Origin of the sequence: Dactylosporangium maewongense (genome assembly GCF_039531485.1) — a bacterium.
Classification (GTDB): domain Bacteria; phylum Actinomycetota; class Actinomycetes; order Mycobacteriales; family Micromonosporaceae; genus Dactylosporangium; species Dactylosporangium maewongense.
The window spans coordinates 344321-401991 of record NZ_BAAAQD010000008.1 but is presented as its reverse complement, the minus strand read 5'-3'; the positions used below and the strand labels follow the sequence as shown (position 1 = coordinate 401991).

General features: G+C 73.1%; 50 protein-coding genes and 2 pseudogenes (2 of these 52 running past the window's edge). 21 read left to right on the top strand and 31 right to left on the bottom strand.

Features of this window, described 5'->3' with window-relative positions:
* From pdxR to ABD332_RS22530, 4 genes are all read left to right on the top strand, one after another.
* Positions 1–1033 carry the 3' portion of a MocR-like pyridoxine biosynthesis transcription factor PdxR gene (gene pdxR / locus ABD332_RS22545; protein WP_344503984.1) on the top strand. The gene continues 392 nt to the left of window position 1, outside the view, so the window shows 1033 of its 1425 coding nt (coding positions 393–1425); its start codon lies beyond the left edge, outside the window; its stop codon occupies positions 1031–1033.
* Positions 1034–1054: 21 nt separating this feature from the next.
* On the top strand, positions 1055–1891 hold the full coding sequence (locus ABD332_RS22540; RefSeq protein WP_344503983.1) for a L,D-transpeptidase: 837 nt from the start codon (positions 1055–1057) through the stop codon (positions 1889–1891).
* 94 nt (positions 1892–1985) lie between these two features.
* Positions 1986–2633 carry a dTMP kinase gene (locus ABD332_RS22535; RefSeq protein ID WP_344503982.1) on the top strand — a complete coding sequence of 216 codons (648 nt, stop codon included), beginning with the start codon at positions 1986–1988 and terminating at the stop codon, positions 2631–2633.
* Positions 2634–2891: 258 nt separating this feature from the next.
* A complete protein-coding gene (locus tag ABD332_RS22530) occupies positions 2892–3569 on the top strand; it encodes a histidine kinase dimerization/phospho-acceptor domain-containing protein (protein ID WP_344503981.1) in 678 nt (225 codons plus the stop codon).
* A gap of 598 nt (positions 3570–4167) precedes the next feature.
* Here ABD332_RS22530 and ABD332_RS22525 read toward each other — a convergent pair.
* The 4 genes from ABD332_RS22525 to ABD332_RS22510 form a co-directional block, all read right to left on the bottom strand.
* Positions 4168–4557: a PIN domain-containing protein gene (locus ABD332_RS22525; protein WP_344503980.1), complete on the bottom strand. Its 390-nt coding sequence runs from the start codon at positions 4555–4557 to the stop codon at positions 4168–4170.
* Positions 4554–4730: a hypothetical protein gene (locus ABD332_RS22520; RefSeq protein WP_344503979.1), complete on the bottom strand. Its 177-nt coding sequence runs from the start codon at positions 4728–4730 to the stop codon at positions 4554–4556. The genes ABD332_RS22525 and ABD332_RS22520 overlap by 4 nt, the downstream gene beginning before the upstream one ends.
* A gap of 109 nt (positions 4731–4839) precedes the next feature.
* Positions 4840–5565, bottom strand: coding sequence for a dethiobiotin synthase (gene bioD, locus ABD332_RS22515; RefSeq protein ID WP_344504039.1), 726 nt, complete (start codon positions 5563–5565; stop codon positions 4840–4842).
* A gap of 402 nt (positions 5566–5967) precedes the next feature.
* A complete protein-coding gene (locus ABD332_RS22510) occupies positions 5968–7137 on the bottom strand; it encodes an 8-amino-7-oxononanoate synthase (protein WP_344503978.1) in 1170 nt (389 codons plus the stop codon).
* Positions 7138–7255: 118 nt separating this feature from the next.
* Here ABD332_RS22510 and bioB point away from each other — a divergent pair, with 118 nt between their 5' ends.
* From bioB to bsaP (ABD332_RS60460), 3 genes and pseudogenes are all read left to right on the top strand, one after another.
* A complete protein-coding gene (bioB, locus tag ABD332_RS22505) occupies positions 7256–8239 on the top strand; it encodes a biotin synthase BioB (RefSeq protein WP_344503977.1) in 984 nt (327 codons plus the stop codon).
* Positions 8236–8448, top strand: coding sequence for a biotin synthase auxiliary protein BsaP (gene bsaP, locus ABD332_RS22500; RefSeq protein WP_344503976.1), 213 nt, complete (start codon positions 8236–8238; stop codon positions 8446–8448). The genes bioB and bsaP (ABD332_RS22500) overlap by 4 nt, the downstream gene beginning before the upstream one ends.
* Before the next feature lie 58 nt (positions 8449–8506).
* Positions 8507–8719, top strand: a pseudogene (gene bsaP / locus ABD332_RS60460) (biotin synthase auxiliary protein BsaP); the annotation flags it as partial.
* Between the two features lie 480 nt (positions 8720–9199).
* Here the strand turns inward: bsaP (ABD332_RS60460) and ABD332_RS22490 are convergent.
* Together ABD332_RS22490 and lgt are read right to left on the bottom strand one after the other, a co-directional pair.
* Positions 9200–10402 carry an FAD-dependent oxidoreductase gene (locus ABD332_RS22490; RefSeq protein WP_344503975.1) on the bottom strand — a complete coding sequence of 401 codons (1203 nt, stop codon included), beginning with the start codon at positions 10400–10402 and terminating at the stop codon, positions 9200–9202.
* Positions 10403–10414: 12 nt separating this feature from the next.
* The gene (gene lgt, locus ABD332_RS22485; protein WP_344503974.1) at positions 10415–11533 is read right to left on the bottom strand and encodes a prolipoprotein diacylglyceryl transferase; all 1119 of its coding nucleotides are present in this window, start codon (positions 11531–11533) and stop codon (positions 10415–10417) included.
* Positions 11534–11685: 152 nt separating this feature from the next.
* On the opposite strand from lgt, the gene ABD332_RS22480 reads away from it, so the two are divergent.
* Together ABD332_RS22480 and ABD332_RS22475 are read left to right on the top strand one after the other, a co-directional pair.
* Positions 11686–12168 (top strand): NUDIX hydrolase, encoded by a 483-nt coding sequence (locus tag ABD332_RS22480; RefSeq protein ID WP_344503973.1) that lies wholly within the window; start codon positions 11686–11688, stop codon positions 12166–12168.
* 348 nt (positions 12169–12516) lie between these two features.
* On the top strand, positions 12517–13158 hold the full coding sequence (locus ABD332_RS22475; RefSeq protein WP_344503972.1) for a GDSL-type esterase/lipase family protein: 642 nt from the start codon (positions 12517–12519) through the stop codon (positions 13156–13158).
* Positions 13159–13232: 74 nt separating this feature from the next.
* On the opposite strand, the gene ABD332_RS22470 is transcribed toward ABD332_RS22475, so the two are convergent.
* The 5 genes from ABD332_RS22470 to trpC all read right to left on the bottom strand — a co-directional run bounded on the left by ABD332_RS22470 (position 13233) and on the right by trpC (position 19173).
* A complete protein-coding gene (locus ABD332_RS22470) occupies positions 13233–14663 on the bottom strand; it encodes a methionine--tRNA ligase (protein ID WP_344503971.1) in 1431 nt (476 codons plus the stop codon).
* A 135-nt stretch (positions 14664–14798) separates the two neighbouring features.
* Positions 14799–16052: an outer membrane protein assembly factor BamB family protein gene (locus ABD332_RS22465; RefSeq protein WP_344503970.1), complete on the bottom strand. Its 1254-nt coding sequence runs from the start codon at positions 16050–16052 to the stop codon at positions 14799–14801.
* Between the two features lie 300 nt (positions 16053–16352).
* A complete protein-coding gene (gene trpA / locus ABD332_RS22460) occupies positions 16353–17150 on the bottom strand; it encodes a tryptophan synthase subunit alpha (RefSeq protein WP_344503969.1) in 798 nt (265 codons plus the stop codon).
* Between the two features lie 5 nt (positions 17151–17155).
* On the bottom strand, positions 17156–18373 hold the full coding sequence (trpB, locus tag ABD332_RS22455; RefSeq protein WP_425552271.1) for a tryptophan synthase subunit beta: 1218 nt from the start codon (positions 18371–18373) through the stop codon (positions 17156–17158).
* Positions 18370–19173 carry an indole-3-glycerol phosphate synthase TrpC gene (gene trpC, locus ABD332_RS22450; RefSeq protein WP_344504037.1) on the bottom strand — a complete coding sequence of 268 codons (804 nt, stop codon included), beginning with the start codon at positions 19171–19173 and terminating at the stop codon, positions 18370–18372. The genes trpB and trpC overlap by 4 nt, the downstream gene beginning before the upstream one ends.
* Before the next feature lie 154 nt (positions 19174–19327).
* Between trpC and ABD332_RS22445 the strand changes: the two genes are divergently transcribed.
* Positions 19328–20374: a serpin family protein gene (locus ABD332_RS22445; RefSeq protein WP_344503968.1), complete on the top strand. Its 1047-nt coding sequence runs from the start codon at positions 19328–19330 to the stop codon at positions 20372–20374.
* Between the two features lie 61 nt (positions 20375–20435).
* The gene (locus ABD332_RS22440) at positions 20436–21536 is read left to right on the top strand and encodes a Kelch repeat-containing protein (protein ID WP_344503967.1); all 1101 of its coding nucleotides are present in this window, start codon (positions 20436–20438) and stop codon (positions 21534–21536) included.
* On the opposite strand, the gene ligD is transcribed toward ABD332_RS22440, so the two are convergent.
* The 4 genes from ligD to hisI form a co-directional block, all read right to left on the bottom strand.
* Entirely contained in the window at positions 21533–22813 is a 1281-nt protein-coding gene (gene ligD / locus ABD332_RS22435; protein WP_344503966.1) for a non-homologous end-joining DNA ligase, read from the bottom strand. The genes ABD332_RS22440 and ligD overlap by 4 nt on opposite strands.
* Positions 22814–22823: 10 nt before the next feature.
* Entirely contained in the window at positions 22824–23360 is a 537-nt protein-coding gene (locus tag ABD332_RS22430; RefSeq protein WP_344503965.1) for a Trp biosynthesis-associated membrane protein, read from the bottom strand.
* Between the two features lie 92 nt (positions 23361–23452).
* Positions 23453–24988 (bottom strand): anthranilate synthase component I, encoded by a 1536-nt coding sequence (locus ABD332_RS22425; protein WP_344503964.1) that lies wholly within the window; start codon positions 24986–24988, stop codon positions 23453–23455.
* The gene (gene hisI, locus ABD332_RS22420) at positions 24985–25350 is read right to left on the bottom strand and encodes a phosphoribosyl-AMP cyclohydrolase (protein WP_344503963.1); all 366 of its coding nucleotides are present in this window, start codon (positions 25348–25350) and stop codon (positions 24985–24987) included. Before hisI ends, ABD332_RS22425 begins: the two co-directional genes overlap by 4 nt.
* Positions 25351–25622: 272 nt before the next feature.
* On the opposite strand from hisI, the gene ABD332_RS22415 reads away from it, so the two are divergent.
* The 4 genes from ABD332_RS22415 (at position 25623) to ABD332_RS22400 (ending at position 31542) form a co-directional block, all read left to right on the top strand.
* Positions 25623–29240 (top strand): midas domain-containing protein, encoded by a 3618-nt coding sequence (locus ABD332_RS22415; RefSeq protein WP_344503962.1) that lies wholly within the window; start codon positions 25623–25625, stop codon positions 29238–29240.
* Between the two features lie 132 nt (positions 29241–29372).
* The gene (locus ABD332_RS22410; RefSeq protein WP_344503961.1) at positions 29373–30104 is read left to right on the top strand and encodes an ABC transporter ATP-binding protein; all 732 of its coding nucleotides are present in this window, start codon (positions 29373–29375) and stop codon (positions 30102–30104) included.
* Between the two features lies 1 nt (position 30105).
* Complete coding sequence (locus ABD332_RS22405) at positions 30106–30843, top strand: ABC transporter permease (RefSeq protein WP_344503960.1); 738 nt, start codon at positions 30106–30108, stop codon at positions 30841–30843.
* A gap of 36 nt (positions 30844–30879) precedes the next feature.
* The gene (locus ABD332_RS22400; protein ID WP_344503959.1) at positions 30880–31542 is read left to right on the top strand and encodes a TetR/AcrR family transcriptional regulator; all 663 of its coding nucleotides are present in this window, start codon (positions 30880–30882) and stop codon (positions 31540–31542) included.
* 84 nt (positions 31543–31626) lie between these two features.
* Here the strand turns inward: ABD332_RS22400 and ABD332_RS22395 are convergent, their stop codons facing one another.
* From ABD332_RS22395 to ABD332_RS22385, 3 genes are all read right to left on the bottom strand, one after another.
* Complete coding sequence (locus ABD332_RS22395; RefSeq protein WP_344503958.1) at positions 31627–32064, bottom strand: hypothetical protein; 438 nt, start codon at positions 32062–32064, stop codon at positions 31627–31629.
* Positions 32065–32154: 90 nt separating this feature from the next.
* Positions 32155–33954, bottom strand: a complete 1800-nt coding sequence (locus ABD332_RS22390) for an ABC transporter ATP-binding protein (RefSeq protein ID WP_344503957.1) — start codon at positions 33952–33954, stop codon at positions 32155–32157.
* Between the two features lie 1482 nt (positions 33955–35436).
* Positions 35437–37266 (bottom strand): ABC transporter ATP-binding protein, encoded by a 1830-nt coding sequence (locus ABD332_RS22385; protein WP_344504036.1) that lies wholly within the window; start codon positions 37264–37266, stop codon positions 35437–35439.
* Between the two features lie 123 nt (positions 37267–37389).
* On the opposite strand from ABD332_RS22385, the gene ABD332_RS22380 reads away from it, so the two are divergent.
* Both ABD332_RS22380 and ABD332_RS22375 read left to right on the top strand, forming a co-directional pair.
* Positions 37390–38013, top strand: coding sequence for a TIGR03085 family metal-binding protein (locus tag ABD332_RS22380; protein ID WP_344503956.1), 624 nt, complete (start codon positions 37390–37392; stop codon positions 38011–38013).
* Positions 38014–38167: 154 nt separating this feature from the next.
* Positions 38168–40009 (top strand): AMP-dependent synthetase/ligase, encoded by a 1842-nt coding sequence (locus ABD332_RS22375; protein ID WP_344503955.1) that lies wholly within the window; start codon positions 38168–38170, stop codon positions 40007–40009.
* 730 nt (positions 40010–40739) lie between these two features.
* Here ABD332_RS22375 and yczR read toward each other — a convergent pair.
* Entirely contained in the window at positions 40740–42215 is a 1476-nt protein-coding gene (gene yczR / locus ABD332_RS22370; RefSeq protein WP_344503954.1) for a MocR-like transcription factor YczR, read from the bottom strand.
* 58 nt (positions 42216–42273) lie between these two features.
* On the opposite strand from yczR, the gene yczE reads away from it, so the two are divergent.
* Positions 42274–42933 (top strand): membrane protein YczE, encoded by a 660-nt coding sequence (gene yczE, locus ABD332_RS22365; RefSeq protein WP_344503953.1) that lies wholly within the window; start codon positions 42274–42276, stop codon positions 42931–42933.
* Here yczE and ABD332_RS22360 read toward each other — a convergent pair.
* Positions 42857–43780 (bottom strand): EamA family transporter, encoded by a 924-nt coding sequence (locus tag ABD332_RS22360; RefSeq protein ID WP_344503952.1) that lies wholly within the window; start codon positions 43778–43780, stop codon positions 42857–42859. The genes yczE and ABD332_RS22360 overlap by 77 nt on opposite strands.
* A 72-nt stretch (positions 43781–43852) precedes the next feature.
* Here ABD332_RS22360 and ABD332_RS22355 point away from each other — a divergent pair, with 72 nt between their 5' ends.
* Positions 43853–44779 carry a LysR family transcriptional regulator gene (locus tag ABD332_RS22355; protein WP_344503951.1) on the top strand — a complete coding sequence of 309 codons (927 nt, stop codon included), beginning with the start codon at positions 43853–43855 and terminating at the stop codon, positions 44777–44779.
* An 87-nt stretch (positions 44780–44866) separates the two neighbouring features.
* Positions 44867–45355 carry a hypothetical protein gene (locus tag ABD332_RS22350; protein WP_344503950.1) on the top strand — a complete coding sequence of 163 codons (489 nt, stop codon included), beginning with the start codon at positions 44867–44869 and terminating at the stop codon, positions 45353–45355.
* A 449-nt stretch (positions 45356–45804) separates the two neighbouring features.
* Here ABD332_RS22350 and hisF read toward each other — a convergent pair whose 3' ends face one another.
* The 9 genes from hisF to ABD332_RS22305 form a co-directional block, all read right to left on the bottom strand.
* Positions 45805–46566 carry an imidazole glycerol phosphate synthase subunit HisF gene (gene hisF, locus ABD332_RS22345; protein WP_344503949.1) on the bottom strand — a complete coding sequence of 254 codons (762 nt, stop codon included), beginning with the start codon at positions 46564–46566 and terminating at the stop codon, positions 45805–45807.
* Positions 46563–47294: a bifunctional 1-(5-phosphoribosyl)-5-((5-phosphoribosylamino)methylideneamino)imidazole-4-carboxamide isomerase/phosphoribosylanthranilate isomerase PriA gene (gene priA, locus ABD332_RS22340; protein ID WP_344503948.1), complete on the bottom strand. Its 732-nt coding sequence runs from the start codon at positions 47292–47294 to the stop codon at positions 46563–46565. Before priA ends, hisF begins: the two co-directional genes overlap by 4 nt.
* 3 nt (positions 47295–47297) lie before the next feature.
* Positions 47298–47582: a hypothetical protein gene (locus tag ABD332_RS22335; RefSeq protein ID WP_425552269.1), complete on the bottom strand. Its 285-nt coding sequence runs from the start codon at positions 47580–47582 to the stop codon at positions 47298–47300.
* Between the two features lie 22 nt (positions 47583–47604).
* Positions 47605–48228, bottom strand: a complete 624-nt coding sequence (hisH, locus tag ABD332_RS22330) for an imidazole glycerol phosphate synthase subunit HisH (RefSeq protein ID WP_344503946.1) — start codon at positions 48226–48228, stop codon at positions 47605–47607.
* 10 nt (positions 48229–48238) lie between these two features.
* Complete coding sequence (locus ABD332_RS22325; RefSeq protein ID WP_344503945.1) at positions 48239–48385, bottom strand: hypothetical protein; 147 nt, start codon at positions 48383–48385, stop codon at positions 48239–48241.
* A gap of 235 nt (positions 48386–48620) precedes the next feature.
* Positions 48621–49235, bottom strand: coding sequence for an imidazoleglycerol-phosphate dehydratase HisB (gene hisB / locus ABD332_RS22320; RefSeq protein WP_344503944.1), 615 nt, complete (start codon positions 49233–49235; stop codon positions 48621–48623).
* A complete protein-coding gene (locus ABD332_RS22315; protein WP_344503943.1) occupies positions 49232–50308 on the bottom strand; it encodes a histidinol-phosphate transaminase in 1077 nt (358 codons plus the stop codon). Before ABD332_RS22315 ends, hisB begins: the two co-directional genes overlap by 4 nt.
* Positions 50305–51597 (bottom strand): histidinol dehydrogenase, encoded by a 1293-nt coding sequence (gene hisD, locus ABD332_RS22310; protein WP_344503942.1) that lies wholly within the window; start codon positions 51595–51597, stop codon positions 50305–50307. The genes ABD332_RS22315 and hisD overlap by 4 nt, the downstream gene beginning before the upstream one ends.
* A 30-nt stretch (positions 51598–51627) precedes the next feature.
* Positions 51628–52290 carry a TetR/AcrR family transcriptional regulator gene (locus ABD332_RS22305; protein WP_344503941.1) on the bottom strand — a complete coding sequence of 221 codons (663 nt, stop codon included), beginning with the start codon at positions 52288–52290 and terminating at the stop codon, positions 51628–51630.
* A gap of 119 nt (positions 52291–52409) precedes the next feature.
* Between ABD332_RS22305 and ABD332_RS22300 the strand changes: the two genes are divergently transcribed.
* The gene (locus tag ABD332_RS22300; RefSeq protein ID WP_344503940.1) at positions 52410–53150 is read left to right on the top strand and encodes an LON peptidase substrate-binding domain-containing protein; all 741 of its coding nucleotides are present in this window, start codon (positions 52410–52412) and stop codon (positions 53148–53150) included.
* Positions 53151–53548: 398 nt separating this feature from the next.
* Here the strand turns inward: ABD332_RS22300 and ABD332_RS22295 are convergent, their stop codons facing one another.
* Positions 53549–54682, bottom strand: coding sequence for a DUF2567 domain-containing protein (locus ABD332_RS22295; RefSeq protein ID WP_344503939.1), 1134 nt, complete (start codon positions 54680–54682; stop codon positions 53549–53551).
* A gap of 128 nt (positions 54683–54810) precedes the next feature.
* A pseudogene (dnaE, locus tag ABD332_RS22290) lies at positions 54811–57671 on the bottom strand (DNA polymerase III subunit alpha); its annotated part runs 634 nt beyond the window's last position; the annotation flags it as partial.

The following is a 57671-nucleotide window of genomic DNA, read 5'->3' as shown; positions in this document are numbered from 1 at the left end:
CCTGCTGACCCGGTCGCTCAGCGCGTCCCCCGTCTACGGCGAGCCGGCCGGCCTGCCCGCGCTGCGGGCCGCGATCGCGCGGTCGGTGGGGCTGTCCCGGTCGGTGCGCGCGTCGCCGGAGGACGTGCTCGTCACCAACGGCGCCCAGCAGGGCCTCGACCTCGTCGGACGGGTCCTGATCGAGCCGGGCACGGTCGTCGCCGTCGAGGAGCCCGGCTACCCACCCGCGCGCGAGGCCTTCGAGTCGCTCGGCGCCCGCGTCGTGCCCGTCCCCGTCGACGGGTCGGGCCTGGTCGTCGACGCGCTCCCGAGGTCGGCGCGGCTGGTGTACGTCACACCCTCCCACCAGTACCCGCTCGGCGTCCCGATGACGATGCAGCGGCGGTCGGCGCTGCTCGGCTGGGCCGAACGGCACGGCGCGGCGATCGTCGAGGACGACTACGACAGCGAGTTCCGTTACTCCGACCGTCCCCCTTTCGCGGTGCTGGAGCCGCTGCAGAGCCTCGACCGGGCGGGCAGGGTCGTCTACGTCGGCTCGTTCGCCAAGACGCTCCTGCCCGCGCTGCGCCTCGGGTTCCTGGTCGCACCCGCGTCGCTGCGGCCCGCGCTCGTCGCGGCGAAGCGCCTCACCGACTGGCACGCCGAGCCCGCCGCGCAGGCCGCGCTCGCCTCGTTCATCGACGACGGGCAGCTGCGGCGGCACGTGCGGTCGGTGACGCGGGTGTACGCCACCCGCCACGACCTCGTGACCGCCGCGGCGCGCGGGGTGCTCGCCGACCGGTTCACGCTCGTGCCGTCGTCGGCGGGCCTGCACGTGACGCTCCTCGCCGCCCCGCACGTCGACGTGCCGCGGGTCGTCGCGCGGCTGCGGTCCGCGGACGTGGCGGTCGAGCGGCTCGCCGGCTTCTTCCTGGAGCCCGCGCCGGTGGACGGGCTCGTCGTGGGGTTCGGCATGATCGGCGCCGACGACCTGCCCGTCGCGCTCGACCTGCTCGACCGATGCTCCTCTGACCGGCCGACAGACCTCTCGTGACGGCTCCGCTATCTTGGACGGATGCTCGTGCGCCGCGCCGCCGCCCTGACCGCGCTCACGATCTGCCTCACCGGCTGCGGCTCCTCGCCGTCGAAACCGGCTCAGTCCGCCGCCCCTTCGGCGTCGTCGCAGGCACCAGCCTCCGCATCGCCGTCCGTACAGGCGGCCGCGCCCGCCTCTGCGGCGCCCGCCCCCGCCGGCATCCCCACGATCACCTACACGAAGGCCGCGACCGGGTTCCCTGCCGACCCCGACCAGTCCTCGACGGTCCCGCTGACCGAGGCGGCGCACCCGACGGCGAAGCTCGCCGCCTACGACGCGCCCGGCGGCACCGCCCGCGCCTACCTGACCCCCGACATCAGCGGCGTGCCGCTGGTCATGCCGATCGTCGCCCGGCGGTCCGGCTGGGTCGCGGTGCTGCTGCCGTCGCTCAACCGCAGCATCGGCTGGCTCCCCGAGGGCGGCTGGAACAGGGTGCCGCTGCACGACCAGCTCATCGTGCGGCGCGGCGCGTTCACGCTCACCTGGGTCCGCGACGGCGCCGTCCAGCAGACATGGACCGTTACCATCGGCGCGCCCGAGACCCCGACGCCGCTGGGGCGCACGTTCGTCCTGGGGCGCTCGTCGCTGCCGAGCAAGGTGTACGCGGGGCTCGACGTCCTCGCCCTCGGCGCCGTCCCGGACGACAAGGGCGCCGTCGCGGAGGGCCTGGCGGACGCGCACACCGGCATCCACGCCTGGTACCGCAACGAGTTCGGCTTCCGGCGCTCCAACGGCTGCGTCCGGATGCCGCCGGCCGCGCAGCAGGCCCTGCTCGACGCGGTCCCCGCCGGCACCAGCGTCGTCGTCCTGCCCTGATCCTTGCTCCGCCTTCCCTTCCCTTCCCTTCTCTGATCGGTCGTCTTCGCGCGGTTCACTGGCGCTTCACTCGCGACGGCTTACCGTAGGGAAGGTGATCCGTACAGTGGCACTGATTGGTATCGACGGCGCCGGCAAATCCACCCAGGCCCGGTGGCTCGCCGACTGGCTCGACGCGAGCGGCACCCCCGCCCGCTACCACCGCAACGCCGCCGGACGGGTCTTCTTCGGCCGGCTCGCCCAGCGCCTCGGCCGCCGCGACGCCGAAGACCTGCTCGGCGTGCGGCTCTTCCTGCTGGTGGAGACGCTGCTGCGCGGCCTGGTCATCACGAGGGCGCTCCTGGTGTCCCGGCTGACCGGCACGGTGGCCGTCATGGACAGGTACACCTACTGCCAGTACACCAGCATCACCGTCCGCAAGGGCAGGCTCTGGCCCGCGCGGCTGCTCTTCCGCCTCCTGCCGCAGCCCGACCTGGTCTTCTACCTGGCGGTGCCGCCGCCTGTGGCCCAGGCCCGGGTCGAGGCGCGGGGCAAGGACCACGAGGAGCTGGACTACCTGACGGCCTGCGACGAGGCGTACCGGGCGCTGCCGGAAGCTCCCCGGTTCACGATCGTCGACGCCGGCACCGACCCGTCGACGGTCCAGACGACCCTGCGCGCCGCGCTGCGCCCCGACCTGCTGCCCGGCGCGACCCAGCAGCCCCCGGCCCGCAGGACCTCCCACCTGCTCCCGATCGGCTGACCACCCGCACCCCTGCTCCCCACGGGCCCGGCCTGCCCGGCACGGATCTTCGGCGCCGCCGGCCGGTCCACCGTCGCGGCGCCTCGCGGCCGGTCCGCCAGCGCGGCGTTTCGGTGGACGCCGCCTCGCGGGCCGCCGCTCGCACGGCTGTCCCGTTCGGGTGACCTGCTCGCCTGTCGGAGAGCCGGCAGCTCGGACGCCGGTTAGCGTCGATGTCTCGGGCCCCGCGGGCATCCGAGCACGACGAAAGGAACGCGCGTGTTCTCCACCGGCGACGATCCCGCGGCGCGACTGCGACACGAGCTGCACACCCCGTTGACGTCGATCCTCGCGTACACCCGGCTGCTGCGCGACGACCTCGCCGGCGCCCCCGCCGCGGAAGCCCTGCGCGAGGGCGTCGCCTGCCTCGACGCCATCGACCGCAACGCGGTCCGCCTCCAGCGCTACGTCGACGGCGTCATCCTCCCCCTGGCCGCCGTCGACGAAGACCCCACGGGCACCCACCGCGCCGGCGCCACCGACCTGGTCGCGGTGCTGCGCGACGCCGTCGACCTGGCCCGCCGCGTGGCGGTCGCGGCAGCGGTGAGCATCCACGCGGACGCGCCCGCCACGGTCCCGGTCGCGGTCGACGACCTCGTCTGCCGGCACCTCGTCGGCCAGCTCGTCCTGTGGCTCGCGACAACCGCACCGAGCCGCGCCCACATCGAGATCGCCCTGCGCGCGGACCCCGTGCCGGCCATCGACGCGAAGATCGTCGCCCACGGCGAGCTGACCGCGCCGCACCCCCGCCCCAGCGACCCGCAGAAGCCCACCGACCTGCGCGTGGCGAGCGCCGTCGCCAGCCTCTGCGGCGGCGAGGTCCGCCTGGACGAGACCTCGTTCCGCCTCACCCTGCCCGCCAGCGTCCTCGCAACAGCAAGCCGCCTGTCCCCGTAGCGCGCGACTCCCCGTAGCGCGGCTGGCCGCCCTCTCGTGTACCTGCTCGGTCCGGGCTCCCCGCAGCGCGGCTCCCGCAGCGCGGCTCCCGCAGCGCGGCTCCCGCAGCGCGGCTCCCGCAGCGCGGCTCCCGCAGCGCGGCTCCCGCAGCGCGGCTCCCGCAGCGCGCGACTCACGTCGCTGTGGCAGCAGTTCACCGGGGCGATGGACGGCAGCTGCCCCATCCGTCCGTGCCCGGCCAAGCGACCGTCCGCTCCAAGACCTTCCTCGCCGGCCTCCCCGCAGTGCGCGACTCCCCGCAGTGCGCAACTCCCCGCAGCGCACAACGCGCGGGCGTCACGCAGGCGACCGTCGCGCACAGCGCGTGCGGGCGTCGCGCTCGCGCACAACGTGCGTCGCGCGGGCAGGCGTCACATCGATCGGGGGGTCACCTGAGTCCGTGGCTGGGCTGCTCGCTGGCGGCGCCTGCTGTCAGGCACAGGCTCGGGTCCGGTGACCGGCGGGCCTTCTTCGTCGACCGTAACACTGCCCACCAAATCATGGATGCGGAGCGAATCCAGACTGTCGCTTCCCGTCACGAACCGTTCGGAACCGCAGGTCAGAGGTCGACGATGCCGTCGAGCTCGCCGATGGTACGGCGGACCGTGGGGCCGTGGGAGGTGAGCAGGCGGGCCTCGTGGCGGTGGGCCTCGGCGACGGCGTGGGCGAGGCCGAGGCTGCCGTTGAGCCGGGACGCGAGCCGTCCGAGGCCGACCGCGTCGCCGCCGTCGAGCGGGGCGACCGTGGCCGTGCTGAGGAGGGTGTCGAGGCGGGCGAGCTCCTCGGCGTACGCGAGCTCACTGCGCGTCTCGGCCAGCGACACCGCAGGCACCACGACCGTGCCGCCGTCGGCGAGGACGAGGCTGACCAGGTCGGCGACGCCCAGGTCGCCCTGCGTGAACGCGAGCACCGCCGCAGGGTCGAGCACCAGCCCGACGGGGCCGCTCATGACCAGCCCATGAGGTCACGGACCTGCTCACGGGACTCGGTACGGGCCTCGGCGGTGACCTTGGCGCCCGCGTCGTCGAGCCGCTTCCTGGCGCGGGCGCGGCGCTCCCGGTCAGGTCCGGAGTCAGGTCCGGACTCGGCGGCGCCACCGGCACCGGGGTCGATCTCGGTCATGGCGTGACCGTACCCCTTAACATCGATCGCCGCGGTCCCCCGAAACGCCGATGCTCCGCAACGGCCACCGGGCCACCGAAGCGGGCGGGTGGGACAGCGGCAGGTCGGGTCAGCGGCTGTGGGAGCGGAACGCGACCGGGTCGAACCGGCCGTACAGCAGCGGCGCGAGCCAGTGCGCGGCCTCCCGGCGAAACAGTGCCGGGGCGAGCGACCCCGCACCGTCCGGGACGGCGCCGACCAGGTCGCCGTCGAGGTCGTGCAGGTTGGTCCGGTGGACGAGCTCCGGCTCCGCCGGCCATGTGCCGAGGACCACGACCGCCGGTACGTCCCGGTGGGCGAGGGCCCGCAGGGTGAGCGCCGTGTGGTTGAGGGTGCCGAGGCCGGGACGGGCGACGACCACGGCGGTGGCGCCGAGCGCGGCGGCGAGGTCGAGCATCGTCCAGCCGCCCTCCCCCATCGGCACGAGAAGCCCGCCGGCGCCTTCGATGAGGGTGACGTCGTGCTCTTCCACGATCGTACGAAGGGCGAGCTGCGCCATCACCGCCGTCAGCGGGTCGTCGCCGGCGACCCGGGCCGCGGCCAGCGGGGCGAGTGGGTCGGGGAAGCTGGCGAGCGTCCGCACCGTGACGGGCTCCGCGAGCCGCGAGACGGTCGCGGCGTCGGGCTCGTCGCCGTCGGCGGTGCCGGTCTGCGCGGGCTTGACGACCGCGACCCGCCGCCCCGCAGCGGTCGCGGCGGCGGCGATGGCGGCGGTGACGATGGTCTTGCCGACGCCGGTGTCGGTGCCGGTGATGACGACGGCCCCGGTGATGGGCTCGGTCTCCGCCGGGGTCACGTCCTCCGACAGCACCGCCTCGGAGCGCAGCGCCTCCGACAGGAGGGCCTCAGCGGGCGAGACGTCGTGGTCGGCGATGCGCGGATCGCTCAAGGCACGTCCTTCACGGGCGCCGGGGGGTGGCGCGGTTCGGCCGGCACACCCTTCAGGGGCGGTTCGGCTGGTCGGCACGCCCACACAGGGCGCTTCAGGTCAGCGTGGCGAAGGGAACGCACCGGCCGCCTCGCAAGCCGCTCGGGCCGGCCAGCACGGCAGAGCGGTGGACCCGGCGGTCGGCACGCCGTTCAGCGGCGCCGCTGACGGCACCACCTCTCAGTCGCCGGCGGCTCAGGTCACGGGCCGCCCTTCAGCAGTGGCCGCGGCGCCTGCCGGGAGCGTGCGGGGTCGGCCGCGCGCCGCCCGTCAGGGGCGCTCCTTGACGACGATGTCGAGCGCGTGCTCGAACGCCGCCGGTGGCACGCCGACGTTGACGGTGAGCCGAAGGCGCGACCGACCGTCCGGTGTGGACGGTGGGCGGAAGCAGCCTACCGCGACCCCCCGCTCACGACAGGCGGACGCCCACGCGAACGCCTCGTCGGCGCTCGGCGCACCGACGGAGATCACCCCGCCGGACGGGTCGGAGACCTCCAGGCCCTCGCCGCGCAGGCGGCTGACCGCGGTCGCGGCCCGGGCGGCGAGCTCGGCCCGCAGGTCGTCGCCGGCGACGAGGAGGTCGAGGGCCGCAAGGGCGCCGGCGGCGACGGCGGGCGGGAGGGCGGTGTCGTAGATGAACGTGCGGCCGGTGTCGACGAGCTGCCGGCCGAGCTGGTGCGGGCCGGCGATCACCCCGCCGGCGGCGCCGAGCGACTTCGACAGGGTCGCGGTGACGATCACGCCAGGCAGCCCGGAGAGGCCGGCGGCGGCGACCCCACCCGCACCGCGGGGACCGATGACGCCGAGGGCGTGCGCGTCGTCGACGAGCAGCAGCGCGCCGCCGGGGTGCGTCTGGCAGGTGGTGTACAGCGCAGCGAGCGGCGCGAGGTCGCCGTCGACGGAGAACACGCTCTCGGTCACCACCACGGCGGGCCGGTCGGGCGAGGCGGCGAGCAGCACCCGGACGGCGTCGGGGTCGGCGTGCGGCGCGACGACGGTCGCGGCACCCTTCGAGGCGCTTCCGGCGCAGGCGAGCCGGCAGCCGTCGACGATCGAGGCGTGGTTGTGCGCGTCCGACACCACGAGCGTGCCGGGCCGCACCAGCGCGCGGATGGCGCCGAGGTTGGCGAGGTACCCGGACGAGTACACGAGCGCGGTCTGCGTGCCGAGCAGCCCAGCGAGGCCCGCTTCGAGGGCCTTGTGCGCGCCGGTGGAGCCGCGGACGAGCCGCGAGCCGGTCGCCCCGAGCCCGTAGTCGGCGAGGGCCCGGGCCGCGGCGGCGAGCACGTCGGGGTGCCGGGACAGGCCGAGGTAGTCATTGCCGGCGAGGTCGATCACGTCGTCGTCGGCGCCGCGCGGGCGCAGCTCCCGACGCAGCCCGGCAGCCTGCCGACCGGCGGCCTCAGCGTCCAGCGTGGACAGCCAGGATCCGTCGCGCACTCCCGCACCCTCCCGTTCTCGTTGTAGAACCTCTACGATGCCGTTTGTGCGATGTGCACAACATAGCCGACCACCTTCGGGCGGACCGCCCGACCCTAACGTTTTGTAAGGTACGAGCATGCTTGATGCTGCCAAGGCTGTCGTGGACACCGGAGTCGGGCTCGACCTCGAGGGCGTGCTCGCCGTGCTGCGCTGCTCCGACGAGGAGCTGCCCGACTATCTCGCGATCGCGCACGAGGTACGGATGACGTGGTGCGGCCCGGAGGTCGAGGTCGAGGGCATCGTCTCGCTCAAGACCGGCGGCTGCCCCGAGGACTGCCACTTCTGCTCGCAGTCCGGCCTGTTCACGTCCCCGGTCCGCGCCGTCTGGCTCGACATCCCGTCGCTGGTCGAGGCCGCGAAGCAGACCGCCGCGACCGGAGCCACCGAGTTCTGCATCGTCGCCGCCGTCCGCGGCCCCGACCAGCGGCTCATGACGCAGCTCGCCGACGGCGTCGCCGCGATCCGCGCCGCCGTCGACATCAACATCGCCGCGTCGCTGGGCATGCTGACCCAGGAGCAGGTGGACCAGCTCGCGGAGTTGGGCATCCACCGGTACAACCACAACCTCGAGACCGCGAAGTCGCATTTCCCACAGGTCGTCACCACCCACACCTGGGACGAGCGGTGGGACACCCTGCGCATGGTCCGCGACGCCGGCATGGAGGTCTGCTGCGGCGGCATCCTGGGCCTGGGCGAGACGGTGGAGCAGCGGGCCGAGTTCGCGATCCAGCTGCAGGAGCTCGACCCGCACGAGGTCCCGCTCAACTTCCTCAACCCCCGCCCGGGCACCCCCCTCGGCGACCAGCCCGTCCTGGACCCGAAGGACGCGTTGCGGGCCATCGCCGCGTTCAGGCTCGCCCTGCCGCGCACCCTGCTGCGGTACGCCGGCGGCCGCGAAATCACCCTCGGCGACCTCGGCACCCGCGACGGCCTGCTCGGCGGCGTCAACGCGGTGATCGTCGGCAACTACCTCACGACCCTGGGCCGCTCCGCCGACCAGGACCTGGCCCTGCTCGACGAGCTGAGCATGCCGGTCAAGGCCCTGTCGGCAACGCTGTGACCGCCCCCGTGCCGAGCATCGACACCGCCACCTGGTGCGACCGCTGCGGCGAGTCTCTCACCACCGCCGCCCCACACCCGGCATGCGCGGCGGCCCGGCAGCTGGAGCCACCCCGCTTCTGCCCACAGTGCCGCCGCCGGATGAAGGTCCAGGTCCTACCCCAGGGCTGGTCCGCCACCTGCGTCGAACACGGCGAAACCCACAACTGATCCCAGACCCCGACCCCCAGCCCGGACCAAGCCCCCTGGCTCGGCCCACCACTGCGGCGAGACCCTCACCGCCGCCGCACCACACCCGGCGTGCGCGGCGGCCCGGCAGCTGGAGCCACCCCGCTTCCGCCCACAGCGCCGCCGCCGGATGAAGGTCCAGGACCTACCCCAAGGCTGGTCCGCCACCGCCGACACAGACGTTGATCAATGCCCAGCTTTGCGGCATTTGTCACATCGACGCTGCGCGATCCACCCCCAAAACGATCACTGAAATCGCGGTGGATCGCGCAACGTCTATGGCGAAAATGGAACATATTCGGGCATTGACCAACGTGCGTGCCGGGGGGCGCGCGACACGCCAGAAGGCGGCCCGACGGAGGCCAAGAGGGCGTCCGGCCCAGGTCAAACCAAAGGCAGACCGAGGTCGGGAGAAGATCAACCGGAGGCCGGAGTGGCGGCCAGAATCAGGGCAAATCACACAATGCCATGGCGCAACAGGGCATTCCAGGGTATTGATCAACGTACATGCCGAGCGGCGCGTGACACGCCGGAAGGTGGCCCGACGGAAGTCAGGAGGACGTCCGGCCGAGGTCGAGCCGAGGGCAGGATGAAGATCAACCGGAGGCCGGAGTGGCCGCCGGAATCGAGATAATTCGCACAATGCCGTGGCGCAGCAGGGCGCTTCGGGGCATTGACCAACGCGCATGCTCGGCGCCGCCAGTCGCCACGCCAGGAGGGTGTCTGGCCGAGGTCAGGCGGAGGTCGGGCCTGACCATTCGGCGGCTGCGGCGGCGGCCTTGTCCAGGGTGCGGGGGTTGGCGCGGCCCAGGGCGGCGCCCACGGCGCGGCTGGTGAAGCCGCCACGGGGGTGCAGGACGGCGGACGCCTTGCGGGTCTGCTGCAGGACCCTGGTCACCCTGGGGCGGCGCAGGCGACTGTACTCGTCCAGGGCCGGCGGGAGGGCCCCCCGCGAGGCGGTGAGGACGGCCTGCAGCGTGGCGACGTCCTCCAGGGCCAGACAGGCGCCCTGGGCGAGGTGGTGCGGCATGGCGTGGGCGGCGTCGCCGATGAGGGCGTAGCCGCCGCTGCCGGCCCTGACGCCGAACGTCTCCGGCAGCGGGGTCAGCTCGCCGATGGGCTCCTGGACGAGGTCGTCGGGCTCGGTGGCGGCGAGCAGCTGCGGGATCGGGGCGTGCCAGCCGGCGAACCAGCGGCGCAGCAGCGCGAGCTGGCCGGCGGGCGGCTCGGGGCGCAGGGCTCCGGGGACGGTGGCGACCCAGGAGATGCCGCCTCGGGTGGAGCCGCCGGACGAGCCGCGGTCGCCGAGCGAGGCGTGGCTGAACCGGTGGCCGGCGTCGAGGGTCTCGCCGTGGTCGGGGAGGCCGGGCGGCAGGTCGGGGACGCGGTACCAGGGAATGACGGCCCGCCAGGCGGCGACGCCCGCGCTCGCGAACGACGTGGTGGGTGCCAGCCGGCGGCGGACGGCGCTCTGCACCCCGTCCGCGGCGACGATCAGGTCGGCCTCGAACGTGACCCGGCCGTCGCCGACGGCGGGCCGCTCGCGGTGGACCCTCGCGGGCTGCACCTCGATGCCGCTGCGGATGTCGACCTGCTCGCCGAGTCCCGCGATGAACGCGTCGTGGAGGTCTTCCCGGTGTACGACCACCGGCGGCGACTCGACGTCATCGGCGACCGAGCCGGGACGGACGAGCCACTGGCCGTCCGGGCGGCGGATGCCGACGGGCGGGACGGGGGTGGCGATGCCGTCCAGGCCGCCGGCCAGGCCGAGGCCCCGCAGCGCCCGGACCCCGTTGGGCCACAGGACGAGCGCGCCGCGGCCTGGGCGGAGCCGGTCGTCGCGTTCGAGGAGGGTGACCTGCCAGCCGGTCCGGGCGAGCGCGCCGGCCGCGGCGATCCCGCCGATGCCGGCGCCCACCACGACAGCGGTGCGCATCCGCTCGGTACCTCAGCCCTTACCGGACGTGCTGGCGGACGAGCTGTCCGAGGCGCTCTCCGAGGCGCTGTCCGACGGGTCGTCGGCGTCGCCGGCCTCCGGCTCCTCGTCACCCACGGTATCCGACGAGTCCGATGTGTCCGACTTCACCAGTGACGGGCCCTCGGACGACTCAGCCGCATCCGACGGGTCCGAACCCTCAGACGAGTCCGAGACATCGGACGAAGCCGGCGCGAGCGCGGCGGAAGGCTCGCCGGTGACCGGGGTGATGCGGCCGTTCTCGTCGTACGTGACGCGCTCCTGCGGCCCGCGCACCCGCAGGAAGTAGACGACGGCGGCGGCGAGGACGATGAGCGACGTCCAGTTGTTGAGACGCATGCCCAGGAAGTGGTGGGCGTCGTCGATGCGCAGCGCCTCGATCCAGAACCGGCCGGCGCAGTACAGCGCCACGTACAGCGCGAACGCCCGCCCTCTGCCCAGGGACCAGCGCTTGTCGACGTACCAGACGACCGCGGCGACGCCGAGGCACCACAGGAACTCGTAGAGGAACGTGGGGTGGAAGGTGCCGAGCTCCATCGGCTCGCCGTTGACCATCTGGGCGTGGCCGGCCTTCGCGTCCCAGGTGTAGACCTTGAGCGCCCACGGCAGGTCGGTCGCCTTGCCGTACAGCTCGTTGTTGAACCAGTTGCCCCAGCGGCCGAGCGCCTGCGCGACGGGCAGGCCGACGGCGAGCGTGTCGGCGGCCATCGCGAAGGGCAGGTTCATCCGGCGGCAGGCGATGTAGGCGCCGACGGCGCCGCCCGCGATGCCGCCCCAGATGCCGAGGCCGCCCTCCCAGATCTTGAACGCCTTGATCAGGTCACCGTTCTCGCCGAAATACGCCTCGGGCGAGGTGATGACGTGATAGAGACGGGCGCCGATGATGCCGGCGGGGACCGCCCACACCGCGATGTCGAGAATCACCCACGGCGGGGCGCCTCGGTGGCGAAGCCGCCGGTCGGCGATGAAGCACGCGGCGACGATGCCGAGCACGATGCACAGCGCGTAGGCGCGCAGCGGCACCGTTCCGATCTCCCAGACGCCCTGCGTGGGGCTGGGGATCACGGCCAGCGGGGTAAGGGCAGCATCCACGGGTGCACACGCTACCGCCGATCCGCCGAAACGCGATGCCCTGGGTTCGCCCAATTCGCCACCCCACGCCCGACGGAAAGCCACTCCGACCGGCGAAGATCACCACCAGCGAAGGTGTCGCAACGGTCCGCTATGGCGCCTAGAGTGCGAATATGAGCTACGAAGTCACGTCTGCCGTCGCCGCGATCATCGAGGATGCCGCCGGCCGCGTGCTGCTGTGCCAGCAGGCCGGCGGTCACCAGCTGTGGGGCCTGCCCGGAGGGCGGGTCCGTGCGGCGGAGAGCCCGGTGCACGCCGCCGTCCGCGACATCTTCGAGGAGACCGGCCTGGAGGCCCAGATCGTCGAGCTCGTCGGCCTGTACGAGGTGACGGGCGACGGCTGCGGCGAGGCGATGCCGGATCTGTTCGTCCACGTGTTCCGCGGCCGCCTGGACGGCGGCGGCGGGCCGGCCCTGAACGCCCCGGGCCGGATCAGCCGCCTGGCCTGGCACGACCCGGCCTCGCTGCCGGAGCCGCTGACCGCCACCACGCGGACCGCCATCGCCGACGCGGGCGCGGGCCGCACCGGGGTGATCCGCCAGATCAAACGCGACATCCAACGCGAGGTCGAGGCCGCAGAGGCCGTCGAAGCCTGAGCGGCCCTTGAGCGGCCCCGAGCGGCCCCGAGCGGCCCTGAGCCGGCCCTGAGCGGCCCCGGAGCAGGCACTAGAGGCCCCGGAGCAAGCACTAGAGCAGGCACAGGAGCAGGCACCGGAGCAAGCACGGGAGCAGGCGCCGGAGCAGGCACAGGAGCGGCCCCCGGACATGTCCGCTCCGCGAACATGTCCGACATTTCGGTTATGTCGGAGAGCGTAGCGAGTCGACATAACCGAGGCGGCCACCGACACGACCGAAGCGGCCGTCGGCACGACCAGAGCGGTGGCGCGACGGCTGGGTCACCGGCGGCTGAAAAATTCACGGGACCTGGATGATGTACTGGTCCCGTGGCCTACTACGCGCTCGGCGACTCCATGTCCATCGACGAGTATGCCGGCGGCCCCGGGCTGGGTGCCGCCTCGCTGCTCGCCGACGACTTCGGCATCGAGCTCACGCTGCTCGCCCGCGACGGTGCGACCAGCGACGACGTCGTGCGCTTCCAGCTGGACAAGGTCGAGGGTCGGCCCGCCTTGATCACGCTGACGATGGGCGGCAACGACCTGCTGGAGACCCTGTTCAGGGCCGGAGCGGACCGCGAGGTGGCGGAGCGCGCCCTCGCCAAGATCGCCGGCAACTTCGAGGTCGTGCTGCCCACCCTCGCCGCGACCGGGGCCCGTGTGATTGTCAGCACGGTGTACGACCCGACCGACGGCACCGGCGACCTGACCTGGGCGGGGCTGCCGTCGTGGCCGGGTGGCCTGGAGATCCTGGCGGCGCTGAACGGCGCGATCCGCGACGCGGCGGCCCGGCACGGCGCGGTGGTCGCGGACCTGCACGCCGCGTTCCTCGGCCACGGCGCGAAGGCCGGCGACGTGACCGCCGCCGACCCCCGCCCCACCAACCGTGACCTGTGGCTGTGCGGCCACATCGAGCCCAACGCCTGGGGCGCCGAGGCGATCCGCGACGCCTGGCGAGCAGCCCTGCGCTAACCCCAGCCGCGACACCCGGCGAGGCGCCCCCGCACTAGACCCCATCCGCGACACCCGGCAAGGCCGGCCCGCGGCTAAGCCAGCCGCGGAAACACCGGGTCGGGGGTGCCGACCCGGTCGCCGGAGCCGAGCCGCACGGCGAGCCGGGACGCGCCGGACGGCAGGAACGGCGCCAGCTCGCGGCTCACCTCCCGGCAGAGGGCGACGAGCTCGCCGAGCACCACGTCGAGCTCCGCGTCCCGCCCCTGCTTCGCGAGTTCCCACGGCCGGGTTGTCTCGACCAGCCGGTTGCCGCCGGCGACGGCCGCGCACAACACCTCGGTCGCCGCCCGGAAGTCGAACCCCGCCAGTGCCCGGTCCACCGCCGAGGACAGCCCGGTGTCCTTGACGGTGGACCCCGTGACGACCCCGGACCGGAACCGCCGCACCAGGCTCACCGTCCGGTTGACGAGGTTGCCGACCCCGTTGGCGAGGTCCTGGTGGTACCGCTGCCGCAGCCGCTCCTCGGTGAAGTCGGTGTCCCCCAGCGGCGCCACCTCGCGCAGCAGCCACCAGCGCAGCGCGTCCCCGCCGAACCGGGCGGCGAGGTCCCCCGGGTCGACCGCGTTGCCGGCGCTCTTGGAGAGCTTGGCGCCGTCGACCGTCAGGTACTCGTGGACGAAGATCGTCGTCGGCAGCGGCAACCCGGCGGACAGCAGCAGCGCGATCCAGTACACGGCGTGGAAGCGCACGATCCCCTTGCCGATCACGTGGACCCGCTCGGCGGCGTCCTGCCACCAGTCGCGGTAGAGGTCGGGGTCGTCGAGCGCGGTGACATAGTTGGCGAGGGCGTCCCACCAGACGTAGACGACCTGCGACGGGTCGCCCGGCACGGGGATGCCCCAGCCGCCGGCGCGGGCGGCGGGCCGGGACACGCTGATGTCCTGCAGGCCGGCCCGGACGAACGCGAGCACCTCGTTGCGTTTCGCCGCCGGCTCGACCCGGACCTCGCCGGACTCCAGGGCCGCAAGGACGCGGCCGGTGTACGCCGACAGCCGGAAGAACCAGTTGGACTCGGTCACGACCTCCAGGGGCGCGTCGTGCTCGGCGCACCCCTCGGACGGCTCGTAGAACTGCTCGCAGCCCTGGCAGTACAGGCCCTGGTAGTCGCGCTGGTAGAAGTCGCCGTTCGCGGCGGTGCGCCGCCACAGGGTCTCGACCCCCCTGCGGTGTCGGGCGTCGGCGGCGGTACGGATGAAGTCGTCGAACGACAGGTCCAGCACCGGCCGGAGCGCGGCGAACCGGTCGGCGTTCGCGGTGACGAACGCGGCCACGTCGACGCCCGCGGCGGCGGCCGCCGTGACGTTCTTCAACGCGTTCTCGTCGGTGCCGGTGAGGAACCTGACCCGTTGCCCGCGCAGCCGCCGGTGCCGGGCGAGGACGTCGGCCTGGACGAGCTCCAGGGCGTGCCCGAGGTGCGGGGCGGCGTTGACGTACGGGATGGCGGTGGTGACGTAGAAGCTCATGTCGGATCTCCGGTCTGTCTGGACGGGACGACCTGATCCGGCTCGCCCCGGGACCAAGGGGCGAGTGGTGAGCGGATTTAGCGCACGCCGACGGACCCCGTGACGGGGCGCATCATTCGACCGGCGTACATGGGGTCAGCGTACCCCGAGCGCGAACAGCTTTTCGAGCGCCGCGAAGTACACGTGGTCGCCGGACAGCAGCAGCGGCTCGGCGCCGTGCAGCGCGTCGAAGGCCAGCTCACGGCGCAGCAGGAGGGTCCCGGCGGCGGCGTCGAAGGCGAGCAGCTCGCTGCGGTGCACGGGCGCGCCGTCGCGGATCGCGAACTGGTACACGACCGCGTAGAGCACGCCGCCGCCGGTCACCGGCGCCCAGTAGGACGTCGCGACCTCGGCGCCGGCCATGCCCCAGTCGCGGGTCCAGCGGACCGCGCCGTCGCGGACCGCGAACCCGGCGGCGCGGCCGTGCGCGTCGAGGACCATGAGGGTCTGCCCGTCGGTCGCCGCCGAACGTGGGTCGGTCAGCGTCGTGGTGTCGCACCAGCGGCGGGCGCCGTCGGCGACCGACACCGCGCAGACGCCGCCGAGGCCGGTGGTGTAGGCGACGCCGCCGGCCGCGATCACCCACGGGCCGCTGACGTCCTGCCGCCACACCCGCGCGCCGGTCCGCAGGTCGAACGCGGCCAGCCCCGTGCCGGTGCCCGCCTCGAACGGCTGCAGGGCGACGCCGGCGTCCGCGACGGGCGGGTGCAGGCCCGCCTCGCCGTCCAGGGGCGCGGTCCACGCGACGGCGCCGCCGTCCAGGCGCAGCGCGGTCAGGGTCGCGCCCGCCGCGCGCAGCACCAGGTCCCCGACGACGGTGAACCCGCCGGACACCTCCCCGGGCAGCGGCGTCTCCCACTGGTTGTCGCCGCGGCCGGTGTACGACGTGAGGAAGCGCGCTCCGAGCTCGCCGGACGGCACGTCGATCGCCTGCGACTCGACCAGCAGCGTGCCGCCGGTGCCGCCGGCGCTGCCCGGGACCGACGCGAGCTGGCCGAACCTGCGGCCCGGGGCGTCCACGACCGGGCCGAGGTCGGCGCCGGTGACCGCGTCGTACCGGCGGATCTGCCCGGTCGGGCCGCCGGAGGAGCGCAGCAGGACGCCGTCGGCGACGACCGCGCCGCCGACCTGCTCGTCGGGGCGGGACACGGGCGCGGTCCACACGGTGTCGAGCCGCGCGGCGGACCGCGTGCCGAGGTAGGGGGTCACCGGCTGGTACCCGCTGCGGCCCGGGCCGTTGCCGTCCTGCCGCCAGCCGGCGTCGACGACGGTCGCCGCCGGACGTTCCGTGCCCGGGACGGCCAGGGCGAGGCCGGGCGCCGCGGAGAGCAGGAGCGCTACAGGTACCAAACGGAAAAATCGCCGCACGCCCGGCTCAACGACTCCGGTCGGGCGGAGTGACTCAGCGGCGCCGCACGCCGTCGGCCGGCCCGCCGCTCCGGACGGGTCGGCACTCAGCGCGACTCCGGCCGGACGTGACGGCTCAGCAACGCCGCGCCGTCGGACAGCCCGCCGCTCAGCACGGCTCCGGACGGGTCGGCACTCAGCGCGACTCCGGCCGGACGTGACGCCTGAGCAACGCCGAACGCCTTCGGCCAGGCGTGACGGCCTCAGCAACGCGCCGCACGCCTCCAGCCCGACGTGACCGGCTCAGCGGCGGCGCACGCCCTCCGCCAGGTCGGCGCTCAGCGCGGCGACGGCGGCGACGCCCTCGGCCGGGGTCGCGGCGTCCAGCAGGCACCGCACGAGGGCGCTGCCGACGATGACCCCGTCGGCGAACGCGCCGACCTCCGCGGCCTGGTCGCCGTTGGAGACGCCCAGACCGACCGCGACCGGCACGGACGGGTCGGCCCTGCGGACCCGCTCGACGAGGGCCGGAGCGGCGCTGCTGGTGCTGCTGCGGGCGCCGGTGACGCCCATGACGCTGGTCGCGTAGACGAACCCGCGGCACTTGCCGGCGGTCATCGCGATCCGAGCGTCGGTCGACGACGGCGACACCAGGAACACCCGGTCCAGGCCGTGCGCGTCGGACGCGGCGAGCCACGGCGCCGACTCGTCGGGGATGAGGTCGGGCGTGATCAGCCCGGCGCCGCCGGCGGCGGCCAGGTCCGCGGCGAACCGGTCGACGCCGTGCCGCTCGACCAGGTTCCAGTACGTCATGACGAGGATCGGCGCGCCGGCCGCGGCGACCGCCTCGACGGTGCGCAGCCCGTCGGCGACCCGGAAGCCGCCCGCGAGGGCCGCCTCAGTGGCCCGCTGGATCACGGGGCCGTCCATGACCGGGTCCGAGTACGGCAGGCCGACCTCGACGATGTCCACCCCGTTGTCGATCATCGCCTTGATGGCGTCGATCGCGCCGGGCACGGTCGGGAACCCGGCCGGCAGGTAGCCGATGAGCGCGCTGCGGCCCTCCGCGCGGGCCTTCTCGAACGCGACGGAAACACTCACTGTCGTCACACCCCGAAGAAGTCGCGCGCGGTGTCCATGTCCTTGTCGCCGCGGCCGGACAGGCAGATCAGCACGACCGGCTCCCGGCCGAGGTCGGCGGCGAGCTTCGGGACCACCCGCAGCGCGCCGGCGACCGCGTGGGCGCTCTCGATCGCGGGGATGATCCCCTCGGTCCGGCACAGCAGCTTGAACGCGGCCATCGCCTCGGCGTCGGTGACCGGCTCGTAGATCGCGCGGCCGGTGTCGTGCAGGTACGCGTGCTCCGGGCCGACGGCCGGGTAGTCCAGGCCGGCGGAGATGGAGTGCGACTCGATGGTCTGCCCGTCCTCGTCCTGCAGCAGGTACGTGCGGGCACCGTGCAGCACGCCCGTGGAGCCGCCGGTGATGCTGGCCGCGTGCCGGCCCGTGTCGACGCCGTCGCCGCCGGCCTCGAAGCCGTACAGCTTGACGCCCTCGTCGGGGACGAACGCGTGGAACGCGCCGATCGCGTTGGACCCGCCGCCGACGCACGCGGCGACCGCGTCGGGCAGCCGGCCCGTCTGCTCCAGGATCTGCTTGCGGGCCTCGACGCTGATGCCGCTGACGAAGTCGCGGACCATCGCCGGGAACGGGTGCGGGCCGGCGGCGGTGCCGAGCAGGTAGTGGGTCGTGTCGACGTTGGTGACCCAGTCGCGCAGCGCCTCGTTGATCGCGTCCTTGAGCGTCTTCGAGCCGGTCGTGACGGGCACGACGGTCGCGCCGAGCATCCGCATGCGGGCGACGTTGAGCGCCTGGCGGCGGGTGTCCTCCTCGCCCATGTACACGATGCACTCGAGGTCGAGCAGGGCGCAGGCGGTGGCGCTGGCGACACCGTGCTGGCCGGCGCCGGTCTCGGCGATGACCCGGTGCTTGCCCATCCGCTTCGTCAGCAGCGCCTGGCCGAGCACGTTGCGGACCTTGTGGGCGCCGGTGTGGTTGAGGTCCTCGCGCTTGAGGAACACGCGGGCCCCGGCGTGCGCGGACAGCCGGTCCGCCCGATACAGCGGCGACGGGGTGTTGGCGTAGTCGCGCAGCAGCCGGCCGAACTCGGCCTGGAACGCCTCGTCCGCCTGGGCGTGCCGGTACGCGGCGTCGAGGCCGTCGAGCGCGGCGATGAGCGCCTCGGGGACGAACCGCCCGCCGAACTCGCCGAAGTGCCCCGACTGGTCCGGCAGCAGGCCCGCGGCGGACAGGAACGCGTTCACCGGGCGGGCCGCGGCGTCGCCGGGTGGCTGCCGGCAGTGACGAGCTCGGCGACCGCGTCACGCGGGCTCTTCTGCGTGACGAGCCCCTCACCGACCAGCACCGCGTCGGCTCCGGCCGACGCGTACCGGATCAGGTCGTGCGGCCCGCGGACCCCCGACTCGGCGATCTTCACGACGTCGTTGGGCAGGCCGGGCGCGATCCGCTCGAACACCGTCCGGTCGACCTCGAGCGTCCGCAGGTTGCGCGCGTTGATCCCGATGACCCGCGCGCCGGCCTCCAGGGCGCGGTCGGTCTCCTCCTCGTCGTGCACCTCGACCAGGGCCGTCATGCCCAGGCTCTCGATGCGGTCGAGGAGTCCCGACAGGGTGTTCTGGTCCAGCGCGGCCACGATCAGCAGGACGAGGTCGGCGCCGAACGCCCGGGCCTCGTGCACCTGGTAGGACGACACGACGAAGTCCTTGCGCAGCAGCGGCACGTCGACGGCGGCGCGCACCGCGGCGAAGTCGTCGAGGCTGCCGCCGAACCAGCGGCCCTCGGTCAGCACGCTGACGGCGCGGGCACCGCCCGCCGCGTACTCCTTGGCCAGCTCCGCCGGATCCGGGATCTCGGCGAGCTGCCCCTTCGACGGCGACGCGCGCTTGACCTCGGCGATCACCCCGACACCGGGGGCCCGCAGTTTGGCGTAGGCGTCGATGGGCGGTGCCGCCTGCGCCGCGGCTGCCTTGATCTCGTCCAGGGGCTTCTGCGCCTCGCGGATGGCCAAGTCTTCGCGCACGCCGGCGAGGATCTCGTCGAGCACACGGCCAGATTCCGCGTTGATCAAGGAGCTCCCCTCTCCGGTGGTCATGCGTCCGATGCTAGGAGCCCCCCGGTCAGTGGATGGCCGTGGGGGTATGGCCGACGTCACCTGATGGACTAGGGCATAATGCGTTGCCGTTCGTATGGTTGAGTGCATGAGCGTCACTGCCGCAAACACCCTGACCTCGCGTTGGGCGGCCGCCTCCGACGGCCCGGCGGTCTTCTCCGGCGCGGGGGTCTACCCGCTGCTCAGCACCCTCGCGGGCGTCGCCGCCGGCCCGGCCCGCGACGAGCTGCTCGCGGTCGCGCCGTCGCCCCTGCCGCTGCCGCCCGGCTTCGCGGCCGGCGTCTGGACGCGGCACGACCTCCCGCTCACCCCCGGCTGGGATCCGGGGACCCGCCTGTCCGGCGACCCCGCCGCCGACCAGCGGCGCCTCGACGCGTGGGCCGCCGAGCGGACCGGCGGGCGCATCACGGCGCTGCCGGTCGCCGTCGACGGCGACACCGGGCTCGTGCTCGCGTCCGCGCTGTCCGTGGTCACCGAGTGGGTCCAGCCGTTCGGCGACTCGACCATGACCCCGGCCGCGGGCCCCTGGTCCGGGCGCCCGCTGCCCGCCCTGTTCCGCAAGCACACCGCCGCCGACGCCCTCGAACCGCTGCGCCACGTCGACGGGGTCACGCTGCTCACCGTCGCGGGCACCGGGGACATCGACGTCGTCCTCGCCCTCGGTACCGACGCCGCCACCCCCGGCTCGGTCCTGTCCACCGCCATCGACGGCCGGCACCGGGCCACCCCGTCGACCGGCGGCCCCGGGGTGACCGTCCAGGACGTCGACTCCGCCACGCCGGAGCCCGAGCTGGTGGTGAGCCTGCCGTCGTTCGACGCCACCGCCCACCATGACCTCCTGGCCCTCGACCGGCTCTTCGGCCTGCGGACCGCGGCGCGGGACGGCACGTTCCCCGGGATCAGCCCCGTCGACCTGGCCGTGTCGTCGGCCCGCCAGCAGGCCGTGGCGTCGTTCACCGCCCTGGGCTTCCAGGCCGCGACGGTGACCGCCCTCGCCGCGTTCCCCCTCGCCTACCACCCGCTGACCACCCGCAAGCTGCGGGTGACGGTCACGTTCGACCGCCCGTTCGGCTTCCTCGCCGTGCACCGCCGGACCGGCCTCGTCCTCGTCGCCGGCTGGGTCGCGACGCCATGACCCCCTAGCCGTCGTGTCGTAGGGGCCACGATCATGGGCCGTCCCGCGACATACTGCGGGCATGCGGAAGGGCGTGGCGACGCTGGCGGTCGCGGTCATCCTGGCGGGATGCGCGCCGGCGGGTGGTCAGCCGCCGGCGGCCGACCGGGCGTGGACCGCGGTGGCCCAGGCGCCGCTGGCGGCGCGGAACGACGCGCTCGGGGTGTGGGACGGACGGCGGTTCGTCGTCGTGGGCGGATCGGCGGAGCCGCCGTGCCCGCCCACCGCGTCCTGCAGGCCGGTGACCGCCCTGACCGACGGTGCCGCTTACGACCCGGCGAACGGCACCTGGCGGCCGATCGCCGCGGCGCCGGTGCCGCTCGGCGAGGGTGACCAGCTCGTGGCCGCCGGCGGCCGGGTGTACGCGCTGACTTCGGCGGTGTTCCTCGCGTACGACGGCGACCGCTGGACGCAGCTGCCCCCGCCGCCGGGCACCGGGCTGCTGCTCGACGCGGGCGGCACGCCGGTCGTCATCGCCGGGACCGACGAGCACGGCCCGACCGTCGACGCGGCGTTCGACGTCGCGACCGGCGCGTGGCGGGTCCTGCCCGACGACCCGCTCGGCCCGTCCTTCGACCGTACGGCGGTGTGGACCGGCGACCGGCTGCTGCTCGGCGCTAAGGATCTCGTGCCGGACCCCGGCGCCACGAAGCCGTCGCTGCTGCGGCTGGCCGCGCTCGACGCCGCGCTGACGACGTGGGCGGCGCCCACGACCACCGAGATCCTCGGCGGCAGCGTGACGACCGCGGACGGCGCCGTCGTGTGGACCGGCACCGGCAGCGCGGACGGCGGGCAGGTCGGCAACTGGGGCCGCGCCTACGCCGAGGGCGGCATCCTCGCCTTCGCCACCGGCACCGGCACCTGGCGGCCGCTGCCGGCGGCGCCGCGGCGGGCCGGTCCGCTGCCGATCGACCCGGCGCTCAGCACCGGCAGCCGGGTCACGGTCGGCGGGCACCTGCTGGACCCGGCGACCGGCGAGTGGCTGCGCCTGCCGGACCCGCCCGGTGGCAGGCGCTTCGCCGCGACTGTGGTGGCCGGCCCCGACATGGTGCTCCTGTGGGGCGGCGCGGTGGAGCGCGACGCCGGGCGCAACCTCGGCGACGGCCACCTCCTGCGCGTCTAGGTCGCCGGTTCCTCTTCGTTCGCAGGGTCCGCGGGGCGGCGCCAGCGGGCCGGGGTCTCGCCGCGGGCCTGCATCTCCTTCCACTTCGCGAACGGGTCGTAGTCGACCTCCAGGGGCTCCTGCGCCGGGCGGTCGGCCTCAGGGACGTGCACGAGGTTGAGCCGAATGCGGGTCCACAGGCTGTTGACGCCGCGCATCGAGTCGACGAGGACGTCGGCGGGCTCCAGGAGCGGCCAGACGGCCGGGTGGCGGGCCTTCCAGCGTTCGAGGCCTTCGAGGGCCTCCTCCTTCGTCGCGGCGCGGGCGATCTCGATCAGCGGCATGGTCGGCACGCGGCGGCCCGTGCCCTTCTTCGCCGGGGTCTTCTTGAAGGTCGCGGCCAGCTCCAGCAGCGGCGTCAGGTCGCCCCGGGCGTCCTCGATCCCGGCCCACGCGTCCGGCCGGCCCTGCACCGACTCCATCGTGTAGTCGGCGGGGTCGCAGCCGGGCACCTCGTCCCAGGTGAGCGGGGTGGAGACCCGGGCCTCCTCGGACGGCCGGACGGAGTAGCCGGAGGCGGTGGTGTGGTCCTTCGCGTTCTGGTTGTAGTCGACGAACACGCCGTGCCGCTCCTCCTTCCACCACGCCCCGGTCGCGATCTCCGGCGCCCGGCGGGCCACCTCCCGGGCGAAGCCCTCCGCGGCCCTGCGGACCTGGGCGAACGTCCAGTTGGGGTGGATCCGCGCGTACACGTGAAACCCGCGCGAACCGGAGGTCTTCGGCCATCCGACGAGGCCGTGGTCGGCGAGCACGTCGCGGGCCACCAGCGCCACCTCGACCACCTGCGACCACGGCACCCCGGGCACCGGGTCCAGGTCGATGCGCAGCTCGTCGGGGTGCTCGACGTCCTCGGCGAGGACCGAGTGGGTGTGCAGCTCCAGGCAGCCGAGGTTGACGACCCAGGCGAGCTGGGCCGCGTCGCGCAGCACGACCTCCTCGGCGGTGCGGCCCGACGGGTACCGCAGCTGCGCCGTCTCGATCCAGTCGGGGCGCTTCTCGGGCGCGCGTTTCTGGAAGAACGCCTCGCCCTCGATGCCGTTGACGTAGCGTTTCAGCGCCATCGGCCGGCCGCCCGCGCCGCGCAGGGCACCGTCGGCGACGGCGACGTAGTAGCGGACGACGTCGAGCTTCGTGCGGCCCGACTTCGGGAAGTACACCTTGCCGGGATTGGTGACGGTCACCTCGCGCCCGGCGACCTCGATGACTTCCTTGCTGCTGCTCGCCGCGTTGCTCGCCATAGGCGAAACCCTACTTGTCCGCGGTCGGATCCTCGCCCCGATCGAGGGCGTCCCAGAGCTCCGTCTGTGGTGTCTTCGCGGCGGTACGGGCGGTGGGCCGGTCGTAGCGGGCGCCCATCTCCGGCCACGTGTCGCTGCTGCGGATGGCGACGCCACCGGCGACCACGACGACGAGGGCCGCGACGATCGTGACGATCGGCCAGCCCACGTCGATGTGGTGCTGCAGGGCCTCGGTCACCGCGCCGACGATGCCGATGCCGGCGAGGGCGAGGAGGCCGCCGACGATCGTCCTGAGCCGGCCGCGGGTCGCGAGCAGGGCGCCCGCGCCGGCGAGGCCGACCGCGCCGAGGGCGGGCAGCCACGGCGACAGTTCGCTGCCCGTGCGGTACTCGGTCATCGGCGGCAGCGGCGACACCTGATGCGTCATGACCGCGTCCCAGTGGCGGGTGGCGGCGAACAGCACCACCGCCGAGGCGGCCGCGGTCGCGATCGTGGTGACCGCCAGCCCCCGCCGGCCGTGCGTCGGGCCTTGTTTCGGATCGGCCATGGGGCTCTGTCCTGGATCGGTCGTGGGGCTTTGTCGTGGACCGGTCGTGGGACTTTGTCCTGGACCGGTCGCGGGGCTTTGTTGTGGATCGGTCATCGCGCTGGCCGCAGGGTCTCGGCGGTCGCGATCGCGGCGAGGACGGCGGCGGCCTTGTTGCGGGTCTCCGTCTCCTCCGACAGCGGGTCGGAGTCGGCGACGATGCCGGCGCCGGCCTGCACGTACGCCATCCGGTCCCGCATGAGCGCGGTCCGGATCGCGATGGCCGTGTCCATGTCGCCGCCAAAGCCGAAGTAGCCGACGACGCCGCCGTACAGGCCGCGCCGGGTCGGCTCGAGCTCCTCGATGATCTCCATGGCCCTGACCTTCGGCGCCCCGGACAACGTCCCCGCCGGGAACGTCGCGGCGAGGGTGTCGAACGCGGTCCGGTCGTCCTTGAGCTCGCCGACGACGGTCGACACGATGTGCATCACGTGGCTGTACCGCTCGACGGTCATGAACTCCGGCACCTCGACCGTCCCGGGCTTGCAGACCCGCCCCAGGTCGTTGCGGGCGAGGTCGACGAGCATGACGTGCTCGGCGCGCTCCTTCGGGTCGGCGAGCAGGTCCGCGGCGAGCGCGTTGTCCTCCTCGGGCGTCGCGCCCCGCCAGCGGGTGCCCGCGATCGGGTGCAGCAGCGCGCGCCGCCCGTCGACCTTGACGTGCACCTCCGGCGACGAGCCGACGACGTCGAAGCCCTCGAAGCGCAGCAGGTACATGTAGGGGCTCGGGTTCGTGGAGCGCAGCACCCGGTACACGTCGAGGGGGTCGGCGTCGGTGGCCCGCTCGAACCGCTGCGCGACGACGATCTGGAAGCACTCCCCGGCCCGGATCGCCTCCTTCGCGACCTCGACGGCCTTCGGGTACTCCCCCGCCGGGGTCCGGCTGACCACCTCACCCGGCCCCTGCTTGTCCACTGTGGACACCAGCGGCGGCGTCGGCCTGGACAGCGCCGACGTCATCGCGTCCAGGCGGCCGATGGCCTGGTGGTACGCGGCCCTGACGGTCGCCTCGTCGGCGTCCTTCTCGGGCAGGACGGCGTTGGCGATGAGCAGCGCCGTGCCCTCGAAGTGGTCCAGCGCCACCAGGTCGGTCGCCACCATCATGCCGAGCTCGGGGTGGTGCAGGTCGTCCTCGGCGAGCTGCGGCAGCCGCTCGAAGCGCCGGACCGCGTCGTACGACAGGAACCCGACGAGACCGCCCGACAACGGCGGCAGGTCCAGCCCCTTGAGGTCGGCGTCGTCGCCGGTGAGCGCCTCGACGGTCTGCTTGAGGACATGCGTGGGGTCGCCCGTGGTGGGCAGGTTGGCCGGCGGCTCGCCCAGCCACTGCGCGTCACCGTCCCGCTCGACGAGCGTCGCGACGCTGCGCACGCCGATGAAGCTGTACCGCGACCACACCGCACCCGCCGAGCCGGCGCCCTGCTCCGCGGACTCCAGCAGGAACGTCCCCGGGCCGCCGGCGAGCTTCCGGTACACCCCGACCGGCGTCTCACCGTCGGCGAGCAGCCGCCGGGTCACCGGCACCACCCGCCGGGTCCTCGCCAGCTCGCGGAACGTCGCCTCGTCCGGCGCCACCATCCCGGTCGTCATCGCGTCACCTTCAGGTCCGTGTAGAAGCAGGTGTGGTTGCCCGTGTGGCACGCGGCGCCGGTCTGCTCGACCGTCACCAGCAGCGTGTCGCCGTCGCAGTCGATCGCCACCGACCTGACGTGCTGCACGTGCCCGGACGTCTCGCCCTTCACCCAGTACTCGTTGCGGCTGCGCGACCAGTACGTCGCCCGCCCCGTCGTCAGCGTCCGATGCAACGCCTCATCGTCCATCCACGCCAACATCAACACCTGCCCGGTCCCGTGCTCCTGCACGACCGCAGGCACCAACCCGGCCTCGTTACGACGCAGACGGTCCGCAACTTCTGGATCAAGGTTCGACGACACCCCCCAATTCTCCCGCACGGCCCTCTCCCGCCAGTTTGGGGTCTATGGCTGGCCGTGTTTGCGGAGTACCTTGACGGTGCGCCGCACGGAAGTCTGGGCGGTCGCTCATCCCTCCCCGCCTGCCGTCGGCCGACCCTCCTCGCCGGGGGCCGCGCCTGCCGTCGGCTCGGTGGCTCCGGGCCGGGCGCCGTTTGGCCTCCCGGCGTCCGCGACCCCAGCGCTGAGCCCACAGCAGTCTGAACGGGTGGCCCTCTCCCCCCGTTCCGACCGAGCGGACGGAGGACCTCCTCATGCACCCCAACGTCAACGACCAGACCGGCCCTTCCCCTGAAGTGACAACTCCACCGGGCATCCCCGAGCAGCGCCAGCCCGTCGAGGACACCGTCCCCCTGGTCTCGGCCGCCGCCGCCTCCGCCGCGGGCGCCGACCCGGCCCCCGCCCCGACCACGGACCTGACCTCCGACCCGGCCACGGACTCGGACCTGGCTGCGGACTCGGACCTGGCTGCGGACTCGGCTGCGGATTCGGGTTCGGACCTGGCTTCGGATCCGGCCGACGCCGCCGAGTCACCGGCCGCGGAGTCACCGGCCATCGACTCGCCGCTCGCGGACGACGCCGCCATCACCGTCGCCGTCCCCGACGACATCTCCGACATCGTCGGCCCCGCCGACGAGGAGTCCCCCGCCTCCACCGACGAGGAGCCGGCCGCTGGGGTCGACGCACACGCCGCCGAGTCCACCCCGACCGCCGACCTCCAAGCGACCGACACCCCCGCCGAAGAGGCAACCGCCGAAGCCACCACCGTCGAGGAAGTCTCCGCCGAGACCACCTCCGACGACGAAGAGGCTGCCGAGCCCGAGGCCGTGGACGCCGCCACCGAGGCCACCGCGGACGACGTCGCCGAAGAGGCCGAAACGGTCGAAGACGTCACCGCCGAAGCCTCCACCGCCGACGACGCAGACGCCGAGCCCGCCGCCGAAGCCTCCACCGAAGAGGCCGAGACCGTCGAAGACGTCACCGCCGAAGCCGACACCGTCGAGGAGGTCGCCGCCGAGACCACCTCCGACGACGACGCAGCCGACAGCGAACCCGAGGCCGTAGACGCCGTCGCCACCGAAGACACCTCCACCGACGACGAACCCGCCGCCGAGGCTTCTGCCGACGAAGGCGACGCCGAGGATCTCGAGACCCTCGAAGAAGTCGCAGCCGAAGCTGTCGACGACGAAGAGCCCGCCGCTGAGGCCTCCGACGCTGACGCCGAAGCCATCGAGGAGGTCGCCGCCGCAGACGACGACGCGGCCGAGACGGTCGAGGAAGTCGCCGCAGAGGCAACTGACGACGAAGCCGGCGAGGCGGACGCATCCGAGGACGCAACCGCTGAGGACGACACCACCACCGACGCCGTGGTGGAAGAGCCCGCAGCCGAGTCGGACTCCGACGACGAGCCGGAAGCCGTCGAAGAGATCGCCGCCGAGGACACCTCCACCGACGACGAACCCGCCGCGGAAGCCACCGCCGACGACGACGCCGAAGAGGCCGAGACCGTCGAAGAGGTGGCCGCCGAAGCCACCGCCGACGCCGACGAGACCGAAACGGTCGAAGACGTCGCCGCCGAAGCCGACACCATCGAAGAAGTCGCCGCCGAGACCACCTCCGACGACGACGCCGCCGAGGACACCTCCACCGACGACGAGCCCGCCGCCGAGGCTTCTGCCGACGAAGGCGACGCCGAGACGGTCGAAGAAGTCGCCGCCGAGACCACCGACGACGAAGCCGGCGAGACAGACGCATCCGAGGACGCAACCGCCGAGAACGACACCACCACCGACGCCGCAGCGGAAGAGCCCGCAGCCGAGTCGGACTCCGACGACGAGCCGGAAGCCGTCGAAGAGATCGCCGCCACCGAAGAGACCTCCACCGACGACGAACCCGCCGCGGAAGCCACCGCCGACGACGCCGAAGAGGCCGAGACCGTCGAAGAGGTGGCCGCCGAAGCCACCGACGACGAAGCCGGCGAGGCAGACGCATCCGAGGACGCAACCGCCGACGACGACACCACCACCGACGCCGCAGCGGAAGAGCCCGCAGCCGAGTCGGACTCCGACGACGAGCCGGAGGCCGTAGCCGACGAGGCCACCGACGACGAACCCGAAGCAGCAGCGGCCGACGACGAGCCTGACGCGGTTGCTGATGAGGTGGTTGCCGATGAGGAGGCCGCCGAGCCCGAGGCGGTCACCGAGGACGAGCCTGTCGCCGAAGCCGACGAGACCGACGCTGCCGGCGATGAGCCGGAGGCCGAGGTCGCCATCGAAACAGCCGCCACCGACGACGAGGCCGGCGACGACGAGGCCGCCGAACCCGACGCCGAGGCCACCGTCGAGGACGAGGTCGCCGAGGCCGACGCGGAGGCCGTCACCGTCGAGGACGAGACCGCCAGCGACGAAGACGAAGCCGCCGAGCCTCAGGCCGAGGCCACGGACGAAGACGCAGCCGCCGAATCCGAGGCCGAGGCCACTGCCGAGGACGAGGCTGCCGACGGCGGCGACGAAGCTGCCGAGCCCGACGCAGAGGCCACGGCCGAGGACGAGGCTGCCGACGAGCCCGAGGCCGAAGTGGCGGTGGACGACGAAGCGGTCGCCGTCGAAGCGGCTGCCGAGGACGCGGCCGGCGAGGACGAAGACGGCGGCGAGGCGCCGGAGGCCGAGGCCGTTGTCGAGGGCGAAGAGGTCGCGGCGGAGCCGGAGGCTGAAGCGGCCGCCGAAGAAGGTGCCGCTGAGGACGAGGCCGGCGATGACGAGGCTGCCGAGCCCGACGCCGAGGCCGTGGTCGCCGAGGACGAGGCCGCTGAGAGCGAGCCGGAGGCCGAGGCTGCCGCGGAGGACACGGACGGTGACAGCGCCGAGGACGTCGCCGCGGAGGCCGAAGCCGAGGTCGACGCCGAGGCGGACGCGGACGCGGACGCGGACGCGGACGACGACAGCGACGACGAGCCCACCGCAGAAGCGGAAGCGGACGACGACAGCGACGACGAGCCCACCGCAGAAGCGGAAGCGGACGACGACAGCGACGACGAGCCCACCGCAGAAGCGGAAGCGGACGACGACAGCGACGACGAGGCCGCCGGCGACGCTGAAGCCGAGGTCGACGCCGAAGCCGATGTTGAGGTGGAGGAGCCGGCCGCCGGCGAGGAGGACGACGCCGAGGTCGAGCCTGCCGCAGCAGCGGAAGACGCCGAAGCGGAAGACGCTGCGGACGACGTCGAGGAGATCGCGGCCGAGGCTGCGGACGACGATGACGCCGCTGATGCCGAAGCCGACAGCGACGACGAGCCGGCCGCGGAAACGGACGCGGACGACGAAGCCGACGACGACGAGCCCACCGCAGAAGCAGAGGCAGAGGCAGACGCGGACGCGGAGGACGACGAGGACGAGGACGACGAGCCCGTCGCGGAGGCTGACGCGGAGGACGAGGACGAAGACGCGGACGGTGAGCCGGTCGCGGAGGCCGACGCCGATGACGACGCTGAGGACGAAGCGGCCGACGACGAGCCGGTGGCCGAGGTGGAAGCGGACGACGACGAGGAGCTCGAGTACGCGACCGCCGGGCCCCTCCCGCTGCGGCCCGGGGACCTCGCCGAGCAGCGGATCGTGTTGTGGAAGCCGAAGCGGGCGGACAAGTTCCGGTCGCGGCTGGTCAAGGCGGAGTCCAAGTTCGTCGACGACCCGGTGAAGGCGCTGACGCGGGCGTCGGCGGTGGTGAGTGACGCCATCGAGACGCTTGCCGAGAAGTTGCAGGAGCAGCAGCTGGCGATCGACCCGCACCGGTCGGCCAAGAACCCCGACACCGAGGCGCTGCGGGTGGCGTTGCGGCAGTACAAGGAGTTCCTGGAGCGCGTGCTCGCGTTGTAGACGAGAAGCGCGAAACGGGGCGGACCGCACACATCGGTCCGCCCCGTTTCGTGTTTGACGCACGTTCAAGATTTCATCTACCGTTGAGTTCATCAGTCGTTGAGTTTCAGGGAGTGACCGGAGGAATCCAAGATGGCCAACGCGATCGAGGTCGAGCACCTCGTCGTCGCGCGGGGCAAGCGGCGGGTGCTGCACGACTTCACCTGCACGGTGCCCAGCGGGAGCGTCACGGGGCTGCTCGGACCGAGCGGCAGCGGCAAGACCACGTTCATGCGGGCGGTCGTCGGCGTGCAGAAGATCGTCAGCGGGACGGTGACGGTGCTGGGGCACCCGGCGGGGTCGAAGCCGCTGCGCGACAAGGTGGGCTACCTGACGCAGGCGCCGAGCGTCTACGCGGACCTGACCGTCCGGGAGAACGCGCGGTACTTCGCCTCGCTGTACGGGCTCGGTGCCGCCGCGGCGGACGAGGCAGTGTCCGACGTGGGGCTGGGCCAGGCCAAGAACCAGCTCGTCGGGACCCTGTCGGGCGGCCAGCGGGCCCGGGCGTCGCTCGCCTGCGCGATCGTGAGCAAGCCGCAGCTGCTCGTGCTGGACGAGCCCACCGTCGGGCAGGACCCCGTGCTGCGCAACGAGCTGTGGCAACGGTTCCACGCCCTGGCGAAGGCCGGCTCGACGCTGCTGGTGTCGAGCCACGTGATGGACGAGGCGGGCCGCTGCGATCGCCTCCTGCTGATCCGCGAGGGGCTGCTCATCGCCGACGAGTCGCCCGCCGCCGTACGCGAGCGGGCCGGCACGGAAGACCTGGAAGAGGCGTTCCTGCGACTCGTACAGGCGCAGGAGACGGAGAAGGAGAAGGTGGCCTGACATGTCCGCACGTCTGACGTTCGCGACCGCCGGGCGCATCCTGCGGCAGCTCCGCCACGACCGGCGCACGATCGCGTTGATCCTTGTCGTGCCGACGGTGCTGCTCACGCTCCTGCGCTACCTGTACGACACCAACCCCCAGCTGTTCGACCGCGTCGGGCTCGTCATGCTGGGCGTGTTCCCGCTGGTGATCATGTTCCTGCTGACCAGTGTGGCGATGCTCCGCGAACGCACCACCGGCACCCTCGAGCGGCTGCTGACCACGCCGATCGGCAAGGTCGACATCCTGCTGGGCTACGGCATCGCGTTCGCCGTCGCGGCCGCGGTGCAGGCGACGATCGCGTCGGCGCTCGCGTACCTCCTCCTCGGCCTCGACACGCTCGGACCGGCGTGGCTCGTCGCCGTGATCGCGGTCGGCAACTCCGTGCTCGGCATGGCGCTCGGCCTGCTGGTCAGCGCGTTCGCCAACAGTGAGTTCCAGGCGGTGCAGTTCATGCCGGCGGTGGTCCTGCCGCAGGTGCTGCTCTGCGGGCTGCTGCAGCCCCGCGACCAGATGGCCGGTTGGCTGCAGGCCATCAGTGATGTCTTTCCCATGTCGTACGCCGTGCAGGCGCTCACCGAGCTCGGCACCCACACCGAGCCGACCGGCCTCGTGTGGAGGGACCTCGGCATCATCGTCGGCTGCGTCATCGTGGCACTCTTGCTCGGGGCGGCGACGCTGCGCCGGCGCACCCCGTAAGCCCCTGAAGCAGACGCACAACGGGAAAGCAGGCTCATGGCACGCACCGGACGACGCCCCGGCAACCAGGACACCCGCCAGGCGATCCTGACCGCCGCCCGCGAGGCGTTCGCCGAGCGTGGCTACGACGGGGCGTCCATCCGCCAGATCGCCACCAGCGCCGGGGTCGACCCGGCGCTGGTACACCACTACTTCGGGGCGAAGGACAAGCTCTTCCTCGCCACGATGGACGCGCCGATCGACCCCGGCGAGATCGTGCCCAAGGTCTTCGAGGGCGACCTCGACGGCGTCGGCGAGCGGCTCGTCCGCACGTTCCTCGGCGTGTGGGACTCCCCCGCCGGCTCGTCCGCGGCGGCCCTGTTCCGCAGCGCGATGCAGCACGAGTGGTCGGCGCGGATGTTGCGCGAGTTCCTGGTGAGCCAGATCCTGCGCCGCGTGGTCGCGCAGCTCAAGCTCGACCCGGCGGAGGCCCCGAAGCGGGCCGCCCTGGTCGCGTCGCAGATGGCGGGCCTCGTCATGGTCCGCTACATCCTGAAGATCGAGCCGATGACGACCATGTCGCAGGACGAGATCGTGTACAGCGTCGCGCCGACCATCCAGCGCTACCTCACCGAACCCCTGCCGGCCCTCGCACCGGCCACCGCACCGGCGTCTGCACCGGCCTCCCCACCGGCCTCCTCACGGGCCTCGAAGCGCTGAACCGCCACCGCGCCCGGACCACCAGATGCCGGCGCCGGAGCACCGTTGTCGCCCGATCCGCCGGGCGGCGCGAGGCCGGATCGGCTAGTCGTCGACGTCGGCGCAGTGGTACCGCGCCTGCGGGGTCAGCAGCAGCGCCACCAGCACGCCGGCGCAGCAGACCGGCACGACCGCGAACGGCAGCGGGGCCGGCAGCAGCCACGTCAGCAGCGGCGCCATCGCCCCGACGAACGCCCAGAACACCAGGCTCGCCAGCCACGCCCAGTGCTCGCCCCGCTTGATCCGCGTGCCGAGGAACACCAGCACCACCGCGAGGGGGAACAGGAACAGCACGGCGTTGAAGAACAGCACGAAGTCCAGGTAGCCGGTGCCGCCCTGGTTGGCCGGGTCGACCTGCATCCCGGACAGCAGCACGCCGAGCGCCGCCAGCGCGAGGGTCAACATGACGCCGCCGATCGCGTTGAACCCCGTCACCGCGACCCGGACCTGCATCGGCACGTATCGACGCCCCCCGGCTGGCACACCGCAACTGTAGGTCCTCCGCCGCGGTTCACCACCCCCGACGCGCGGTCCCCGACCGGTCCTCCGCCCGGGGACACGCGATGGCCGCCGTCAGCGGGTCTGTTCGAGCCACGACGCGTACAGGCGGCCGTAGATCGAGTCCGGATCGGCGACGAGCTCCGCGTGCGGGCCCCGCTGCACGACGTGCCCCTTGTCCACGACGATGACCTCGTCGGCGCTCTGCGCGGTCGACAACCGGTGCGCGATCGCGATCGTCGTCCGCCCCCTGGTGACCGCGTCGAGGGTCCGCTGCAGCCGGACCTCGGTCGCCGGGTCGACGGCGCTCGTGGCCTCGTCGAGCACCAGGAGGTCGGGGTCGGCGACGTACGCGCGGGCCAGCGCCACCAGCTGCCGCTCACCGACCGACAGCGCCTCCCCGCGCTCGCCGACCTCGGTCTGCAGGCCGTCGCTGAGCCCGTCGACCCAGTCGAGCAGCCCGAGCTCGGTGAACGCCAGCTCCAGGTCCACGTCGCTCAGGTCGGGCCGGGCGAACCGCACGTTGTCGGCCACCGTCGCGTCGAACAGGAACCCGTCCTGCGGCACCATGACGACCCGGCGGCGCAGCGAGCCGAACCGCACCTCGGTCAGCGGCACCCCGGACAGCAGCACCTCGCCGGTGGTCGGGTCCATGAGCCGCGTCAGCAGCTTCGCGAACGTCGTCTTGCCGCTGCCCGTCTCCCCGACGACCGCGACCCGGGTACGAGCGGCGACCGTCAGATCGACGTCGGTCAGCACCTCAGGCCCGTCCGGATACGCGAAGTGCACGTGGTCGAACCGCACGTCGACAGCGCCTTCGGGCAGGTCCCGGCCCTTGTCGCCGGGGTCCGCGACGTCCGGCGACGTCTCGATGATGTCCAGGACCCGGCGCCAGCCCGCGATCGCGTTCTGCGCCTCGTTGAGCACCTCGGTCGCGACCTGCACCGGCTGCACGAACAGCGTCGCCAGGAACAGGAACGCGATCAGCTGCCCGATGGTGAGCTGCCCGTCCACGCCCAGCAGCGTGCCGACCACGACGACGCTGCCGAGCGCCAGCCCCGCCGCCAGCTCGCCGAAGCTCATGCTGACCACGTTGTTGGTCTGCGCCCGGAACTGCGCCCGCCGGCTCCGGTCGATCGCCGTGTCGAGCCGCTCGGCGGTGCGGTGCTGCACGCCGTACGCCCGAACGACCGACGCCCCGACGACGCTCTCCGCGATCGCCCCGAGCATCGCCCCGATGCTCTCCCGCACGTCCAGGTACAGCACGCTGAGCCGCCGCTGGAAGTGCCGCACCACGAACACCAGCGGCGCGAACGCGAGGATCACCACCAGCGTCAGCTGCCACGAGTAGAAGATCATGACGCCGGTCGTCACGAAGAGCTGCCCCAGGCTGATCAGGAAGATCAGCCCACCGAACTGCAGGAACTGGCTGATCTGATCCACGTCCCCGGTCACCCGCGAGACGAGCGCCCCGCGCCGCTCCGACTGCTGGTGCAGCATCGACAGATCGTGAATGTGCCGGAACGTCCGCGTGCGCACCCCCGCCAGCGCCGTCTCGGTGACCGTGAACAGCCGCACGTTCATCATCGCCGCGCTGAGCATCGTCAGGAACAGCACCCCGGCCGTGATCGCCACGATCGTGGTGAGCACCCCGACGTCGGGCCCACCCGGCGCCCGCAGCCCCTTGTCGATGCCCTGCTGGATGGCGACCGGCACCGCCACCCGGCCGGCCGTCGCCAGCACCGCCAGCCCGAGCGTGCCCGCCAGCCCGGTGAACAGCTCCGGCGACAGGCTCAGCCCGCGCCGCAGCACCCCCACCTTCGGCGCCTCGCCGGCCTTCGCCTGCTCCGCCGCCTCAGCAGTCGCCGCCGTCATGCCGACACCTCCGCCGTCCTTGAACACCGACCCGACCCGAATCGGCCGCACTTCCCCAACGACCACCGACCGCGGCACCGTCGACGCGCCGGTGATCAAGGCCTGCTCCGACCGCACGACCGCTCTCCGCAGCGGACCTCGAGCCCGTCGCGTCCCCACGCTCCCGCACCCGGCCGCCCACAACCCGCCGCGCCGACCCGCCCCAACCGCCAGCGCGACCCGACCCGCCGGCGCCTTCCACAGATGGTCCTGACGCCACAGCGACGCCGCGACCCGCAGCCGACACGCCATCACCGCGACGCGGGGCAGTCACGCCATCACCGCGACGCGGGGCAGTCACGCCATCACCGCGACGCGGGGCGGTCACGCCAAGACGGCAACCGAGACCCGGCACCCAACCGCTGCCCGAACCACACCGGCCATCAACGCCAACCCACCGAACCGGCCCGGTCGCCGCCAGCACCGGCGTGGACCGCGCCCGGCTCCGGTTCAGAGGAACGAAACTGCGGGCAGCGGCAATGCCGTCCCCAGGAGCCCGCCCCAGCACCGATCCTGCTGAAGCCCCGCGCCCGCCCGTCCGAGCCGACCAGGCGACGCAGCACCGCGCCCCGGTCGGCGGGCTCCCCCGCAGCAACCGGCCAGCCGCCGACAACTCAGCGGCCCAGGACGGGCCGGACGTCGGCATCACCACGGCCAGGTCGGCGCCCGTGCCGGCCACGAACGCGGCCACGCCAAGACGGCGACCGCGACCCGGCACCGGCACCCGCACCGGTCCAGCCGACACCCGACCGGGGCACGACTGCCACCCGCCATCACGACCAGCCCACCAACCCGACCAGACCGCTGATACCGGCACGAACTGCGAGCCATCCCCATCTAGAGGAACGACACGTCGAACTGCGGCAACGCCATGACCCGAGTCGCGCTCCGACACCAGCCCTGCCGAAACCACCCACCCGTCCGCCCGAACCGACCCGGCGGAACGTCGGCGCGCTGACCCCACCGGCAAGCTCCCCCGCAGCAACCAGCCGGCCGGCGGCAACGCCGCAACCCGGGACCGGCCGGACACCGACATCACCCCGGTCAGGCCGACGCCCGCGGCAACCGCGGAGGCGGCCAGACGGCGACCGCGGCACAAGCCGTCACGACCAGCCCACCAACCCGACCAGACCACTGGCACCGACAGAAACCGCGAGCCATCCCCGGCTAGAGGAACCACACGGCGAACGGCGGCAACACCATGACCCGAGTCGCGCTCCGACACCAGCCCTGCCGAAACCACCCACCCGTCCGTCCGAGCCGACCCGGCGACCCGGGCGCGCGCCGACTCCCCCGGCAGGCTCCCCCGCAGCAACCGGCCAGCCGGCGGCAACACCGCAGCCCGGGACCGGCCGAAGCTCGACATCACCCCGCTCGGGCCGGCACCCGCGGCGACGACAGAGCCGGAAGTGCCCGGACGGGGCGGGACGGGAGTGGGAGCCGTCATGCGGTCACGGACTCCTCGTCGTCGAAGAGGTGCTCGCGTTCCTTCTCGGCTTCGGCCTTCTCGTACGCGGTGACCAGGTCGGCGTAGCCGGGGACGGTGGCGAGGAGGTCGGCGTGGGTGCCGCGGGCGGCGACCCTGCCCCGCTCCAGCCAGACCACCTCGTCGGCCAGGGCGATCGTGGCCCGCCGGTACGCGACGACGAGGATCGACGCCTGGCGGTCGTCGTCACGGCGCAGCGCGGCGAGGATCGCGGCCTCGACGCGCGGGTCGACGGCGCTGGTCGCGTCGTCGAGGACGAGCAGGCGCGGCGCGCCGGCCAGGGCGCGGGCGATCGTGAGCCGCTGCCGCTGCCCGCCGGACAGGGACGTGCCGCGCTCGCCGACCTTCGTGTCGAGCCCGTCGGCGAGCTGGTGGATGAACCCGTCGGCCTGGGCGAGGCGCAGCGCGGACCAGGCCGCCTCGTCGTCGACGGCGTGGCCGGCGGCGGTGCGCCGGTCGAGCGTCACGTTGCCCCGGACGGTGTCGTCGAAGACGAACGGCACCTGGGCGACCAGCGCGACCGTGCCGACGAGCGCGTCCTGGCTGAGGTCGCGGGCGTCGACCTCGTCGACCCGGACGGTGCCGGTGTGCGGGTCGACGAGCCGGGCGGCGAGCGCGGCGATCGTCGACTTGCCGGAGCCGGTCGAGCCGACGAGCGCGACCGTGCGCCCCGCCGGCACGTCGAACGTGACCCCGCTCAGCACGTCGCCGCCCCGGTTGCCGTCGGCGTCGGCATACGCGAAGTGCACGTCCTCGAACCGCAGCGCCGCCGGCTTGTGCGCGTCCGGCAGCGTGGCCGTGCCATAGGCCATGTCGCCCTCGGCGTCCAGCACGTGCCGGATCCGCTCCCAGCCGACGACGCTGCGGGGCAGCTCGGCGAGCACCCAGCCGATCGCCCGCACGGGGAACGCGAGCACGGTGAACAGGAACGCGACGCTGACCACCTCGGCCACCTCGACGGCGCCCTGGCGGAACCGCAGGCCACCGACGACGAGCACGGCGAGGGTGCCGATGCTCGGCAGCGCGTCGAGCACCGGGTCGAACATCGCCCGGACCCGCCCGACCTGGATCGTGGCGTCGCGCAGCTCGATCGTCTTCGCCGAGAACCGCTCGGTCTCCGCGGCCTCCCGGCCCATCGTCTTGACCACGAGCGCGCCGTCGAAGCTCTCGTGCGCGACCGCGCTCACGTCGGCCCGCAGCTGCTGCGACTTCGCGACGCGGGGCGCCATGCGGCGCGAATAGGCGACGTTGACCCCGAGGAGCGTCGGGAAGATCGCGACCCCGACGAGCGCCATGGCCCAGTCGGTGGCGAACAGCGAGACGATCGCGGCGACGAGCATGACGACGGTGCCGACGGCCATCGGGAACGGCGCGATCGGATACCACGCGGACTCGACGTCGGCGTTGGCATTGGACAGCAGCGTCCCGGTCGCGTGCCGCTGGTGCCACTCCAGGGGCAGCCGCAGGTAGCGCCGGGTGACGGCCTGCCGGTAGCGCGCCTGGAGGCGGAACTGCATCGCCCCCGCCCCGAGCCGCCGGCCGAAGATGCCGAGGATCTTGCCGAGGCTGACCGCGAGGATCGCGACCCCGCCGAGCAGCAGCGTGCCGAGCGTGACGTGCCGCTGGTCGATCGCGGGCAGCGCGATCTCGCCGACGACCCGCCCGGAGACGAACGCGGTCGTGATCGTCAGCAGGCTGAACACCACGCTGCCGACCACCGAGATCGCGAACACGTGGGGCTCGTCACGGACGGCCCGGCCGAGCACCCACAGCCCCTTGAGGAGCACCTTGCCGCTGGTCACATCCGCCCTCCGTAGCGTCGGGCCGGTAAGTCGCCCCGACCGTCTGCAACCTTACCGACGGGGTACGACAGAAACCGGCTCCGGCGGGACGCGACTAGCGTTACGTGTATGACTTCATTCGCGCGGGCCGAGCGCCTGGCGCTCGCCGAGACGCTCCTGGCCGCGGGTGCCGACGCGCCGACCCTCTGTGACGGCTGGGTGACCCGTGACCTCGCCGCGCATCTGGTGCTGCGGGAGCACCGCCCCGACGCCGCGGCCGGCATCCTGCTGAAGCCGGTCGCCGGGCACACGAAGAAGGTCCAGGACCGCCTCGCCGCGGGCGACTACGGGCAGTTGGTCGGCAAGGTCCGCCGGCCCGCGCTCTGGGTGAGGCCCGCCTTCGCCGAGGAGGCCGTCAACATCACCGAGTTCCTCATCCATCACGAGGACGTGCGGCGGGCCGTGCCGGGGTGGACGCCGCGCACGCTGGACGCGGCCTACGAGCAGGCCGTGGCGAAGCGGCTCAAGGGCGCCGCGAAGCTGTCCGCACGGCGGTTCCCCGCCGCGATCACCGTGCGGCCGGCGGACGCCGAGCCCTTCGCCGTCGGTACAGGCGGAGAAACGCTGACGGTCCAGGGGAAGCCCTCGGAGCTGCTCCTGTTCTTCACCGGCCGCCAGGCGCACGCCGACGTGACCGTCACGGGCCCCGATGCGACGGCCGAGCGGCTCAGAACGGCGCGACTGGGACTCTGAGTCTCGAATCTGGCCCCAGGCAACAGGATTCGCCGTTCCACTACGTTTCGGTTTCGGGTCTAGCCGGTAACACGACAGACCCTTTACCCTCCAGTAACCGACGGGACGTGATGCCAGTCACCGTTACGTCCACGCCAGCCCGGAGGCGCCCCACATGACCCAGACCCAGCGGCTCGAACTGCCCTACCGCTCGATCCCGGACATGTTCCTGCACCGTGTGGCCGAGACTCCCGACAAGCGCGCGTTCGGCAAGCCCGCGGCCGACGACGCCGGCGACCCCGTCTGGCTCACCTGGCGCGAGGTCGACGAGCACGCCCGCGCGATCGGCGCCGGCCTCACCACGCTCGGCGTGCGCCCCGAGGACCGCGTCGGCATCCTGGCCAACACCCGCCTCGACTGGATCCTCGCCGACCTCGGCATCATGCTCGCCGGCGCGGCCACCACGACGGTCTACCCGACCACCGAGCCCGAGGACGCCGTCTACATCGTCGCCGACTCCGGCTCGAAGGTCCTCTTCGCCGAGAACCCGGCGCAGGCCGCCAAGCTCGACGGCGCCGACCTGCCCGAGCTGGTCGCGGTCGTGCTCCTCGACGGGGTCCCCAGCGGCGGCGAGCAGCGCAAGACCCTGTCCCTCGCGCAGCTGGAGGCCGCCGGGCGCGAGGCGCTCGACCAGGACCCCGAGCTGATCACCCGCATCGTCGCCGGCATCACCGGCGACCAGCTCGCCACCCTCATCTACACGTCGGGCACGACCGGCCGCCCCAAGGGCGTCGAGCTGATGCACGCCGGCTGGGTCTGGCAGGGCTACACGCAGGTCGACATGGGCCTGCTGACCGCCGACGACCTGCAGTACCTGTGGCTGCCGCTGTCGCACTCGTTCGGCAAGACGCTGCTCTGCGGGATCGTGTACGTCGGGCTCCCCACGTACGTCGACGGCCGCGTCGACAAGCTCATCGACAACCTCGGCAAGATCCAGCCGACGCTCATGTGCGCCGCGCCCCGCGTCTTCGAGAAGGTCTACAACCGGGTCGTCACCGGCGCGCAGGCCGACGGCGGCGCCAAGTGGAAGATCTTCACCTGGGCGGTCAAGGTCGGCAAGCAGGCCTCCGCCGAGCGCCTCGCCGGCCGCACCCCGGGCGGCATGCTCAAGGTCCAGCACGGCATCGCCGACAAGCTGGTCTTCAGCAAGCTCCGCGCCCGCCTCGGCGGCAAGATGCGCGCCATGGTGTCCGGCTCCGCGCCGCTGTCGAAGGAGATCGGCGAGTTCTTCTTCGCCGCCGGCCTGCCGATCCTGGAAGGCTACGGCCTGACCGAGACCAGCGCCGGCTCGTTCGTCAACCGCGAGGCGACCCCCCGCATCGGCACCGTCGGCACGGCTCTGGGCGACCTGGAGGCGAAGCTCGACACCGACGGCGAGATCCTGCTCAAGGGCACCCCGATCATGCGCGGCTACCACAACCTGCCCGACGAGACCGCCGCGTCGTTCACCGAGGACGGCTGGTTCCGCACCGGCGACATCGGCGAGTTCGACGCCGACGGCTACCTGCGCATCACCGACCGCAAGAAGGACCTCATCAAGACCTCCGGCGGCAAGTACGTCGCGCCGAGCCACATCGAGGGCCTGTTCAAGTCGGTCTGCCCGTACACCTCGCAGTGCGTCGTGGTCGGCCAGGCCCGCAACTACGTCACGATGCTCGTCACCCTCGACCCGGACGCCATCAAGGGCTGGGCCGACGGCACCCCCCTCGCCGGGAAGTCCTACGACGAGATCGCCGCGTCACCCGAGGCGAACGCCCTGATCGAGGGCTACGTCAAGGAGCTCAACACCAAGCTCAACCGCTGGGAGACGGTGAAGAAGTTCTCCATCCTCAGCCGCGACCTGTCCATCGAGGACGGTGAGCTCACACCGTCACTCAAGGTCAAGCGCCGCGTGGTCGAGAAGTCCTTCGCCTCGGACATCGACCGCATGTACGCGGGGTCGCTCGCCGAACTCTGATCACACCCCACAGTGTCATGGCCTCCGGGAACCGCCATCCCGGAGGCCATGACGCTTTTTCAACCCCGAAGAGCAGGAACAAGTTCATGGCTCCGGTCCGCCGTGCGAAAGACCGTCGCTCCCGTCAGCCGCCGGTCGGGCCCTGGGGGCCCTCCCTGTCCGTCCGCGTGTAGTTGTGCCGACGCGACCTGCGGCCGCGACACCCAACCCGCCCTCCTCATGATCCGGAAGACTTTTCGTCGCCAGAGCAACAAGAACTCTTCCGGATCACGGAAAGCAGCCCCGGCACCGCCCAGCCCAGCCAGGCAGACGCCCAACTCGCGATCCCCACATGATCCGGAAGACTTATTGTCGCCAGAGCAACATGAACTCTTCCGGATCACGGAAACGGCCCGGCACCGACCAGCCCAGCCGCGACAGACCCCGTCCGCGCCCCACATGATCCGGAAGACTTCATGTCGCCAGAGCAGCACAAACTCTTCCGGATCACAGAAACGGGCCAGCAGCAAGCAGCCCAAGCCCGACCAGACAGCCGCCCAACGCGCGATCCACATGATCCGGAAGACTTTTCGTCGCCAGAGCAACAAGAACTCTTCCGGATCACGGAAACGGCCCGGCAGCGAGCAGCCCGGACCGGCTAGCCAGCCGCCCGACGCCGCGCCCCACGTGATCCGGAAGACTTCATGTCGCCAGAGCAGCACGAAGTCTTCGGGATCATGAGGAACCGAGGTCAGGCGACCACGACCGGGGTGGACCAGGCGTGCCGGCGGGGGCGGTCCAGGTCGGCGCGCGCCGCCGCCAGCCTGTGGACCGCTTCGACGAGGTCGGTCTCCGGCAGCGTGTACGGCAGCCGCATGAACCGCTCCATGGTGCCGTCCGCACCGAAGCGGGGCCCGGGCGCGACCCGCACCCCGAGCTCCTCGGCCGCCCGCGCCAGGGCACTGGACACCGGCGCGTCGAGCTCGACCCACAGCACCATCCCGCCGCCCGGCAGGACGAACCGCCACTCCGGCAGCTCGGCGCGCAGCGCGGCGGCCAGGGTGTCCCGGCGGGCGAGCAGCTGCCGGCGACGGGCCGACACGATCTCCGACCGGCGGCGCAGCAGCTGGACGGCGACGAGCTGGTCGAGCACCGGCGACGCCATGTCGACCCCGACCCGGGCCGCGGCGAGCCGCGCGATCAGCGGCGCCGCCCCGCGGACCCACCCGATGCGCAGGCCGCCCCAGTACGGCTTGCTCATCCCGCCGATCGTCAGCACCCGCGCGCTGCGGTCGAACGCGGCCACCGACGGCGGCAGCGCGCCGTCCGCGAAAGCAGGGTCCAGCGCGAGATCCACGAACGACTCGTCGATGATGAGGTCGGTGCCGGCGGCGTGCGCGGCGGACGGCAGCCGCTCCCGCAGCGACGTCTGCATGAGGTGGCCGGTCGGGTTGTGGAAATCGGGGATCAGGTACGCGACCCGCGCCTGCGCCGCCCTGACCGTCGACAGCAGCAGGTCCTCGTCCCAGCCGTCGGGCCCGATCGCGTAGGCGCTGATCCGGGCGCGGCTGGCGGTGAACGCGCTCAACGCGTTCGGGTACGTCGGCGTCTCGACCAGGGCCCGCTGCCCGGGCGCGACCAGCAGCCGCAGCAGCAGGTCGAGCGCCTGCTGGACGCCGCCGGTGACCATGACCTGGTCGGGGTCGGTCGGCAGGCCGCGCTCCGTGTAGCACTGCGCGATCGCCTCGCGCAGCACCGGCAGCCCCATCGGCTGGTAGCCGGCGCCGAGCGTGTAGGGGCCGAGCTCGGCGATCGCCTCGGTGGCCGCCTCGTTGAGCTCCGCCGGGGCGGGCATCGCCGCGCAGCCGAGGTCGATGAGGTCGGCGTCGTCGCTCGGCGTCCACAGCCCGGACGTGCCGACGCGGTGCCCGGCGGGCAGCGCCGTCCAGCTGCCGGCGCCGCGGCGGCTGCTGAGGTGGCCGCTGTCGCGCAGCTCACGGTAGGCGGCGGTGACGGTGGTCCGGCTGATGCCGAGCGCCGCGGCGAGCTCCCGCTCCGCGGGCAGCCGGACGCCGAGCGCCAGCCGACCGTCGATGAGCAGGCCACGGACGGCGCTGGCGAGCACGACGTACTCGGGGCGGCGGCCGGCGGGCCCGCGCACGCCGACGGCGACCTGCCAGGCATTGAGCATGCGGGCCAGTTGCGCGCCCCGGACGATCGCTGACAAGGCCAGTCCCCCTCAATTGGCTCTTTGAATGTGTCGGATTGGCCCTAGGGTGGCACGCATGGACGCCCCAGGCAAGACCAATCCCATCCCGCTGCGCCACCGCTTCACGCGTCGCTTCGTGCAGCTGCAGCTGGGTCTGCTGGTGTACGGGGTGAGCATCGCCTTTCTGGTGCGGGCCCATCTGGGGCTCGATCCGTGGGACGTGTTCCAGCAGGGCATCTCGAAGCGCACCGGGCTGAGCCTGGGCACCGTGGTCTGCGCGGTCGGCGCGCTCGTGCTGCTGCTGTGGATCCCGCTGCGCCTGCGGCCGGGCCTGGGCACCGTCAGCAACGTGGTGGTCATCGGCGTCACCGCCGACCTGACCCTGCGGGTCGTGCCGGACGCCGGCGCGTGGTGGCTGCGGGGCGCGCTGATGGTCGCCGGCGTGGTGCTCAACGGGGTGGCGACGGCGCTCTACCTCGGCGCCCGCATGGGGCCCGGCCCGCGCGACGGGCTCATGACCGGCCTCGCCGCGCGGTACTCCTGGCTGTCGATCCGGGTCGCGCGCACGTCGATCGAGGTGACCGTGCTCGCCGCGGGCTTCCTGCTCGGCGGCTCGGTCGGCGTCGCCACCGTCCTGTACGCGTTCGGCATCGGCCCGCTCACGCAGCTGTTCCTGCCGCTGTTCGCGATGCGCGACCCGCGCCCGCTGCCGGCTCCGGCGGCGGCTCCCGCCTGACGCGCACCGCACCGAGCAGCACCCCGCCGAGGATCGCGGCGCCACCGGCGGCGTCGTACCAGTGCAGGCGCTCGCCCAGCAGGAGCGCCGACGACAGCAGCGCGAACACCGGTGCGAGGGCCGCGAACGGGGCCACCGTCGCCGCGTCGTAGCGGGCGATCAGCCTGCCCCACACGCCGAAGCCGAACAGCGTGCTGAGGTAGGCGATGTACGCGATCGCGCCGAACGCGGTCAGGTCCAGGCCGCGCAGGCTGTGCCAGACCGCGGACGGCCCGTCGACGGAGAGGGTCAGCACGACCAGCGGCGGGGTCGCGACCGCGCTCACCCACACCATGAAGTTCAGCATGTCGGCGGCCTGCGCCTTGCGCATCGCGATGTTCGCCAACCCCCACGCCGCGCCCGCGGCCACGACCAGCAGGAACGCGCCGACCGGCCGGTCCAGGCCGAGCTGCGAGGCGATCAGCACGATTCCCGCCCCCGACAGCGCCACCCCGGCGAAGCGACGACGGCCCGGCCGGTCGCCCAGCAGTACCATCGCGAAAATCAAGGTGAAGACCACCTGGCTCTGCAGGACGAGCGCGGACAGCCCCGACGGCAGCCCGGCCGCCATCCCGGCGAAGAGCAGCGAGAACTTCACGACGCCGAGCGCCACCCCGGTCGCGACCACCCACCGCCACGGCACCTTCGGCCGCCCGACCAGCAGCACCGCGGGCAGCGCCGCCGCCCCGAACCGCAGCGCGCAGAACAGCAGCGGCGACATGCTGTCCAGCCCGACGTGGATGACCACGAAGTTCACGCCCCAGATCGCCGAGACCAGGATCGCCAGCGCGACGTCACGATGCTTCATGGGTCGATCGTCATCCCGGAAAACCGTGAAGCACCATCGAAAGGTTCTACACGATTGCTGTAGCATCGCTTCATGCTTGATCTGCCGAGGCTTCAGGCGCTGCGGGCCGTCGCCGTGTTCGGCACGGTCACGGCCGCCGCGGGCGCCCTGCACTGCACCCCGTCGGCGATCTCCCAGCACCTCGCCAAGCTCGAGCGGGAGACCGGAAGCACACTGGTGGAGAAGGACGGCCGGCGGCTGCGGCTGACCGAGGCCGGGCGGGTCCTGGTCGAGCACGCCGGCCGGATCCTCGCCGTCGTGGAGGAGGCCGAGGCCGCGCTCGCCGCCCACCGGGAGACGGTGTCCGGGCACCTGAGCATCGCCTCGTTCCCGACCGCGTGCCGCGGGCTGCTGCCGCACGCCCTGCGCAGCCTCGCCGTCGACCATCCGCTGCTGGAGCCGACCCTGCAGGAGGGCGACCGCGAGTCGTCGTTCGACGGGATCCTGCGCGGCACCGTCGACGTCGCGCTCATCGACGAGTGGCTCGACATGCCGGCGACGTACCCGACCGGGGTCGCGAGCGTGGAGCTCGGCCTCGACGTCGGCGACCTCATCCTGCCCGTCGACCACCCCCTCGCCGGCTCGTCCGGCCCCGTCTGCCTCGACGCGCTGCGCGGCGAGCGGTGGATCGCCTCCAAGCCCGGCACCGTCTGCCACGAATGGCTGCAACGGATGCTGCCCGGCGCCCGCCCCACGATCCTCGTCAACGAGTTCGAGACGCAGCTGACCTTCGTCGCCGAGCGGCTCGGCGTCGCGTTCATCCCCCGGCTGGCCCGCAGCACCCTCCCGCCGGGCGTCGTCGCGCGCCCGATCACCCCCGAGGCCGCCCGCCGCGTCAGCGTCGCCTGGCGGGTCGCCGCCGGCGGCCGTCCCGCGATCTCCGCGACCGTCGCCGCGCTGCGCGATGCCTGGTCACACCGCGACCACTGGCCCGCCGACCACGGCATTCACGTCGTATAACCGCAGGTCATCGGGGCAATTCCGGGTTAAACGCTCACTCACTCATTCATTTCTGCGGGTTTCCCCGGCACCCCTTACATTGATGCCATGGCCATCTTCGGACGCACCCGCACAGCCACCGGCGCAGGCGTCCTGGCGACGCTGCTCCTCGTCCTGCTCTTCGGTAACCAGATCTTCTCGGAATGGGCCGACCGGCACGCGGACACCAACACCGTGTGGGGCTGGTTCCTGCATCTGCTCACCTGGCCCCGCTGGTGGCTCGTCCCCCACGACGACTCCGGCAAGGCCGCCCGCGAGCTGCTCGCGAACGACCTGAAGGCCCTCCTCCTCATCCTCTTCACCGCCCTCATCCTGGCCATCGCCGGCCGCTCCATCGTCACCGGCGGCGGCGCCTTCATCCTCGGCTGGGCATCGCTGATCTTCGGTGCCGCCCTCGCCGGCTTCGCCACCGACTTCCTGCTCTCCGACCCCACCCTGATCGGCGCCTTCAACGCCGCCGCGGCCGCCGCCGGCTACGGACTCTTCGTCGGCTGGCTCGTCGGCATCGCCGTCACCACCGGCAAACGCGGCGACTGACCCCCGCCACCAAGACGCTGTGCGATCTCCAGGCTGACCCCCAGAACCGGTGATCGCACGACGTCCCTCGCCCCCTCACGAGCAGGCCGGTCCACCCACCCAGCCCCATGTCGGGGTAACGACCCCCACACAGCCTTACGCTCGCCCGCCCACAGGGCAGCGCAATCCACCGCATCCAACGGCCTTACGGCAACCGCCGCGCCTGACCGGTCCGCCCAGCAAACCGCCCTCGGAACGGCCGGGTCCTCCCGCACTGTCCACCGGAGACGCTCCCGCCAACCATTCATGATCCGGAAGACTTCGTGCGGCCACCGGTACAAGACCGACCGGATCACGGCACGCCAGTCATTCCAGCCACGCCCACGTCCGTGGAGCGGCCCCACGCCACGCCTCGCCCAGGGCACGGCCGGGTCGACCGCCCGCCGGACCGGCGCGCACCCCAGCGGTTGTCAGCGGACGGGGTGACCGGCGTCCCGGAGGGTGGTCTTGACGTCGCCGATGGAGAGATCGCCGAAGTGGAAGACGCTGGCGGCGAGGACCGCGTCGGCGCCGGAGGCCACCGCCGGGGCGAAGTGCTCCAGGGCACCCGCGCCGCCGCTGGCGATGACCGGGATCGTCACGACCTCGCGGACGGCCTTGATGAGCTCCAGGTCGAAGCCGTCCTTGGTGCCGTCGGCGTCCATGGAGTTGAGCAGGATCTCACCCGCGCCGAGCTCGGCGACCCGGGCGGCCCACTCGACGGCGTCGAGGCCCGCGCCGCGGCGGCCGCCGTGGGTGGTCACCTCGAAGCCGCTCGGCTGGCCCGCGGCCCGGCGCACGTCCAGCGACAGCGTCAGCACCTGGTTGCCGAACCGTTCGGCGATCTCGGCGATCAGCTCCGGCCGGGCGATCGCGGCCGTGTTGACCCCGACCTTGTCCGCGCCGGCGCGCAGGAGGGTGTCGACGTCGGAGACGGCGCGGACGCCGCCGCCGACGGTGAGCGGGATGAACACCGTCTCCGCGGTCCGGCGGACCACGTCGAGCATCGTGGAGCGCCCGTCGGACGAGGCCGTCACGTCGAGGAAGACCAGCTCGTCGGCGCCCGCGGCGTCGTACGCGGCGCCGAGCTCCACCGGGTCGCCGGCGTCGCGGAGGTTGACGAAGTTGACGCCCTTGACGACCCGGCCCGCGTCGACGTCAAGACACGGGATGACCCGCACCGCGACGGTCATGACGGCTGCTCGGCCAGGACCTTGAGGGCGTCGGTGACGTCGAAGGCGCCCGCGTACAGGGCCTTGCCGACGATGACACCCTCGACGCCGGCGGGTTCGAGGGCGGCGAGCTGGCGCAGGTCGTCGAGCTTGGAGACGCCGCCGCTGGCGATGACCGGCTTCTTGGTGCGGCCGGTGACCTCCAGCAGGAGGGTCAGGTTGGGCCCGGTGAGGGTGCCGTCACGCATGACGTCGGTGACGACGTAGCGGGCGCAGCCGGCGCGCTCCAGGCGGTCGAGCACCTCGAACAGGTCGCCGCCCTCCTTGGTCCAGCCGCGCGCGGCGAGCTGGTGACCGCGGACGTCGAGCCCGACCGCGACCTGCTCGCCGTACGTCGCGCAGACGTGGTCGCACCAGTCGGGGTTCTCCAGGGCGGCGGTGCCGAGGTTGACCCGGGTCGCACCGGTCGACAGGGCCGCCCGCAGCGAGGCCTCGTCGCGGATGCCGCCGGACAGCTCGACCTGCACGTCGAGGCGGCGGACGACGTCGGCGAGGAGCTCGGCGTTGGAGCCCCGGCCGAACGCGGCGTCGAGGTCGACCAGGTGAATCCACTCGGCGCCCTGCCGCTGCCAGGCGAGGGCGGCCTCGAGCGGGTCGCCGTAGGCGGTTTCGCTGCCGGCGGCGCCCTGGACGAGACGGACCGCCTGGCCGTCGGCGACGTCGACTGCGGGCAGGAGCTGCAGGGCCATGGGTTAGATCCTTCGGTCCAGAACGAGCACGGTGAGCGCCGGGGTGGCGACGATGACGAGGGCACTGAGGCCGATCCGGGCCGCGACGGTGTCGACGAGCAGCCAGATGAACGTGAGTGCCACCAGGACGAGCAAGATGATGACGGAGCGCTGGCCACGGGAACGACGTGCGAAAAGCTTACCGGTCCGGCCGATCTTGACCTTCGGCACCAGCCGCCGGGCGGCGATCCGCCGGCGGCGACGGCGCTCGGCCTTGAGCAGGCGCTCGGCCCGCTCGGCCTCCAGCACCGCCCGCCGCCGGGCGCGTTCCTTAGACAAGGCTGCCGAGCCAGTTGGACAGCAGCGTCGCCCCCGCGTCGCCGGACTTCTCCGGGTGGAACTGGGTGGCTCGCAGCACCTCCGACTCGAACGCGGCGACGAACGGCTCGCCGTGCACCGTGGTCGCGACCTCGATGCCCGCGGCCCGCTGGGCCTCCACGGGCGTGGGCGCGTAGGAGTGCACGAAGTAGAACCGGGTGTCGGCGGGCAGGCCGGCGCCCAGGACCGTGCCGGCGGGCCAGGTCACCGTGTTCCACCCCATGTGGGGCACGACCGGGGCGCGCAGCCCGGTCACCGTGCCGGGCGCGAGGCCGAGGCCCTTGGTGACGACGCCGTGCTCCTCGCCCTCCTCGAACAGCACCTGCATGCCGACGCAGATGCCGAGCACCGGCGCGCCGACGCGGACCCGCTCGGCGATCGTCGGGCCGGCGCCGAGCTCGTCGATACCGGCCATGCAGGCCGCATACGCCCCGACGCCCGGCACGACAAGCCCGTCGGCCCGGGCCGCCTTGCCCAGGTCGGACGTGACCTCGACCTCGGCGCCGACCCTGGCGACGGCCCGCTCGGCGGAGCGCAGGTTGCCGGAGCCGTAGTCGAGGATGACCACCTTCTTCATGCCGTCCCCTTTACAGCCAGAGCAGCCCGCCGGCCGCGGCGACGGCGGCGAGCAGCAGCGTGATCACGAACGGCACCTTCGACGTGCTCTGCTGCCGCAGCGACAGCGCGCCGCCAAGCAGCAGCCCGGCGAGCCCGAGCAGCAGGATGCTCACCACGGGCCGGCCACCGATCCGGCGCCGCCGAGCCGGCCGGCCCCCACCGGCACCCCGCCACCCCCGAAGGAAGCACCGCGCCCAGCGGCGCGGCGAGCGCCGCGCCCAGCGGCGCGGCCCAAGGCGCGACCGCCGACGGCGTCATCCCCGACGGCACGGCCCGAGGCACCACGCCCAGCGCCACTCCCGGCGACGCCGGCCAGAGCGCCGCGCGCCGCGCGGCCGGACAGGACACCGCTCACAGGGCGCCCTTGGTGCTGGGCACCACGCCGGCGTTGCGGGGGTCGAGCGCGCACGCCTGGCGCAGCGCCCGGGCGACCGCCTTGAACTGGGCCTCGACGATGTGGTGCGCGTCGGGCTGGGCGCCGTGCCGGCCCGCCCGCAGGATGCTGACGTGCAGCGTGACCCGGGCCGAGTGGGCGAACGACTCCCAGATGTGCCGGGTCAGGCTGGTCGGGTAGTTGCCGCCGATGTGCGGGGCGATGTTCGCCGGCTCGTCGTGGACCATGTAGGGCCGCCCCGACAGGTCGACGACGGCGGAGGCCAGGACCTCGTCGAGCGGGACCTGGGCGTTGCCATAGCGGGTGACGCCCGCCTTGTCGCCCAGCGCCTCGGCGAACGCGGCGCCGAGCGCGAGCGCGGTGTCCTCGACCGTGTGGTGCGCGTCGATCTCGAGGTCGCCGACGGTGTGCACCCGCAGGTCGAACCCGCCGTGCTTGGCGATCTGGTTGAGCATGTGGTCGTAGAAGCCCACGCCGGTCGAGATCTCGCCGACCCCGGTGCCGTCGAGGTCGAGCTCCACGGAGACCTTGGTCTCCTTGGTGACCCGCTCGATCTTGGCGGTGCGACTCACAGCAACTCCTCCAGTGCGTTCAGGAAAGCGTCGGTCTCCTCGGGCGTGCCGGCGGTGACCCGCAGCCAGCCGGGGACGCCGACGTCGCGGATCAGCACGCCGCGGTCGAGCAGCGCCTGCCAGACACCCTTGCTGTCGCTGCGGGGCGCGCCGAAGAGCACGAAGTTGGCGTCGCTGTCGGCGACCGTCAGGCCCCAGCCGCGCAGCGTCTCGACGATCCGGTCGCGCTGGGCCTTGACCGCGTCGACGGTCGACAGAAGCGCGCCGGTGTGCGCGAGCGCCGCCCGCGCTGCGGCCTGGGTCAGCGCCGACAGGTGATACGGCAACCGCACCAGCTGCACGGCGTCGACGACGGCCTCGCCGGCCGCGAGATAGCCGACCCGCCCGCCGGCGAGCGCGAACGCCTTGCTCATCGTGCGGGTGACGACCAGCCGCGGGAACCGCTCGATCAGTGACAGCGCGAACGGCGTGCCGGGGCGCGCGAACTCCGCATACGCCTCGTCGACGATCACCATCCCGTCGGCGGCCTCGGCGACGGCCCGCACCACGTCGAGCGGCAGCGCGGTGCCGGTCGGGTTGTTGGGCGAGCAGAGGATGACCACGTCGGGCCGGTGCTCGCGGACCTTCGCGACGGCGTGCTCGGCGGTCAGCGTGAAGTCGGCGTCGCGCCGCCCGTCGATCCACGCGGTGCCGGTGCCGGCGGCGAGCAGCGGGTGCATCGAATACGACGGCGTGAAGCCGAGCGCGGTGCGGCCCGGCCCGCCGAACGTCTGCAGCAGCTGCTGCTGGATCTCGTTGGACCCGTTGGCCGCCCACGTGTTGCGCCAGGTCAGCCCGTGCCGCAGGTATGCGGCGAGGTCGGTGCGCAGGGCGACGGCGTCGCGGTCCGGGTAGCGGTTGAGGTCGCGCAGGACGGCGGAGAGGGCCTTCTCCATCTCCGCGACGGCCTCGTCGGGCAGCGGATACGAGTTCTCGTTGGTGTTGAGCCGCACGGCCACGTCGAGCTGGGGCGCGCCATAGGGCGTCAGCCCGCGCAGCTCGTCGCGGAGCGGCAGGTCCTGCAGGCCGGTCACTGTGCGAACCTCACCTTCACGGCGGCGCCGTGCGCCGGCAGATCCTCGGCCTCGGACAGGGCGACGACGTGGTCGGCCACCTCGGCGAGGGCGTCGCGCCCGTATTCGATGAGCTGCACGCCGCGCAGGAACGTCTGCGTCGACAGGCCCGACGAGTGCCGGGCGCAGCCACCGGTGGGCAGCACGTGGTTGGACCCCGCGCAGTAGTCGCCGAGCGACACCGGCGACCAGGCGCCGACGAAGATGGCGCCCGCGTTCCAGACGCGCTCGGCGACGGCCCGCGCGTCGCGGGTCTGGATCTCCAGGTGCTCGGCACCGTAGGCGTCGACGACCCGCAGCCCCTGCTCCAGGTCGTCGACGATGACCGTGGCCGACTGGGTGCCGGTGAGCGCCTCGGTGACCCGCTGCAGGTGCTTGGTCGCCGCGACCTGCCGGGCGACCTCCGCCTCGACGGCCTCGACGAGCTCCAGCGACGGCGTGACGAGGACGCTCGCGGCGAGCGGGTCGTGTTCGGCCTGGCTGATCAGGTCGGCCGCGACGTGCCGCGGGTCGGCGGTGTCGTCGGCGAGGATCGCGATCTCGGTCGGCCCCGCCTCGGCGTCGATGCCGACGATGCCGCGGAGCATGCGCTTGGCGGCGGTGACCCAGATGTTGCCCGGGCCGGTGATCATGTCGACCGGCTCGCAGCCTTCCTGGTCGCCATAGCCGAACATGGCGACCGCCTGCGCGCCACCGACCGCGTAGACCTCGTCGACGCCGAGCAGCGCGCACGCCGCCAGGATGTTGACGTTGGGCAGGCCGGTGTCCTTCTGCGGCGGGCTGGTGACCGCGATCGACGGAACGCCCGCGACCTGCGCCGGCACCACATTCATGATCACGCTCGACGGGTACACGGCGAGACCGCCCGGCACATAGAGCCCCACCCGGCGGACCGGCACCCACCGCTGCGTGACGGTGCCGCTGGTGCTCAGCAAGGTCGTCACCTCGGTGCGCCGCTGGTCGCCGTGGACCTTGCGGGCCCGCTTGATCGACTCGAGCAGCGCGGCCCGCACGGCCGGGTCGAGCCCGGCCTCGGCCTTGGCGATCGCCTCGGCCGGCACCCGCAGGTCGGTCAGCTCCACCCCGTCGAGCCGGCGGGTGGCGTCACGGACCGCGCTCGCCCCATGCTCGTGGACCGCCTCGACGATCGGGCGCACCTGCTCGGTGGCGACGGAGACATCCAGGGCGGCACGGGGCAGCAGACGGCGCGGATCCGTGGTGGAGCCGCGCAGGTCGATCCGGTTCAGCACCCTTGGGAGTCTAGGCGGAACCACCGACAATTATTCGGTCGCGTCCCGCTGTGCGGGCTGTCGGGATTGCGCCCAGCGCCAGTTCAGCTCGGCCGCGTCCGGTGGCGGCCCGGGCAGCACGGACCGCAGGTCAGTGCCGTCCCGCCGCATCCCGTCCAGCAGCAGGGCCAGCTGGCGGCGGCGCAGCTCGGCGGTGCGGTCGCGGTCCGGCACGCGGATCGCCGCGCACGCCTCCAGGATCAGCGTGACGTCCGCCACCACGACGTCCGGGCGCAGCCCGCCGTCCTCGTGCGCCCGCCGCACCAGGTCACCCGCGAGCACACCCGCCCGCACCGCATCCGCGCGCATCTCTGGGGTCGAGGTGAACGTGCCGGCGAGGTGCACGGTGAGCGAGTGCACGTCCGCCTCGACGACCCCGCGCAGGAACCGCACCAGCGCCGCCCACCCGTCCGGCTCCTCGGCGGCCGCCTCCGCCTCCGCGACGAAGGTGCGCAGACCGTCGTGGCACAGCGTGCGGAGCAGGTCGTCCTTGCCCTTGTACCGCCGGTACAAGGCGCTGATCCCGACCCCGGCCCGCTCGGCGACGGCGGCGATCGGCGCCTTCGGGTCCTCCAGGAACACGTCGCGCGCCGCGGCGAGGATCACACCGTCGTTGCGGGCCGCCTGCACACGCCGGCCGGACAGGTTCGTCATGCCGCCACTGTACCGCCTGAGCGGAACGGACCGTTCCGGTCTGCCTCATTCGACGCTCATCTGTTTCGCAGTAGCCGTCACGGTGCGGCAAACGGGGTCCGCTCGGCTAGGCTTCGCCCGTGGAGGAAGCGAACGAACCCGAGCGGACCCTCCTGCCGCTGTTCCCTCTCGGCACCGTGCTGTTCCCGGGGCTGGTCCTGCCCCTGCACGTGTTCGAGCCCCGCTACCGCACGCTCGTCCAGCACCTCGCGGAGCTGCCCGCCGACCTCCCGCGCGAGTTCGGCGTGATCGCGATCCGCCGCGGCTGGGAAGTCGGCCGCGTCGAGGGGGAGGCCGGAGAGACCACCGACGCGTCGATCACCGCCGGCGAGGCCCTGTCGCTGTACGAGATCGGCTGCGCCGCCGAGATCCGCCAGCTGACCGAGCTCGCCGACGGCCGCTTCGACCTCATGACCGTCGGCCGCCGCCGTTTCCGCCTGCTCGGCCTCGCCCGCAACGACGCCCCGTACCTCACCGGCGAGATCGAATGGCTCCCCGAGCCGAAGGGCGAACCCGACCGCGAGGAGGAACTGGCGGCCGGCGTCCTCGCCGCGTTCCAGCAGTACCTGAAGGCGGTCCGCAGCGACGAGGACGGCGACGGCGAGCAACTGCCCGACGACCCGACCGTCCTGTCACACCTGGTCGCCGCCACGGCGTCGCTGACCCTGGAGGACCGGCAGTCACTGCTCGCCGAGCCCGACACGACCAGCCGCCTGAAAGCCGAACGCGCCCTCCTCCGCCGCGAGGCCGCCCTCCTCGGCCAGGTCCGCGCCGTCCCGGTCGCCCTGTCCGACCTGGCCGTCCCCTCCAGCCCGAACTAACCCCCGCAGCCCCTACGCCGCCAGCCTCGCCCGGACACGGCACGAGGACGGCGACAAGCCAGGCCGAAGGCAGGGCCGTTCCCGAGACCACGGACAGGGCCGCGCAAGGACGGGATGACTCGGACCGTAGCCAGTGCCGCTCCGAGACCACGGACGGACGGAAACGAGTCCGCCCCCGAAGCGGTGCCCAGCCCAAGGCCAGGGACAGGACCAGGCCGAACCCGCGCCCGCAACACGGGACGATGACGGGGATGAGCCGGACCTGAGGCGGTGCCGAGAACGGGCGACCACGAACGGGCACGACCCGAGGACGGGGAGGTGGCTCAGCGTCGGGGTTGGGCTCTCGGGGCTGGGGATGCGGACCGGGTCGGGCTGGGTCGTGTCGGGTCGGGTGCGGATCAGGTCGGGTCGGGTGCGGGTGGGGTCGAGGCGCCAGGCGGGGCGGCGTCGTGTTGGCCTGCGGAGGTCTGGGCAGCCGCACCGGACGGACCGGAGGCGGGCTTGCGGAGGTCGGGGCGGCCCGGTGCGGGATCGCCGTGTGGCTGAGGGGTGGGCTGACCACCAGCGGTCGGGGTGCCGGTGCTGGACTGGGTGCCGGTGGGCGGGGCGGGCCACGGTGAAGGGCTTGCTGGAGACTCGCCCCCGGTGGTGGGTTGGCTGAAGGAGGCGTCGGTCGGGGGGCCGCCGTGGCCGGGATGCGGATAGCCGGGGTGCTCGGGGGCGGGCCAGGGCTGAGCGGGCTGATCGAAGCCGTGCTGGGCGGCGGGGCCGGGGTAGACGGGGCCGGGCCGGGCAGGGTCGAGTGAGCCGAACACGGGATGGGCGGGGCCGGCGTAGGGGCCCACGTTGTCCGGGTCGCCGGCGTAGGGGCCGCCGCCGTCCGGGTAGCCGGCGTAGTACGGGTCGCCGGTGGGCACGTCCGGGTCAGGGTCGTGGGTCAGGGTGGGCGACGTGTGGAAGCCCGCGAGGCACGTGTACACCACGGCGGCCACGAGGGCCTGGATGAGCAGGGAGCCGCGGACCCACGGGACGAAGCCGTGCCACAGGCTGGCCTCGCCGGCGCGGACCTTGGCGGGGCGGAAGATGTGGGTGTCGACGGGGGCGTGCTCGGCCAGGTCGAGGTAGTGCGCATAGCCGATCTTGTTGCCGAGCCACGCAGCCAGGGCGGCCGCCGCGGCCGAGCCGACGACGAGGCCGGCGAGGATGAACGGGCCCCGGTAGCGGCGCAGGATGACCCAGGCGGCGACGGCGATCAGAATCCCGGCCGCCGCGCCGAGGATCATGAACCAGCCGTCGTCGGCGAAGTAGCCTTCGGGCTCGCCGTCGATGGGATAGGGGCCATACGGCGTCTGAACCAGCTCCACCTTCGGCGCGATCCACGACCACAGCAGGCCGACGGGGGCGCCGAGCGCGACCACCACGGCGGCGACGATCAGGCCGAACAGGGCCTCCAGCCCGAGTGACCGGCGCCGCGGCGGGGACGGCTTGGGAAGCTCCGGCTGGTCGATCGGCTCGATCGGGGCGATGCTCACCATCCCATCCTGCCAGGCCCGGCGCCGGCGCCCCGACCCGTGCCGCCGCCCGCGGGCACACCGCCCGCCGGGCCACCGCCGGGAGGCACATCGTCGGTCGAACCGCCGCCGGCGGGCACACCGCCGCCGGGCACCGCGGCCGGCCCCAGCAGCGACGTGAGCTCCCGGAGCAGCTCGGCGGTGACCGTGACCCGCTGCGGCCCGATCGAGATGAGGGTGCGCCTCGGGCCGTTGACCAGGTCGACCTGCACCTCGGTGGGGCCGGGATGCCGGCCGACGACCTCCCGCAGCCGCTCGACGAGCGGCGTGGTGCACCGGTCCGGCGGCAGGGAGAGGACCAGCGGCCCGTCGGCGGGAGCGGCCGGGGCGGTCAGGTCGGGGACGGACAGGTCGCTGGCCATCAGGCGGGGCGCCTCCTCGCGGCGGTCGACGCGACCCTTCACCGACACCACCGCGTCCTCGGCGATGTACTGCCCGATCAGCTCATACGTGTTGGGGAAGAACATCACCTCGACGGCGCCGTCCAGGTCCTCCAGCGTCGCCGACGCCCACGGGCGGCCCTGGCGGGTGACGCGGCGCTGCACGCCGGAGAGGATGCCCGCGAGGATCACGGACGTGCCGTCGGGCACGGTCTCCTCGTCGGCGAGGGCGGCCACGGAACGGTCGGCGGAGCGGCGCAGCACCTCCTCCAGCCCGCGCAGCGGGTGGTCGGAGACGTAGAGGCCGAGCATCTCGCGCTCGAAGGCGAGCCGCTCCGCCTTGTCCCATTCGATGGCGGGGACGGGCGGCGACGCGACGAGGGCCGCGGAGCCGAACAGGTCGAACTGGCCGATGGCCTCGTTGCGCTTGGTGATCATGACGGACTCGACGGCGTCGGCGTGGACGGCGATCAGGCCGCGCCGGGTGTGGCCGAGGGAGTCGAAGGCACCGGCCTTGATGAGCGACTCGATCGTCTTCTTGTTGCACACGACCTGGTCGACCTTGGCGAGGAAGTCGTAGAAGTCGGTGTACGGCCGGGCGCGCACGATCGCCGCGACGACCGCCGGCCCGACGTTGCGCACGGCGCTGAGGCCGAAGCGGATGTCGGAGCCGACGGCGGAGAAGCGGCCCTGCGAGGCGTTGACGTCGGGTGGCAGGACGCGGATGCCCATCCGGCGGCACTCGGCGAGGTAGAAGGCGGAGCGGTCCTTGTCGCCGCCGATCGAGGTGAGCAGCCCGCTCATGTACTCGGCGGGATAGTTGGCCTTCAGGTACGCGGTCCAGTAGGCGACGAGCCCATAGGCCGCGCTGTGCGCCTTGTTGAACGCGTAGTCGGAGAAGGGCACGAGCAGGTCCCACAGGGTGCGGATCGCGTCGGCGGAATAGCCGCGCTCGCGCATGCCGGCGGAGAACGGCGCGAACTCGCGGTCGAGGATCTCCTTCTTCTTCTTGCCCATTGCGCGGCGCAGCAGGTCGGCGGCGCCGAGGGAGTAGCCGGCGACGCGCTGCGCGATCGCCATGACCTGCTCCTGGTAGACGATCAGGCCGTAGGTGTCGCCGAGGATGTCGGCGAGGGGCTCGGCCAGCTCGGGGTGGATCGGGGTGACGGGGCGGCGCCCGTTCTTGCGGTCGGCGTATTCGTTGTGCGCGTTGGCGCCCATCGGGCCGGGCCGGTAGAGCGCGCCGACGGCGGAGATGTCGGCGAACGCGTCGGGCGCCATGGAGCGCAGCAGGGCGCGGACGGGGCCGCCGTCGAACTGGAAGACGCCGATCGTGTCGCCGCGGGACAGCAGCTCGTAGGTCGCCTTGTCGTCGAGCGGCACGCTCTCCACGGCGAGGTCGACCCCCCGGTTCTGCCGGATCGCGTCGAGGGCGTCGTCGAGGATGGTGAGGTTGCGCAGGCCGAGGAGGTCCATCTTGAGCAGGCCGATGTCCTCGCACGCGCCCATATCCCACTGGGTGATGATCGCGCCGTCCTGCTCGCGGCGGTGGACGGGCAGCACGTCGAGCAGCGGCTCGCGGGACAGGATGACGCCGGCGGCGTGCACACCCCACTGCCGCTTGAGCCCTTCGAGGCCGCGGGCGGTGTCGACGACGGTGCGAACCTCCTGCTCGCCCTCGTAGAGCCGGCGCAGCTCGGCGGCCTCCTGGTAGCGCGGGTGGGCCTGGTCGAAGGCGCCGCTGAGCGGCATGTCGCGGCCGAGCACCGGCGGCGGGACGACCTTCGTGATCCGCTCGCCGACGGAGAACGGCAGGCCGAGGACCCGGGCCGAGTCCTTGATCGCGGCCTTCGCCTTGATCGTGCCGAACGTGATGATCTGGGAGACGCGGTCGTCGCCATAGCGCTCGGTGGCGTAGCGGATGACCTCGCCGCGGCGGCGCTCGTCGAAGTCCATGTCGATGTCGGGCATGCTGACCCGCTCGGGATTGAGGAACCGCTCGAAGAGCAGCCCGTGTTCGAGCGGGTCGAGCTGGGTGATGCCGAGCGCATACGCGATGAGGGCGCCGGCGGCGGAGCCGCGGCCGGGACCCACCCGGATGCCCTCGCGGCGGGCGTGGGCGACGAGGTCGGCGACGACGAGGAAGTAGCCCGGATAGCCCATGCTGCTGATCACGGACAGCTCATAGTCGGCCTGGCGGGAGTGGTCGGCCGGGATCCCCGCCGGGAAGCGCCGGGCCAGGCCGCGCAGCACCTCGGCCCGCAGCCACGAGTCCTCGGTCTCGCCCTCCGGCACCGGGAACCGCGGCATGAGGTCGCGGTGCGCGAACACCGGCGCGTAGGAACCGATGCGCTCCGCGACGGCGAGGGTGGCGTCGCAGGCGCCGGGCACCTCGGCGTCCCACAGGGCGCGCATCTCGCTGGCGGACTTGAGGTAGAAGTCGCGGGCGTCGAACTTGAACCGCTTCGGGTCGGCGAGGGTCGTCGCGGACTGCACGCACAGCAGCACCTCGTGGGCGTCGGCGTCGCCGGGGTGCGTGTAGTGCAGGTCGTTGGTGGCGACCGGGGTCA

Coding starts and splice junctions, on each gene's coding strand:
- ABD332_RS22540 (WP_344503983.1), top strand. CDS start 1,055: ATGCTCGTGCGCCGCGCCGCCGCCCTGACCGCGCTCACGATCTGCCTC.
- ABD332_RS22525 (WP_344503980.1), bottom strand. CDS start 4,557: ATGAGCGGCCCCGTCGGGCTGGTGCTCGACCCTGCGGCGGTGCTCGCG.
- ABD332_RS22520 (WP_344503979.1), bottom strand. CDS start 4,730: ATGACCGAGATCGACCCCGGTGCCGGTGGCGCCGCCGAGTCCGGACCT.
- bioB (WP_344503977.1), top strand. CDS start 7,256: ATGCTTGATGCTGCCAAGGCTGTCGTGGACACCGGAGTCGGGCTCGAC.
- ABD332_RS22490 (WP_344503975.1), bottom strand. CDS start 10,402: ATGCGCACCGCTGTCGTGGTGGGCGCCGGCATCGGCGGGATCGCCGCG.
- ABD332_RS22480 (WP_344503973.1), top strand. CDS start 11,686: ATGAGCTACGAAGTCACGTCTGCCGTCGCCGCGATCATCGAGGATGCC.
- ABD332_RS22470 (WP_344503971.1), bottom strand. CDS start 14,663: ATGAGCTTCTACGTCACCACCGCCATCCCGTACGTCAACGCCGCCCCG.
- ABD332_RS22445 (WP_344503968.1), top strand. CDS start 19,328: ATGAGCGTCACTGCCGCAAACACCCTGACCTCGCGTTGGGCGGCCGCC.
- ABD332_RS22440 (WP_344503967.1), top strand. CDS start 20,436: ATGCGGAAGGGCGTGGCGACGCTGGCGGTCGCGGTCATCCTGGCGGGA.
- ligD (WP_344503966.1), bottom strand. CDS start 22,813: ATGGCGAGCAACGCGGCGAGCAGCAGCAAGGAAGTCATCGAGGTCGCC.
- ABD332_RS22430 (WP_344503965.1), bottom strand. CDS start 23,360: ATGGCCGATCCGAAACAAGGCCCGACGCACGGCCGGCGGGGGCTGGCG.
- ABD332_RS22425 (WP_344503964.1), bottom strand. CDS start 24,988: ATGACGACCGGGATGGTGGCGCCGGACGAGGCGACGTTCCGCGAGCTG.
- ABD332_RS22415 (WP_344503962.1), top strand. CDS start 25,623: ATGCACCCCAACGTCAACGACCAGACCGGCCCTTCCCCTGAAGTGACA.
- ABD332_RS22410 (WP_344503961.1), top strand. CDS start 29,373: ATGGCCAACGCGATCGAGGTCGAGCACCTCGTCGTCGCGCGGGGCAAG.
- ABD332_RS22405 (WP_344503960.1), top strand. CDS start 30,106: ATGTCCGCACGTCTGACGTTCGCGACCGCCGGGCGCATCCTGCGGCAG.
- ABD332_RS22400 (WP_344503959.1), top strand. CDS start 30,880: ATGGCACGCACCGGACGACGCCCCGGCAACCAGGACACCCGCCAGGCG.
- ABD332_RS22390 (WP_344503957.1), bottom strand. CDS start 33,954: ATGACGGCGGCGACTGCTGAGGCGGCGGAGCAGGCGAAGGCCGGCGAG.
- ABD332_RS22380 (WP_344503956.1), top strand. CDS start 37,390: ATGACTTCATTCGCGCGGGCCGAGCGCCTGGCGCTCGCCGAGACGCTC.
- ABD332_RS22375 (WP_344503955.1), top strand. CDS start 38,168: ATGACCCAGACCCAGCGGCTCGAACTGCCCTACCGCTCGATCCCGGAC.
- yczE (WP_344503953.1), top strand. CDS start 42,274: ATGGACGCCCCAGGCAAGACCAATCCCATCCCGCTGCGCCACCGCTTC.
- ABD332_RS22360 (WP_344503952.1), bottom strand. CDS start 43,780: ATGAAGCATCGTGACGTCGCGCTGGCGATCCTGGTCTCGGCGATCTGG.
- ABD332_RS22355 (WP_344503951.1), top strand. CDS start 43,853: ATGCTTGATCTGCCGAGGCTTCAGGCGCTGCGGGCCGTCGCCGTGTTC.
- ABD332_RS22350 (WP_344503950.1), top strand. CDS start 44,867: ATGGCCATCTTCGGACGCACCCGCACAGCCACCGGCGCAGGCGTCCTG.
- hisF (WP_344503949.1), bottom strand. CDS start 46,566: ATGACCGTCGCGGTGCGGGTCATCCCGTGTCTTGACGTCGACGCGGGC.
- priA (WP_344503948.1), bottom strand. CDS start 47,294: ATGGCCCTGCAGCTCCTGCCCGCAGTCGACGTCGCCGACGGCCAGGCG.
- hisH (WP_344503946.1), bottom strand. CDS start 48,228: ATGAAGAAGGTGGTCATCCTCGACTACGGCTCCGGCAACCTGCGCTCC.
- ABD332_RS22305 (WP_344503941.1), bottom strand. CDS start 52,290: ATGACGAACCTGTCCGGCCGGCGTGTGCAGGCGGCCCGCAACGACGGT.